The sequence below is a fragment of the Faecalibacterium sp. 9 genome (genome assembly GCF_048320955.1).
Classification (GTDB): Bacteria; Bacillota; Clostridia; order Oscillospirales; family Ruminococcaceae; genus Faecalibacterium; species Faecalibacterium wellingii.
In genome coordinates, this window is record NZ_JBLWGB010000003.1 from 112,785 (window position 1) to 169,551 (window position 56,767).

A 56,767-nucleotide genomic window follows, 5' to 3' on the forward strand; every position below is an offset into this window, starting at 1 on the left:
CGTAACGGCCAATGACTGCGTGCCGACATTTCCCGCCATACCCAGCACCATAGACTGAAAACAGATCACAACCGGAAGCACTGCTACCACCGATTCAAATGCGCCAACGACCGAGGAAACCAGCATTCCAAGAAATAACAGAGCGGTCAGCCACGGAAGACGCTTTTTCACACTTTCAAAAACGCTTTCCCTCAAATCTTCCTCGCCGGTCAGACCACCCAGCTTTGCGTAATCATCGCTCATCTCATCGTCAACCAGTTCCACCACATCGGACGATGTTATGATACCCATCAATTTGCCTGCCTCATTCAGCACCGGCAGACTGCGCTCCGCATAGTCCACAATGCGCTCGATACAGTCGCTGATTTTTTCCCGATCTGTAACGTAGGGGTAAGACCCAACGATGAGTTCCGCAAGAGGATCTTCTGCACGTGCAATAATCAAATCTTTTAAGTCGATTGCACCATAGAAATGTTCATTTTCATCCACCACGTACAACACAGAGATGTTGTCATTCTCCCCGGCCTGCTTGACCAGCTCACTCATAGCCTGCCGGATGGTCATATCATTTTTGATGCGGATATAATTCGTCGTCATTTTGCTGCCGATCTCATCTTCGCTATAAGAAAGCAGCATCTTTACGTCTTCAATCGAATCTCTGTCCAGTTTGTTGACGATTTCACCCTTGTCTATCTCGTCAAGGTCTTCCAGCGCATCTGCCGCATCGTCCGAGTCCATGTTGGAAATAACTTTTGCAGCCTCATCTCTGGATAATTCTTTCAGATACGGCTCTGCATCGTCCAGATAGGCGAAGATCTCAGCCATTTCGTCTACTCCCAAAATGGGATAAAGCGACTTGCGTTCTGCAGGCATGAGCGCTTCCAAAGCATCCGCCAGATCTTTTTCATGGTAATCCGACAGTTTTTCGGCCAGTTCAGCCTGAGGTATATTGCCATGAATGATGTTCAAAATTTCCTGCACATAGTTTTTCTGCATGATCTGTCCTCTTGATTCTGTTATGTCAATCAAAAAATATCGTTTCACTTCAAAAATTCGAATTCTATCATAGCACGTCCGTCCTGTGACAGCCACCATTCCGGTGTAAACCCTTTGTAAAATCAGATATAAAAAATTCCCGTCAAAGCAGCAGACTTTGACGGGACGAAAGAAGAAAAGAAAGATACTCAATTGATGCACAGAGCCATTCAAGCTATAACCTGATCTCTTGCACAGAGCATACGTTGATGCCGCTCTGCCCTGTACCATGGCAGATAAAGAAGCAACAGGACTGCAGCAAGAACCGGCAGAAAGCCCAGTAGATAAAAACGTTCTCCAAAGCAGTGGGCGAAAAAGGCAGTAATCGCATTGCCCTGCGGATCATTGAGAAAGAAAAAGTTTGTTTTCAGCAGCCGATTCAGGAAAAAGATCGGCGTTGCGATTGCACACAGAAACGCCAGTACCCAGCGGATATGATGCACCTGCGGGCGAAATCCGCCAGCAAGCAGAAGGACCGGATAGAGGATCAGCAGAACGTGAATGCTATAGGAATGCAGATGCAGCAGGTTCCAGACCGGGAGCCGCTGCCATGAGGGGCTCAACATTGCGACCACTGCTCCCGGAATACAGAGCGCATAAAGGATTTCCTTGCTCCAACGGCTCTGGTGTATGGCATCGTACCAGCAGACAAAGATGTTGATGCTGCACAGGTGGAGAGGCAGATAGGTCACGTTCCATTGACCGGTGTACAGCAGGACGGCCTGCTTCATAAACTCATCGGCCAGCATCAGGACAAACACAGCGCGAAGGATCTGATGCCGGGTCACTTCCCTGCAGCAGTAGTAGATCACCGCACAGAGAAAAATGACCGCCGCTGCTCCCAGCAATTCTGCCCAATGCGTTGCACTGAACAAAGAGAAGGCGCGGTAATCCGCCCCGCGTTCTGCCTGTATCGTCTGCACGGATTTCCAGAAATCTTCCATAGGATTCTCCCTTTCTGCGATTTCATTCTACAATAAAATTGTATCATCGAAATCCAGTCGAAGAAACCGTGCTGCGGTCAAATCTGTGTGAAATCCGAGTGCATCTCACTTCAGACTGGAGTGCACGTTGGCCTGATAGGCTTCCTCGTAGAACTGTGCCTGACAATCCACGGCATCGGCACCGGGCATCCGGCGGACATAGCTGCCGTCCGGCTGCTGCACGCGGGCGTTGCAGTTGTCGGCCAGCATCGTGTCAAAGATGTGCTGCAAACGTGCCTTCAGAGCCGGAGCCGTGACCGGAGCCGCGATTTCCACGCGGCGGAGCGTAGAGCGGGTCATCCAGTCTGCCGAGCCGATGTAGTACCGGGCACGCTCTCCCTGTCCGAAAATGTAGATGCGGGAATGCTCCAGATAGCGGCCCACGATGCTGATGATATGGATATTCTCGGTCTCATCCGGGACACCGGCACGCAGGCAGCAGATGCCGCGCACCACCATATCGATGTAGACGCCCGCCTGACTTGCCTCGATGAGCTTGTTGATGAGCACTTTGTCGGTCAGGCTGTTGATCTTGATGCCGATGTAGCCGCCCTCGCCGCGGGCGGCAGCTTTGATCTCACCGTCTATCCGATTCAGCAGACGGTTCTGTAAGCAATGAGGCGCCACCAGCAGGTTCTTGACCGAATCCACCGTTTCGCCCTGATCCAGTGCGCGGAACACTTCGGTGGCTTCCAGACCGATTTCCTTGGATGCGGTCAGGAAAGAAAGGTCGGTGTACAGGCGGCTGGTCTTTTCGTTGTAGTTGCCGGTGCCGATCTGGGTGATGAAGGAAATACCCTCCTTCGTTTTGCGGGTGATCAGGCAGAGCTTGGAGTGGACTTTCAGCCCTTCAATGCCATACACCACATGACAGCCGGCACGTTCCAGCAGGCGGGACCACTCGATGTTGTTTTCCTCATCAAAGCGGGCTTTCAGCTCCACCAGAACATCCACCTGCTTGCCGTTTTCGGCGGCTTCCACCAGTGCATCCACCACCTTGCTGTGGTTGGCCAGACGATAAAGAGTCATCTTGATGGAGACCACGTCCGGGTCGCAGGCGGCCTCGTGCAGCAGCTGCAGGAAGGGACGGATGCTCTCATACGGATAGTGAATCAACTTGTCCTCTTCCAGGATCTGCGGAATGATGGGCTTGCGCTCGTCCAGTGCAGGGCTGGGCTGCGGGTGGCGGGGCGCAAAGAACAGGTCGGTGTGGCTGCGCAGCTGATCCTCGATCTGGAACAGGAAAGAGTGATCCAGCGGAGAATCGTATTCAAACACCCGCTTGGGGTCCAGTTTCAGGTTTTTGCACAGGGACTGGATAATTTCTTCGTCGATCTCACGGCTCAGTTCCAGACGGACAGGTGCCAGCTTTTTGCGCTTCTTGACCACTTCGGCCATGTGATCCCGGTAGTTCAGGTCTTCGTCATAGATCAGGTCGGCGTCAATATCCGCATTGCGGGTGATGCGGGCCAGCGTTTTGCTGGTGACCTTATAGCCCTTGTAGAGCAGTGGCAGGAAGTGCAGGATCAGTTCTTCCGACAGGATAAAGCAGCCAGTACGGCCCGGCACCGGCACCAGCCGGGGGAAGATCTCATTGCCGCAGGGCACAATGCCGATCTTCTTCTTTTCTGCCTTGGTGCTCAGCACCGCAACCGCATAGATGCCCTTGTTTTTCAGGAACGGAAATGCCTGCTTTTTGCTGATGATGAAACTGGACAGCAGCGGCAGGTAGTCCTGCCGGAACAGCTTTTCCAGTTCGGTACGGCTTTCTTCCTCCATATGGGCAAAGTCCAGCAGACGGATCCCCTGCTCTGCAAGCTGTTCCAGCAGACCATTATAAGCAGCGTCCCGGCGGGCTGTCAGCTTGTGGATAAAAGCCAGCGCTGCATCGATCTGTTCGCCGCTGGTCATATTCGTCTTATTTTCCCGTGCGTTTTTGTCCAGCAGCATCTGGTCTTGCAAGCTGCCGATGCGCACCATGAAAAATTCATCCAGATTGCTCTGGAAAATCGACAAAAAACTCAGCCGTTCACACAACGGCAGACGGGAATCCTCTGCCTCCTCCAGAACGCGTTCGTTGAACCGCAGCCACGAAAGCTCACGGTTTGCATAGCAATGATAGGTGTTTTCCATATTCCTCTTCCTTTTCTCTGACCGGAATGCTTCGGATTGCATGATACAAACGTTTTTATTGTACCGTGCAAATGTAAAATCAGAAATCAGGAATGTGTCTGGAATATGTAAAATCGCTTCTGCACACAGATTTTACCGCAATTTGATTGCAACCGCCTCGAAATCATCTTACAATAGTAGATACTTTCTTTTAATATATGAATCGGGGGCAGAGAACCATGACGTATAAAGACATCAAACACAATGAGGAAGTCAACGAACTGCTGAAAAAAGGCAACCAGAATCTAGGCCTGCTGGGCTACACCGAGCACTCACAAGCCCATTGTGTCCGGGTGGCAGAGACCGCCGCCCACATCCTGAAAAAATTCGGCTATCCGGAGCACGACATCGAGCTTGCCCGGATCGCAGGCTATATGCACGACATCGGAAACGCCATCAACCGCAGCCGTCACGCCGAATACGGCGGGCTACTGGCCAACGAGATTCTGAAGCAATATGACCTGAGCGTCCCGGACCGCATCACCATCGTGTCCGCCATTTCCAACCACGATGAATCCACCGGCGGGGCCGTGGATCCCATCTCGGCAGCACTCATCATCGGCGACAAGACTGATGTGCGCCGCAGCCGTGTGCGGGAAAAGCCCAAAGCATCCTTCGACATCCATGACCGGGTCAACTATGCGGTCACAGACCAGACCCTGAAGATCAACACCGAGAAAAAAGTCATCTCGCTGAATCTGCAAATCGACACCGATATTTGCAGCATGTACGAATATTTTGAGATTTTCCTGCAGCGGATGCTGATGTGCCGCGGGGCTGCCGATATGCTGGGAGCAACCTTCAAGTTGACGGCCAATGGGGCCAAAGTTCTTTAATGTGTGGCCATCTCCGCAAAGAACAGGAACTAGCCTTTATAATAAAAAACAAAAAGTCCCGCCTGAAAGTAAAGCCTTCACTTTCAGGCGGGATGTCTTTCAATATGACTGCTATGGCGGCATGCGTGACCATACCCTGTCAGATACAGCGTACTCCAGAGGTTATCTTCCGAGGCGTGCAGATAATCATAGGTCAGGTTTTCATCCACACGCTCAACGATGCAACCACCCGCCATCAGCGTTTCCAGTTTTTTTGTGATCGTACTGCCGGCATAGTCGATAAAGGAACGGATGATGACATTTCTTCCTTGGTCAAAATGCGCTTGGTCACCCGCTCGGTGCGCTGCTTTTCTGCGGCAAGTTGCTCATCATAACGGCAGCAATAAGAGCGGGGCCTTGCAAAAGGCTCCACTCTTATCATAACGGACAGATTGTATGGGTGAAGCGCTGCGAAGAACTTGAATGCGGGGATATCGGTATATTCGTATATGATGACTGTGGATATCTGAAAAAATACGATGAACATACCCCAGACAAATCCCAAGCAGAGTTCCTTACCGACAGCTATGGCGTGGTGCATAACCAACCGGTTTTGGTCTCTCTTAACACCAAATATTCGCCAATCCTTATATCTCCAGAGCAAAGATTTGAGATCGTTGGAAAAGTTTTGAACTAAAAAGATGGGAGGGGTTTTCGTGGATACGATCAAGCGTGTTCAGGATTTGATGCAAGAGCGTGATATGAATCTATGTGTGTTGACAAAAAAATGCGGGATATCGTACTCCACAATCCAAAGTACTGCCCGTCGAGGAGGGCAGTTAAGCGTAGAGACGATTGAAAGAATTTGTCAGGGTTTGGGAATTACATTAAAAGACTTCTTCGATTCCTCATATTTGTAGTAAAAAGCCGCTCACCATGCTGGAAACCTGCACGGTGAGCGGCTTTATAGCAATTTTCAAAATTAAAGCACATATCCGCAGGAGCGGAACCAGCCGGAACAATCAGAGACAGTAACAGAGTGAAAAGCGTTCTGAATCGCATGGGCTGCACCTTCCTTTCGTTCGGCGGCAAATCCTTTGAATTGCCTTGCCGATATCCCCAGCAGCAACGCAGCGTCTTTCATGGACACCCTGCCGGACAGCCAAGACTGATACACTGCATCAAAATGAGGCGGTGTACCCGCCGGGACTGATTGTTCAGCCCGATAATTAAGCTAAAATACGCCAGCCAGACCCCCAGCATCCTGCCATAAAGCACATCAGACAAGCCAGAAACATCTGCGTCACCTCATTTTCAGCGCAATCTCAATGTCTGCATGGGGGTTATCGTTATAGTACAAGCCGTTGATGTACTTACGCACAACGCTTTCGCTCCAGCCACACGCCGCCGCAAGATCGCGGCTGGTCATGTTGTTTACTTTCGTGCGTTTTCTCACTTCGCCCATCCATTCAGGCGTAACGGTCGTCCGTTTCATTCCTTCACCTCGCTTGCGTACAATTGTTCATGTTTTTTCCCCCACACAAAAAAACATTGCCAAGCCATACAAGATGGTGTAAAATGATACTATGGGTATGTTTTACTCTTGGCAATATTTTTGGATTTAGGGCGGAAAGCAGATCGGAAGGTGCGCGCGACCCTCTGCTTTTTTCACCCGGTGCCCACGCATTGACACCTGATCAACAGGACGGTGTGTGGGGGGGGGGACTGCTGCTGTTGCAGAAGAACTTGTTTTTTCAAACTCTATGCCGACAAGCTGGAAAAACGGCGCTTTACCCAGAATGTCCAGCCGAAAAAAAAATTGCGGACTACTTTGGCATTACCGTTGAAGAGCTTATGGGCACAAAAAAGAGCCCGCCGGGATGGGCGAGCTCGACAAACAGATGCAGGAAATTGTGGCGTTGCTTAACAGCGCAACGCCGGAGCAGCGCAACGCGGTGGAAACGCTGCTGCGCTCCCGGGCAAAGCCGGAGCGAATCAGCCGACAAACGGCAGATCTGTTTTGGCAGGGGCTTCGGTCAGGATGGCCAGAACCTCGGGGACCAGATCAGGGTACTGCCGCAGGATAGCAAGGATTTCTTCATTTGTCATTATGCCAAAACACTCCTTTTTGTTGTATCTATAATTTTATGTTACAACAGCTATGAGCCGACGTCAAGAGAAAAGAGGAAAATCAAATGAAAATTTCGGAAAAATGCAAAGTTATTGCGGCAGGCACAATTGTGGCAGCACTGATGGCAGGCACTGCGTTACCCGCGCTGGCGATCAGCCCCGCCGGGGACGTTCCCTTTGCGGTGCTCGCGCAGCAGAATAGTGCTGTGACCCCGGAGCAGGTAGAAGCGCTGATCAGCCAGATCGGTACTGTCACGCGCAGCAGACGCGCGGCAATCGTGGCCGCTTTGGATGCCTATAACCAGTTGGATGATGCAGGAAAAGCTGCTGTCACCAATTTTGGTGTGCTGGCAGAAGCACAGCAGATTCTTGGTATTCAGGATGCACTTGCAAAGTGCAATGTCAACTACGATGCAGTAGAAGACTGCTGGGCGATTACAACCCCGCATGATGACAGCATCGATAAGCGCAAGACGTGTGGCATTGGCCCCAACCTTTATATCTGGGACAAGGGGAACACTATTGTTTTCTGGGAAGATTTTACTTACATGGGCTCTTCCGAGCTGGATATCGATGACATCATTCTGCGCGGTGGAGATTATAAGTACACTTACATTTGCGATTATGATAACTCCGATTATGGATACGACAAAGAGCTTGGTAAATGGTTTGCATGGGCCACCTTTGAAATGGAAGACAGTGAAGTCGAATGGTTGCGAAACCTTTTGAGTGCCGATACCGTTATCATGCGTTTCGAGGGAACGGATTATAGCAAGTTTGATTACACATGGACGGTGCAGGACCGGCAGGCAATCACCGATATTATTGACCTCTATAATCTTCTGAAAGCAGTTACACCGGAAGTGCGTGAAAAAGCACTGTGTAACTAATACGCTCGGCCTAGGGAATAGAAGCTTGGAAGATTTTTATGCGATTAAAGAAAAAGCATATTGCATTGAGCGTGGCTATTTGCGTAGGTGCTACCGGTTGTAAATCGGAAGAAGTCAAGAACACGGAAAAGCTTATTAAAGAAATCGACAGCACCATCACATTATAGCAATTTTCAATAATACAGCACAGTACTTTAACTTTTGAGCAAAAAGAGGTATAACAGAGGCAAAGAAGGTGAGAACTATGCTGCACAATGAAGCTCGAAAATTGATTCTGGAAGCATACGACAAGGGCGTTAGCGTAAAAGAACTGGCAAAGTGCTTTTCTGTAAACACCTGTTCGCGATATATCGTTTGCTGAAGCGTCGGAACGAAACAGGCAGCTACGAAACTCAAACGAATCTCCGTGGAAAAAAGCCCAAATTGTCAGATAAATCTCCTTCATTTTCATTTTCTGCTTAACGGCAACAATAAGAGCGGGACCTTGCAAAAGGCTCCGCTCTTGTTGTCTAAGAAAGTATTGCATTTTGAGACCGAAAGAATATACTTATATTAGCTAAATTCCAATACTAGATGGAGGGACTATTATGGCTAGACCAAAAGGAAGCAAGAATGCAGTGCGTACCAAGAAAGCAAATATTGACTATGCGGCTATTGTTGCTGAAAAGACCGCAGCCAAGGAACAAATTGAAACCGAGATTGCCGCACTGTCTGACAACATTAGCACACTGAAGGAACAGTTGAAAAGTAAAAAATCTGCTTTGAAGGTTGCAGCAAAGGAACTTTCTAAAGCAGAGGCAAAAAAGGTTGCAGCCGAAAAAAAGGCCGCAGAAGAATCCAAAAAGGCCGAAGCGGAATCCGTATTGAAAAAGCTACTTGCCAGCGGTATGTCCGCTGATGAAATTATCGCCAAGCTCCAGTAAACTTTTATGGGAGCCAGCAAGCGGATCTGTCCGAACTGCGGACGTAAAATGAAGCAGCAGTTCATTGGTCTGTTCCACTGCAAATGCAGCACAAGCTGGCGGCGTGATATAGTAAGCGCCAGCTACTGCACTACCCGCCTGCGCTTTGAGGTCAAGGACTACCGTCAGGTCAATGAGCAGGCTGTAAAAGCGGCAGGCGCAACAGGCATCATCCGTCCGGGGAAGAACGCCTGTCAGGTCATTGTCGACACGAACGTCAAATCCGTTTATGATGAACTGGACAAGCTGCTGAAGTAAAGGAAAGGGGCTGTTGCACAAGGATAAAACCGGTGTAACAGCCTCTTTTTCATTCATGCTACAATTTTTTCAGCGTTTCAAACGTATCTAAATTAAAGTGGCATATCATATTCCTTTTCACACATACTTGCCATTTTCAGACAGGAGGTTGCTTTTATGAAAATATCTGCTGACTATCGTATGCTCGCTCGCGATGCTCTGCGCGGAAAATGGAAAACTGCTGTTCTGACAGGTATTGCCGCCAGTGCGCTCGGTGCTACCATTGTGAGCAGTTCCAACAGTGTCGTTTCCAATTCCAATCAGGCAAAGGACATTCATTTTAACCTGTTCGCCCAGCCAGACGGCGGTCGGCTGCTTGCTGTTTTGCTTGTCGGCATTGGTCTGTGGGCAATCCTCCAATTGATCGTGGGCGGTGCAGTTCAACTGGGATATGCTCATTTTAATCTGAACCTTGTAGATGGAAAGGATGCTGCCATCTCGGACTTGTTCTCTCAGAAAGACCGTCTGTGGGATGGCTTCTGCATGAAATTCCTGCAGGGTCTGTACATCGCCCTCTGGTCGCTGCTGTTGGTGATTCCGGGAATCGTGAAAACATACAGCTATGCGATGACACCTTACATCATGTCCGAACATCCTTCGCTGACCGCAAATGAAGCGATCACAGAATCCCGGCGGATCATGAATGGCAACAAATGGCGGCTGTTCTGTCTGGATTTTAGCTTCATTGGCTGGGAGCTGCTCTGCTCGTTGCCACTGTATGCCGGGGGTTTTCTGGTTCTCAAATATTTCACCGGTTCAGAGGCTATGGCGATTTCTCTTTTTCTTCTGCTGACAATTCCATTGAGCATTGGCTTCTTTTTTGTACGCCCCTATGAGGAAGCCGCATGGGCCACTTTCTACCGCGATATTACCGCAGCACCTACCGAACCGGATGAAGCATACTGACTTTTATACTATTTCGCAGATGTGACCGGACTTTCGAGGTGATCTGCGTACCTATTGCAATTCTGACTATTTGGAATATACTTGTAAGTATCAAATTATTTCACTGTATGAGGACATCCGCACCAAACTTATCCAGTCCGGTGTAATGAAATGCAGAGAATAAAAGACAAAATTGGTATGTTCCACGAAATTTAGGGAGAAAACTGAGCAAGTAGGAAGGCGGAATATATATGAAACAAGATACTTTAGAGGGCAAAGCAAAAACAAAAAATGGGGTAAAACGGCTGTGTTTTTCCATAATCTGCATTCTTCTGGAAGTGTTTTTTATTATTACTATCGTAACACGCTTGAATGAATATGCAGAAGTCATAAATTTATTTACAAGGATTTTGAGTGGGATTTTGGTTTTGGGATTGTACGCATCAAATAAGACATCCTCTATGAAAATGCCTTGGGTCATCTTAATTCTAATTTTCCCAATTATGGGTGTAGGCCTGTATTTGTTGATTGGTTTGAATGGTGGCACACATAAAATGCGTGAGCGGTATGCAGAAATTGATAGCAAATTGTTACCAATGCTTCCGGACAGTCAGGAGTGTTTGAGCAGAATAAAAGAAAAAATTCCGAAAGCAGGAAATATAGCAAGTTACATACAAAGAAATTCGCAGTATCCAATCTATCAGAATACGGATATTGTGTATTTTGATGAAGCAGTGAAAGGATTAGAGGCACAGCTTAAGGATTTGGAGAAAGCACAAAAGTTTATCTTTATGGAATATCATGCGATAGAAGACGCTGAAGCATGGCATAAGATTCAAGATGTTCTGGAAGAGCGAGTAAAAGCCGGTGTGGAAGTTAGAGTATTCTACGATGACATGGGTTCTATAGGCTTTATTAACACAGATTTTGTGAAAAAAATGGAGACAATAGGAATTCATTGCCGTGTATTCAATCCGTTTATGCCAGGTTTAAATCTGTTTTTGAACAATCGTGATCATAGAAAAATAACAGTTATTGATGGAAAAGTCGGATTTACAGGTGGATATAATCTAGCAAACGAATATTTTAATTACACACACCCGTATGGACAGTGGAAAGATACAGGTATTCGTTTAGAAGGAGATGCTGTTCAGTCGCTTACAGTGACATTTTTAGAAATGTGGAATGCTGTTAGTGAAAAAGCTACGAATGATACTGATTTTAGCAAATACATTATTCATTACGATTATAAAGCACAGCAAACAGGTTTTGTTCAGCCTTATGCAGACAGTCCTATGGATAATGAGCAGGTCGGAGAAGAAGTTTATATCAGTATGATAAATAAAGCCGAAAAATATTGTTGGTTTATGACTCCATATCTAATCATAACAGACGAAATGACGCATGCGTTATGTCTGGCTGCTAAGCGAGGGGTAGACGTAAGAATTATCACACCTGGTATCCCTGATAAAAAATTCATTTATAATGTAACTCGTTCTTTTTATCATGGATTAGTTAAACATGGTGTTCGTGTTTATGAGTGGACTCCTGGTTTCTGTCATGCAAAAATGAGTGTGGCAGATGACTGTATGGCAACTTGTGGAACAATTAATTTGGATTATCGAAGTTTATATCACCATTTTGAAAACGGCTGTTTTATGGCAGATTGTCAGGCAGTTGTGGAAATAAAAAATGATCTGATAAGAACGATGGGAGAATGTCGTGATGTGACAGACCAATATCAAACCGGACGAAGTGCATATTTGCGACTGGGACAATTATTTATGAGATTATTTGCTGGATTGCTATAAGAATCTGATGAAACGACCTTTCAAAAAACAGTTGATTTAGAAGTTAACTGTTTTTGAAAGGCCGTTTTTGCTATATCTAACAGTCTGTTGTACAAAGAAGATTTTGCATGGATGAAAAAACAAACCTTGTTGAGGTTAAATTGAGTTTTCCATTGTATTGTATTGCTAATGAATAAGAATAAGAAATAAAAAGGAATCAGGTGATGTACAATGAAAAAGCATAAAATATGTAAAATCCTTCTTGTTATACTGGCAATTTTTTTATGTGTGGCTTTTTATGAATTGCTCGGAATCTGCGTTGCATATAAAAAGCAGCCGGAAGTGTCCAATACAACCAAAAAAGAAACAAAAAATGGGTCATGGAACGAATGCAGTGAAAATACAGAACGGGCAGTAATCATAGAAAAGAATCCAGAAGCGCTTTTACAAAGAGTGCGTTTGATCAAGAATGCAAAAAAGGAAATTATTCTTTCTACTTTTGCATTTCAATCCGATGAAAGTGGAAAATTGATCTTAGGAGCACTGCATGATGCGGCAGACAGAGGTGTACATATTCGTCTGTTAGTAGATGGAATGGAGAGCTGGATTGATATGGAAGGAAATCCGTATTTCTATGGATTATCTTCCCATGAGAATGTTGAAATTAAACTGTATAATAAGGCCAATCCGTTGAAACCGTGGAAAATAATGGGTAGAATGCATGATAAATATTTGATTGCAGATGGAAAGAGATATATTCTTGGGGGAAGAAATACATACAATTATTTCCTGGGTGATTTTCCGGGACATAAGAACTATGACAGAGACGTGTTAGTGGTTTGCGATGAACCTGAGAAAGAAAATTCAGTTAACCAGTTGTTAGAGTATTTTGAAACGATATGGGAACAAGAAGACAGTGATTATTTTCATGACAATAAAAAACTGGCAAATAGAAAATCTGTAAAGAACGCAGTTTTAGAGCTGCAGAACGGCTATCAGAAATATTTTGAAGAGAATAAGGAAAGAATCTGCGATACCGATTACACGGACGAAACTTTTGAGACAGAAAAGATTGCATTAGTGTCAAATCCTATTCACACAGGTTCCAAAGAACCAGTAGTGTGGTATCAGTTGGGAGAATTGATGAAAAATGCAAAAAATCGTGTGAAGATCCACACGCCATATATTATCTGTAATGATATGATGTATAATACATGGGAGGAGATTGCAGAGAACGTTTCAGATTTTTCTATCATGACAAATTCAGTTGCGAATAATGGGAATCCATTTGGGGCTGCCGATTATGCGAAAAACAGAAATAGAATCTTAAGTACAGGAATTAATATCTGGGAATATGAAGGCGGTTATTCATACCACGGAAAAAGTATTCTGATTGACGATGATCTGTCTGTAATCGGTTCCTTTAATATGGACATGAGAAGTGCATATCTGGATACGGAACTGATGCTTGTAATTCGCAGTAAAGATATTAATAAACAGTTGGAAGAGGGCATGATGGAATATGAAAGAGTGTCCCGCCAGGTATTGGAAGATGGAACCTATCGTGATCCATATCATGTAGAGCCAATCGAATTAACAAAGAAACGTCAGAGAAAAATATTTTTGGTACAGCATCTGCTTGGATGGGCAAGGTATCTGTTTTAATAAGGAGGAAGGAAAACGTGTTTCAAATATTGATTGTAGAAGATGATAAAGAATTAAGCCAGCTATTCCAAAAAGTGCTTGAGAAGAATGGATATCAAGTCAAAAGTGCATCGGATGGAGCACAGGCATTAGAAGTATTGGTTAAGGAATATATTGATCTGATCATTTCTGATATTATGATGCCGGTTATGGATGGTTATGAACTGGTGTCGGAACTCCGTTCAGCAGGATATCAGATACCTGTACTTATGATCACTGCGAAAGGTTCCTTTGATGATATGCGCCAGGGATTTCTTTCGGGAAGTGACGATTATATGGTAAAACCGGTAAATGTGAATGAAATGGTTTTAAGAGTCGGAGCACTGCTTCGCCGTGCACAGATACTGAATGAACACAAAATTGTGATTGGCTCAACAGAGTTTGATTACGATGCAATGACGGTTACAACTGATAAGGAAAGTCTTGCTTTGCCTAAAAAAGAATTCCTGCTTTTATATAAGCTTGCAGCTTCGCCAGGCAGAATATTTACAAAACAACAGTTGATGGATGAAGTATGGGGATACGAGACGGAGGCAGACCCACATACGATAGAGGTACATATAGGAAGAATCAGGGAGCGTTTGAAAGATAACCCTGATTTTGAAATCGTAACAATGCGTGGAATTGGATACAAGGTGGTGAAAAAATAGTGGAACAAAAGAAAGAAAAAGGATTGCGGATCCGATCCTGTCTGACTGGTGCAATCTGGCTGGCACTTGTATTTTCAACAGTCATATCTGCGTTATTATTTGCTTTTTTGAATCATTTTTTTAATCTGCCGGGCAGCATACCTGTGCTTGGCTGGCTTTTGATTTTCAATACATTGATTGCAGGGCTGATCACTTCCTTTATTAATGCAAAGTTACTGGAACCAATTACAAGACTTAGTAAAGCAATGAAGGAAGTTTCTCGGGGAGATTTTGAACAGCATTTGGAAACGAACAGCCGTATAGCAGAAGTTGGAGAATCTTATCAAAGTTTTAACGTTATGACAAAAGAACTTCGTGCAACAGAGGTGCTGCAGATGGATTTTGTATCTGATGTTTCTCATGAGTTTAAGACCCCGATTAATGCCATTGAAGGATATACAATGCTGCTTCAGGGAGAAGAACTGTCTCCGGATCAAGAGGAATATGTAGAAAAAATCTTATTTAACACCCAAAGACTTTCCGGATTGGTTGGTAATATTTTGCTGTTATCCAAGTTAGAGAATCAGAATATACCAATGAAAAAAACAGAATATCGTCTGGATGAACAGATCCGCCAGGCAGTTCTTTCATTGGAAACAAAATGGACAGAAAAAGAAATTGGTTTTCAGGTAGAATTGGAGGAAGTTAAATATACTGCGAATGAAGGACTTTTTATGCATATCTGGATAAATCTTTTAGATAATGCGATTAAGTTCAGCCCTTCAAAGGGGACAATTACGATGTTTCTGAAACAAGAACAGGATTCTGTTAAGTTCATTCTGGAAGATGAAGGACCAGGAATAGAGGATGATGTAAAATCCAGAATATTTGACAAGTTCTATCAGGTAGATGGATCTCATAAAGCAGAAGGAAATGGCCTAGGTCTTGCACTTGTAAAACGGATTGTAGATAGTGCCGGAGGAACAATCAAAGCAGAAAACCGTGAATATGGTGGATGCAGATTTGTTATAGAGCTGCCAAAGCAGAAAGATGAGATTATCTAGTTTTAAGATAAATTAGAAGATGGGAGTATTTATATGACATTTTATCAGGAGTTGCAGTTAAATCAGGCAGGTTCTAAAAACTTGTTGAAAAAGAGTGAAACACTAAAAGAAAAACTATATCATATGTGGGTATATCTGGTGAAGATAGCTGCTACAATGGCATTTTGTTTTTTCTTTGTTAGTATTTTCAGCATCCTATTTGGAAATGAGAACAGCATTGTAGGTGTAGTAGTCTTATTATGTCTCATGGTGTTTAGGAATGCGGATCTGGGGATCCACACCGGACAATCTACGATGCTTTTGGCTTTGTTCTTTGTAATTATGACTGTATGTCCGCATTTAGCAAATCAGTTTTCACCGGTATTGGGAATGCTGTTAAATATTGCGGCACTGGCTGTGTTGATTCTGTTCGGATGCCATAATCCATCCATGTTTAATCAATCTACATTGGTTCTTGGGTATCTGCTGCTATATGGTTATGATGTTACGGGAAAAAGCTATCAGATGCGATTAGTCGGAATGGCTTTAGGTGCAGCACTTACCTGCTTCGTATTTTATCGAAATCATAAAAACAGAACTTATAAAAGAAATCTGAAAGATCTGATACAAGAATTTGATATCACTTCTTCCAGAACAAAATGGCAGCTATGTCAGATTTTATGCGTACCGATTGTCCTTTGCATTGCAGAACTTTGTAATATGCCACGTGCAATGTGGGCTGGTATTGCGGCCATGTCCGTGATTTTGCCGTCTATGGAAGATATGCACTACAGAGTCCGTAAAAGGATTGTCGGAAATATTGCAGGTGTTATATGTTTTACAGTATTATATTTTCTGCTTCCTTCGTCAATCTATGCATATATAGGAATTCTTGGTGGAATCGGTGTAGGATTTTCAGCACAATATGGCTGGCAGGCAGTATTTAACACATTTGGTGCTTTAGCCATTGCTGCAGAGACATATGGACTACAAGGAGCGGTTAGTCTTAGAGTGAGTCAAAATGTTTTTGGTGTTGTGTTTGCTTTAGCATTTTGTGTTATATTTTATTGGTTTATGCCTAAAAAAAAAGAAAGTGAGGTGACCGTACATGCAGAGTGAAGTGAATCAGGAAGAAAATTTGAATACCACTGATTTTGACGAGCACTTCGCTAAAATTTCGTCCTATATTGTAGACACATTGCACGGCGTTCCACTTGAGATGACCGAGGATGAAAAAGAACAATTTCGCATACAGGTTATTTCAAATCAGTATGCAGAACGGTTGCTAAGTGAAGCCGAAAAGACAGAAACGTATAGAGGTTTATCAAAAATTGATATTCTCCATACAGTTTCTATCCCTCAACTGGCTAGAACAATCCCACTTAAAGGTTTGAATCTCAGTTTAGAAAAATACAGAATGCCGGATGGTGTAATAATAGAGGTTGAGAGTTCGTCACATTATTTGGGATCATTTAGTGAGAAAAATGATTCTTCCACAAATTGGATAGAAAAGATCATGGAGGGTGTCGGTATTCACTAGATGGATTCTCAAGAAGCATATGCACGAAAGTTCTGCACGCGATAAGTATCTTGCCATTATGAAGCCCTACCTTCTGATGTGGCACAGTAGCAGTTGAAAACAGCTCAGGTTACCTATTGCAATTCTGACTATTTGGAATATACTTGTAAGTATCAAATTATTTCACTGTATGGGAGGAAATTATTATGGCAAGACCCAAGGGAAGCAAGAATAAGACCCGTATTGTAAATGCCAACGTTGATTATGCAGCCGTCGTTGCAGAAAAGACCGCCGAAAAGGAAAAAATCGAATCTGAGGTTGCTGCGCTGACTGCAAATCTCGATGATCTGAAGACGCAGCTGAAAGCCAAGAAAGCAGAATTGAAAGCCGCCACCAAGGAACTTACTAAAGCCGAAAACAAAAAAGCTGCCGCCGAAGCAAAGGCAATGGAAGAAGCAAAGAAAGGCGAAGCAGAAGATGTGCTGAAGAAGCTGCTGGCCAGCGGTATGACGGCTGAGGAAATCCTTGCAAAACTCCAGTAATGCAATATGGGGGGGCAAGTAAACATATCTGCCCAAACTGTGGGCGCAAGATGAAACAGCAGTTCACAGGGCTGTTCCATTGCAAGTGTGGGACAAGCTGGCGCGTGACATAGGATTTTTTGAGCGCACTCCAGATATGGTGTTCTCACTGGAACGCAAAAAAGTCGGAAATAAAATCAAACAGCTCCCGGCGATACAGCATAAGTAAGCAAGACCACCAGCCGTTTCCGGCTGGTGGTCTTTTTTGTGCTTAATCCTCTGTAATGCCGAGATATTGGTCAATCTCCATGATGCTTTCCCCACTGATCTCAACCAGATCTTCAAAGGGCACTACGGTTTCGCCCACCTGCAAGGTGCGGAACACTGGGTCGATGCGGTCCGCTTTTCCGGTCAGCGTGATGTAGTTGCCCACTGCGGGAATCTCCGGGTGGGCGGTATGGAGTGCTGAACATGGCGCAGAGCTTCGTTTCGCTTGTGGCTCACTTGGCATCACCTCGTTTCTCCAGCGGTGCCATCAGGTCTTTGTAGCAGGGAACCAGCACACAGGGCTTTGCCCGCTTGTAGGGACACCCTTCGCACTTGCTGGGGCCTTTGGGCGGCTCAATCAAATAGTAGCAGTTCTCTTTACCGAGAACGCAGCCCTTCTTTCGGTTCTTCCAGAAGAAGCAGTGCCGGCAATCTGCCGGGCGGGAAGCGTGGTAGCGGATACCGTCCATCGTGACGGTCAGAACTTTTTTCATCGGTAAACCCTCCTTTGGTGGATTCGGGAAGTTCAGCCCGAAAACAGAAAAAGCGCGTTCCTCTTTCTGTTCCGAGAGAACAGCGAGTGAATGCGCTATGTATGGAGAAAAGTTGTTTTGCACGGTTTCTGGTAGGAATGTGAAAAATAGATTTACATAGTTTATCTTGTATTTACATGGATTTACAGGAAAGCGGTTACCAATTTTAGCAGAAAGCATAGAAAACGGCGATTTTGGCCTCAATTAGCTGGAAAGCCGATTTTATTAGCTGGAACTGAAAATTCTGCTAATGGCATTCGCTGGCTGATTTTGGTGATAGGATCAGAATGAAAAATGCGAAGATCGTCTTTCCCATGGAAAAATGACCTTCGCATTTTCTTGAAATGGCGTCCCCGATGTGATTCGAACACACGGCCTTCCGCTTAGGAGGCGGACGCTCTATCCAGCTGAGCTACGGAGACAGATACCCTATTATAATACAGCATTTTGCGGATAAAATCAAGTTGAACCGTAAAGCAAAATGGTGTATGCTATAGGAGAAATGAAATAGCCGCGGCAGGTCTTGCCGCGTGCGGAGGATCTTATGGAAAAGATAAAGAGAAAAAAGCTGTTTTACCGCCCGGCGGGCAAGCGCAAGGGAGGGTATACGCCTACGCAGATCATCTGCGGGAGCTTTGTCATCGTGATCGCGCTGGGCACCTTCCTGCTCAGCCTGCCCATTGCCAGCAGGCATGGGCGGCTGGATGTGCTGGATGCCATGTTCACGGCCACCAGTGCCACCTGCGTTACCGGCCTGATCGTGCGGGACACCTGGACGCAGTTTACCTTCTTCGGGCAGGCCGTGATCCTGCTGCTCATTCAGGTAGGCGGCCTTGGTCTGGTCACGCTCACCAGCTTTTTTGCGCTGGCCATGCGGCGGCGCATGGGCTTCCGTGACCTGCGGCTGCTGGGCGAGAGCGTCTCGGCAGATGGATACGCGCAGGCAAAGGACGTGCTGAAGATCGTGGTGGGTCTGGCCGGGCTGTTTGAGGGCATCGGTATCCTCCTGCTGCTGTTTGTCTTTGTGCCGCAGTTTGGGCTGGAGGGCATCTGGATCAGTGTGTTTACGGCAATTTCGGCCTTCTGCAACGCGGGCTTTGACCTGTTTGGCCGGTTCGGGCAGTATTCCTCACTGGTGCCCTATGTGAACAACTACTATGTACAGGCCGTTGTAATGTTCATGATCATTTCCGGCGGTCTGGGCTTTATGGTCTGGGTGGAAATCGGCGAGTACCACAAAAAACACCGCTTGTCTCTGCAGGCTAAGGTGGTGCTGAGCTTCTCGGTGATCCTGTGGCTCGGCGGCGCGGCGCTCATCGCGCTGATGGAGTGGAACAATCCTGCCAGCATGGGCGGGCTCTCTGTGCCCGGTAAGCTGATGGCGGCGCTGTTCCAGTCGGTGTCTACCCGTACGGCAGGCATGAATACCATCGACCTTGCCGCCTGCGGGCCCATTACCAAGCTGCTGATGAGTGTGCTGCAATTCATCGGTGCGGCACCCGGCTCCACCGGCGGCGGTGTGAAGGTGACCACCTTTGCTGTCATCATCCTGACCATCCGCAGCGTGGCTCAGGGCCGCGACGACTGTGTGATCGCAGAGCACCACATCGAGTCCAAGACGGTTTATCGTGCTTTGACCATTATCGTGCTCGGCGGGCTGGCGGCGGTTGGCTCGGCTGTGGTGGTGTACTACAACACTTCGGAGGCGGTATCGATCATTGACGCGATCTTTGAATCCTGCTCGGCCTTTGGTACGGTGGGCCTTTCGGTGGGCGTTACCAGCCAGCTGAACCGGGGTGCGAAAGCTTTGTATATGGCGGTCATGTTCATGGGCCGTGTGGGCCCGGTGTCGCTGGCCATGAGCCTGACGGCAAAGCCCGACGATAACAAGCGGAAGATCATGCCGGTGGGACATATCAACGTGGGTTAAATGATTTGAATGCCCTCCGCTGGCGTGTTGGGCATGAATAGAGCAAATCAGGGCAGACTGCGGTCTGCCCTGATTTGCGTTTTCACGTGAAGAGTCGTAAAGGCAAACGTCAGAGTATAATAAAAGTGGGTGCTATCCCAAAACAGCACCCACTTTTTGTATATTGAGAATAAAAAATCACTCTGCGTACAGAGAAATAATGTTCAGCAGGATCTCGGTGCAGCGGTCCATGCGTTCGGCGGTGATGCACTCACACACGCCGTGGAAGTTGAAGCCGCCGGTGCCAAGGTTCGGGCAGGGCAGGCCCTTCCAGCTCAGCATAGCGCCATCGGTGCCGCCGCGCACCGGAATCTCTTCCGGTTCCAGCCCGGCCATGCAGGTGGCCTTGCGTGCGGTTTCTACTAAATGGAAATGCGGCTTGATCTTTTCCAGCATGTTGCGGTAGCTGTCCTTGATCTCCACCTCAACGGTGCCTTCGCCGTACTTGCCGTTCAAAAACTCGGCAATGTCCAGCATGTTGTCCTTTTTGAACTGCAGCTTGTCGGCGCTGTGGTCGCGCAGGATATAGCCCAGTTTTGCGGTGGTCACATCGCCGTACATCTGGCACAGATGATAGAAGCCCTGCCGGCCCTCGGTCGTTTCGGGGCGGGCGGTGATGGGCAGCGCCTGATGGAACTCCATGGCAACATTGGAAGCGTTGATCATGGTGTCCTTGGCAGTGCCCGGGTGGACAGAGAAACCGTGGATGGTCACGGTGGCAGAAGCGGCGTTGAAGTTCTCGTACTCAATGGAACCGGCATCGCCGCCGTCCACAGTGTAGGCAAAGTCCGCGCCGAAGCCGGGGATGTCAAACAGCTCTGCGCCCTCGCCGATCTCCTCGTCCGGCGTAAAGGCTACGCACAGTCTGCCGTGGGGAAAGCCCTTTTGCTGCAGGGTCTCCACGGCGGTGAGGATCTCCGCAATGCCGGCTTTGTCGTCGGCACCCAGCAGAGTGGTGCCGTCCGAGGTGATAAGAGTCTCCCCCTTCATGGAGGTGAGGAAGGGGAACATGGAAGGCTTCATCACCATGCCGGTGGCAGGCAGGGTCACATCGCCGCCGTTGTAGTTCTCCCAGACGATGGGCTGCACGTTCTCGCCGCTGGCATCATCGGCGGTGTCCATGTGGGCGATGAGCCCCAGTGCGTGCTTGTCCTCGCAGCCCGGGGTGGCAGGCAGAGTGCCGTAGACGTAGCAGTGCTCGTCCACATGGGCATCCTCCATGCCAAGAGCCTTCATCTCCTCCACCAGCTGGCGGGCAAGGTCGAACTCCCGCTCGGCGGAGGGGTGAGTGCCGGAGGTCTCGTCCGAGGTGGTGTGCACCCGGACATAATTCAAAAGCCGTTCATAAGCGCGCATAAGGCACACTCCTTTTATGTTTCAGTGATGTATACTACGACTTGCTCCTTCTATCATACCCTCTTTTCCGATTTTTTACAACTCTTTTTGCAGCATCTGCATGGAAATATGCGTCCTCATGCAAAAGATGAATATAATTCACCACTAAAAATGCGTCAGTCCGCGCAGAACGTGTTAAAATAAAGACAAAATCAGCCGGGAGGGAAGTTCTATGGCAACAAAAGTCTTTTTTTACACGCTGCGTCCGTACGATGAGCTGAGCATTGCACAGCGGCTGGCACCGCAGCTGGATATTGAGTTCGGCTATACGCAGGAGTATCCCACACTGGAAAATGCAGAGCTGGCAAAGGGCTATGACGCTGTATCAGTAACGCCCTGCGATATGAGCGCGCCCATGGTAAAGCGCTTCCATGAACTGGGCGTAAAGTCCATCTGCTGCCGCTCCATCGGCTATGACCATGTAGACCGCGAGACGGCCCGGGAACTGGGCATGAAGGTGGCCAATGTGGACTACCCGCCAAACGGCGTTGCAAACTTTGCCATTATGCTCATGCTGATGAGCCTGCGCAAGGCAGGGCACATCCTCAAGCGCGGGGAGGCGCAGGACTACTCGCTGCAGGGAAAGATCGGCCGTGACATCTCCACCTGCACGGTGGGCGTGATCGGTACCGGCCGCATTGGCCGCACGGTATTGCAGCATCTGTCCGGCTTTGGCTGCCGTCTGCTGGCCTACGATCTGTACCCCAATGCAGAGGTGAAGAAGATCGCGGAGTATGTGCCGCTGGAGACTCTGCTGGCCGAAAGCGATGTCATCACCCTGCACACCAATGCCACCGAGGAGAACCACCATCTCATCGACGCCAAAGCCATTGAGACCATGAAGCCGGGCGTGACCATCATCAACACCGCACGCGGCAAGCTGATCGACAGTGATGCACTGATCGCCGGGCTGGAAAGCGGCAAGATCGGCGCAGCGGGCCTGGATGTGCTGGAAAACGAGAACGGCCTGTACTATTATAATCGCATGGGCGATGTGATCCCGAACCCGGAGCTGGCGGTTCTGCGCAGCATGCCCAATGTGATCCTGACCGACCACACGGCTTTCTACACCCACGAGGATGTGGAGAGCATGGTGCGCGGTGTGCTGGAAAGCGCCGTGGCCTTTGAACAGAACCAGCCTACCCGGCATGATGTGACCGAAAAGTAAAAAATACCGGTGCAGCTTTTCAACTGTACCGGTATTTTTGTGTCTGTGGAAAAATCAGCTCAGGTCTTCGCCGTTGGTGGCAATGACCTTTTTGTACCAGTAGAACGAATCTTTTCTGTAGCGGTTATAGGTGCCGTTGCCTTCGTCGTCGGCATCGACGTAGATGAAACCGTAGCGCTTGGACATCTGCGCATCGCCCATGCTCACAAGATCGATGCAGCCCCACGGCGTGTAGCCCATCACCGGCACACCGTCCCCGATGGCATCCCGAACGGCTTCGATGTGTTGACGGAGATAGTCAATGCGATAGGCATCGTGTACAGTGCCGTCCGTTTCCAGCTTGTCATGTGCACCGAGACCGTTCTCAACGATGAACAAAGGTTTCTGATAACGGTCGTACAGTTCATTCAACGTGATGCGCAGGCCAGTGGGGTCGGTAGCCCAACCCCAGTCGCTGTGCTTGAGGTACGGGTTCTTCAGTTTGCGCACAAAGATGCCGCGCGGTTCCCGTTTGTCCGGGTCGTCCGAGATCACGCCAGTAAAGTAGTAGCTGAAGGACAGGAAGTCCACTGTGCCTTCCTGCAGGATACGCTCATAGTCTGGGTACCAGTCCAGTACGACATCATTGTCCCGATAATAGTTCAGCATGGTCTGCGGGTAGCGACCCCGCGCCATGACGTCCTCAAAAAAGAGGTTCAGCTGGTTGGCCTGCATGGTGGCCAACTCATCGGCAGGCTGGCAGGTATAGGCGTAATTGTGCAGCCGTGCGATCATATTGCCAATTTTGCACTGCGGGGCGGTATCATGGGCATATTTGGTTACAATGGCACTGGCTACCAGCATATGATGAAAAGCCTGATGCACACAGGTCAGCGGCTTTTTGCTGCTCTTTTCCACTAACATGCCACCGCCAAGATAGCTGCTGTTGGCAGCCATATTGATCTCGTTAAAGGTGAGCCAGTAGGTCACCTCATCCTTATACTCATCAATCAGAAATTTTGCAAAGTGTGTCCACAGCGCCACCATCTCTGGGTTTTCCCAGCCGTTGATACTTTCGGTAAGAGTAACGGGGATATCATAGTGTGTCATCGTGACCAGCGGCTCGATGCCATATTTGTGCAGCTCACGGAAAACATTATGATAAAACTCTACGCCCTCAGTCAGGGGCTTTTCCTCTCTTCCGGTGGGGAAAAGGCGGGACCACTTGATGCTCATGCGGAAGGTCTTGAAGCCCATCTCACCGAACAATGCGATGTCCTCTTTATAATGATGATAGAAATCGACACCTTTGCGGAACGGGAAATAATACTCAGGGTCGTGTGCGGCATCATGGGCTTTGTAATCCTCGAACATTTCCGGGGTGATGTTCAGCACGAGGTGGTACATACCCTCCTTACGGGGCAGATAACGAATATAATCCATGTGAGACAGCCCGCAGCCGCCCTCGTCGGCACCGCCTTCATATTGGCCAGCGGAGGTTGCACCGCCCCACAGAAATCCTTCGGGGAATTTAATAGAATTACTCATGATTAAATCGTTCCTTTCAATACGAAAATCAATGCAGTTTTACAGCCTTTTTCTCGGCCTGAATCGCACGCTCGTCCTTTTCGATACCCTCATCGAATCCCAGCATATAAGTCAGAACAGCGGTAAGCACAAACGAGATAACAAAGCCAATCAACATCGTGGGAATGGAACCGCTGTAAACAGGCAGGCTAACGATGGAAGGCATTGCAAACGAGATGGCCTTTGCACCCATGGCAGCAACGAACGCGCCGGATACACCACCACCGATGCACAGAGCAACCAGCGGGCGTTTGAAACGCATGGCCACACCATACAGGCTTGGTTCCGTAATGCCGATGAAGGCAGAAATGAATGCAGAAAAGCAAGTAGACTTGTTGCTGTCCTTGCGGGCACGCAGGAATGCGCCAAAGCACATACCGGCGCTGGCCATGGTAGCCACTGCATGCACAGGGCCGAGCATATCATAGCCCAGTGTGTTAACATTATTGATCATGATGGTGGAAAGGGTCATGTGCATACCTGTAAAGATGACCAGAGGACGGGTGCCGCCATCGATCAAGCCGCCCAGCCATGGAGCAGTATCAAACAGCCATTTGAATGCATAGCCAAGGTAAACGCCCAAGTTGTAGCCAATGGGTCCAATAACACAGATGGAAAGCAGGCCGGTAACAACAAGCGTTACGATCGGCACCACAACCACGCGCAAATACTCGACCGTGTGTTTCTGCATCCATTTGTAGATATAACTCATGATCCACACGGAGCACAGGATGGGCAGCACTGTACTGCTATATTTTACGCAGGTGACCGGGAAGCCCAGCACACTGATGCTGTTTCCTGCATTGTTGAGGATGGAAGGGTACATATATAGACCTGCCAGCACCAGAGCTAACACTTCGTTGGTCTTGAATTTTTTAGCAGCTGTGTAAGCGATGATGAACGGCAGAAAGTAGAATACCGAATCACCAATGGCATTGAGTACTAGATACAGGCCCGTCTCATTGCTCATAAGTCCGTAGGTCGTAAAGAGCGTCAGAAGGCCCTTGATGATGCCGGCACCGGCAAAAGCGGGGACCGCAGGAACAAATACGCTGCTGATGACGTCAAAAAGCACTTTGGGGGACCACTTCTTCTTTTCTGCATCAAGATTTTCGGTCAGTGCCGTCTGGGTATCCAGCCCAGCCTGACTGCAGACCTCAGCGTATACATCTGCCACAGTCTGGCCGATGATTACCTGAAGCTGTCCACCCTGATTCACGCAGCCCACTGTGCCGGGGATAGAACCGATCTCCTCAGTACTCTTGGATTTTTTAAGGTCTTTGAGGTTGAAACGAAGCCGAGTGACACAGTGCACGCAGCTGGTAATGTTCTCCTTGCCACCGACTGCTTCAACAATCGCAGCGGCCAGCGCGCGGTAGTCCGTATTTTTGTTCGCCATAAAGGGAACCTCCTCTTTTCTTTCCGGCTCCCCGAATGTGACCGTAAGGCGGCCGCGGCGCAGGGTGGCGGATGCAACATCCGGCAGTTTTGCCACAGCGTTTTCATCGGACAGACCGGCGTCCTTCAGGGTGACGTAAAGCACGCCGTCCTGAAACTCGCACAGACTGGTGTTTTCTTTTCCGCCAATCAGCGGAAAAAGCTTTTCCAGAAACTTCTCACGATCCATAGGGGAAACCTCCGTTGGTGGATAACTCTATCTGCATCCGGCCCGGACGCGCGCATCTCCGGAGCCGGAAACATTCAAAAAATCAGTTGCTTTCGCAGTTCTGCACACGGTAGATGTGCAGCATCAGGTACAGCACTTCGTCACGGCTGCAATGCCAGCCGTGGCGCTGTTCAATGCCCTGCGCAACGGCGCAGGCGCAGTGGTAGACGGCGGGATATTCGAGGGACAGCTCGTCCAGCATTTTTCCGCTGCCCTGCTCCATGGCAACCCCGGCGGAAAGCCGCCGCACCAGAAACTGGATGTGCATGGCAAACCGGGCGTAGTTGTAGCTTTCGCGGTTCAGCACAATGCCAAGCTCCTGCTCCACGGAGGTCGTCACTTCGTCCAGAACTTCCACAGCGGTCAGGGTGCTGGAAAGGTCACTGCCTTCCAGCTCGGCATTGACGATATGCAGCGCAATGCTTACGGCCTCGGCGCGGGGCAGGGAAGAACTGGTACGCAGACGCACGGTCTCCAGTGCCCGCAGGCCCAGCTCGTACTCGCGGGGATACAGATGCTGTACGTCGTAATGGAGCGGAGCTGCCATCCGGATGCCCTGCTTTTCCCGCTGCTGTGCAAAGGCGATATGGTCGGCCAGCGTGAAGGGCAGGTTGGGGTTCAGCTCGGTGTGCAGGGTGATCTCGGACTGTTCGGTAATATCTGCCGCTGCCAGAAGAGCGTCTTCCGGCAGGTTGGACAGGATTTCGTAATACTGCGGGTCTACGTCATAAAAGGTGCGGTAGACCACAGAAAGGTCGGTCAGCTCATAGGGCATCGGGTGGAAGCCTACCCCGCGGCCCAGAACGACCATCTCACGACCACGATTATCCTGCGCCACGGCAGCGTTATTATTGATCTTACGCAGCAGCTTCATGGACAGCTTCCTCCCGACAGAATGTTGAAAAACACGCAATAAAAAGAAAAAACCTCCGGAAGCATCTACCTGTGCAGAACCGATAACACACCCATAATGTCTTTCGGTTAACTGCCAGTAGCGCCTCCCGAGGAGTAACGACTGGTTTAATTGTCTATAAATATCTTACCAGAACAGACAGAGATAATCCATTCGCGATTTCGACAAAAGATATTCTGAAAAACCAGACGGATTACCTAAACGTTGGATACAATAAACCCCTGCCGACAGGAGGAATGCCATCGGCAGGGGGAAAGCATAATATTTGAAGAAAATCAACCCAGGCTGATGCCCATGCGACGGGCGACGGTGAGCAGCTCGCAGCCCTCCGGCACGTTACGGGTCTTGCCTGCAATATCGACCAGACGGTTCTGGGTGACGTGACCGTTCACCATGGCGACTGTCACGCCGTAGCGCTCGATCTCCACCAGCTTTGCCGCATAGCTGCCGAACTGGGTGGCCAGAACACGGTCGTAGGCGCTGGGGCTGCCGCCGCGCTGCATGTGGCCCGGGATGCACACACGGGTCTCCATGCCGGTCTTTTTCTGCACGGCCTGTGCAATGCGGTTGGTGGCGGTGGTGCCAAAGCCTGCCTCGGCGCGCTTTGCCATCCACTCCTTGCGCTTCATGCCGGCTTCCTCGCAGTTGATGGCACCCTCGGCTACAGCGATGATGGAGAAGTTGGAACCCTTTTTGGCGCGGCGCTCCACGGCAGAGCACACACGGTCGATATCATAGGGCTGTTCCGGCAGCAGGATGATGTCTGCACCGCCAGCAATGCCGGAGTACAGCGTCAGCCAGCCGGCCTTGTTGCCCATGATCTCGATGCACATTACGCGGCTGTGGCTACCGGCAGTGGTGTGGATGCGGTCGATGACATCGGTGGCAATGTCCACGGCAGTGTGGAAGCCGAAGGTCACGTCGGTGCCGTAGATATCGTTATCGATGGTCTTGGGCAGGCCGATGATGTTCAGGCCCTCCTGCGAGAGCAGGTTTGCGGTTTTGTGGGTGCCATTGCCGCCCAGACACAGCAGGCAGTCCAGCTTGGCTTCCTTGTAGGTCTTTTTCATGGCGGCGACTTTATCAATGTTGTCGTTCTCCACCACGCGCATCATTTTAAAGGGGGTGCGTTTGGTGCCCAGAATGGTGCCGCCCAGCGTCAGGATGCCGCGGAAGTCGTCCTCACACATCTCTTTGTAATCGCCGTTGATGAGACCACTGTAGCCGTTCAGGATGCCTACGATCTCCACATCCTCGCCCATGCGGGCATACAGCGCTTTGGCTACGCCGCGGATGGTGGCATTCAGACCCGGACAATCACCGCCGGAGGTCAGGATTCCAACACGTTTTTTCATTCAAAAGCCCTCTTTCATTTGCTGTTCAGCACCGTGCATTCCGGCTCCGAAAGTCAGTCTGCCCGGGAACCCGCTTATTTATAGTATAAGATTATTCCGGATGGAGCACCGTGTCAAGAGAAGTGCAAAAAATTTACACGACCCCACGGACTGTTTTTGCGGGCAGAGCAGATGGGGGAAAAGTTTTGCGGAAAAAATAAAAAAATGGTTGACAAGCAAGGCCCTTTCGAGTATAATATTCCCTGTCAGCAGCGCATGGCGCGGCAGACAAACAGAATAATGGGGATTTGCATAGTGGTAGTGCGGTAGACTCTGACTCTACTTGTGGGAGTTCGATTCTCTCATCCCCAACCAGAAAACCGCAGTCTCAACTGGCTGCGGTATTTTCGGGGCATAGCGCAGTTGGTAGCGCGCCTCGTTCGGGACGAGGAGGCCGTGGGTTCAAATCCCGCTGCTCCGACCATGACGGATATTCTTACAGCACCTGAGATGCTGCGGAATGTCCGTCTTTTTTTTTGTTTGCTGATTTGCTGGATAGCGATACCACAGGGGCGCAGTTCACAACTGTGCCTTTTTTGCATTCACCGGCACATCATTCCTGCGCAGGAATTGGCTGCGGTCGTGTCCACCGCAAGATCTGCCGTTTCCTCAATGCGGTACTGGGCAAAGTAGCCCTCCTCCAGCGGGATCCACCGGGCGGCAAAATTGGCGTACCGCTCACCCTCCCGTGCCTGCAGGCGGCGGGTCTGCTCTTCTCTTGAGCAGGTGACGAAGACCCGCAGGGTCTCATACCCGGCCAACAGCGGGTGATGGCTGTAGCTGCCCTCCAGAATGACCAGCGGCTGTGGGGCAAGCTCCTGCACAGGCTGATACGCGCCCGCCCGGCAGGAGTAGGCGCGGTAGAGCACCGGCTGGCCCTCATAGGCCGGACGCAGGGCTTCGTCCCGCAGACGGACAAGGTCCATATTGGCGCAGGGCGTTTTTTCCCAGCCGCGTACACGCTGGGCGGGCGGCAGATAGAAGTCGTCCGTGTGCAGGACGATGCTGGCCGGGAACTGCCGGGTCAGCCCGTCGGCAAGGGTGGTCTTGCCGCTGCCGCAGCGGCCATCCAGCGCCAGCACCAGCGGCTTTGTGGGCTTCTGGGCCAGTGCGGCGGCGAGGATCGAGATCAGGCTTTCCGGTGTGATGTTCTGCGCCATGGGAAACATGCTCCTTTTATAAGATAGAACCCTCTCAGTCATTGCTGCGCAATGCCAGCTCTCCCGAAGAGGAGAGCTTTTGAATGCGCTGACTCTATAAAGAGCTCCCCCCTGAGTGGAACGACTTCCCCCGCGCCGGGGGAAGATGGCGAAGCCAGAAAGGGGAACGGCTGGCGCGTTAGCGCCTGAGAGGGTTTTCCTTATTATACCATACCGTGCCTCAAAACGGTAGGATGCGCAAAAAACAGGCCGAAGCAAATGATGGTTTGTTACAAATAACTTTTTTGGAAAAAAGTGTTGACAATGCCCCCGGGCTGTGGTAAGATACAGTCACGTTAGAAATAACTAACCACAAAAAACCAATCGGCAGGCCGAAGCCTTGATTGCTCCGCGCAAAGCCGCTTCTTTTTTGAAATCTGGGTTAGAAACATCTAACTTATAAACACGGTGCATCCGGGAAACAATAGCCCGGAGAAACAAGGCGGGAGGGCACAGACATGGAGCGCAATTTTGAAACGGTCATGATCGAACAGTGTGCCCCGGTGCTGGCCAGCCTGAAACCGGCGGGCCTGTTCCGCTACGAGACCCGCGACTGCGCCGACCTTGCACGCCGCGTGAAAAACTGGAATGTCCAGCTTGAGCCCAAGGGCCTGCGGGTGCGGGTGCTGAAGGGCTGCGTGCGCAACCACCGGTATCTTGTGTACGTCTACCGCGAAAGCAGGCTGTCTGCTGTACTGGCAGACGAAAAGGTGCAGAGCTTCCTGCAGCAGGAGGGATACCGTCTGCCGGAAGCGGGGGAACCGCTGGATGTGGGCGGCATGCTCACCCAGCTCTCCCGCCGGCTGTGCTGCTCGGCGGATTTTCCCCATGAGATCGGGGTGTTCCTTGGCTATCCGCTGGGGGATGTGGTGGGCTTTATTGAGAACCGCGGCAAGAACTTTACCTGCTGCGGCTGCTGGAAGTCCTACGGCGACCCGGATGCAGCGCAGAAGCACTTTGATCAGCTGAGCAAATGCACGGCAGTCTATCTGCGGCTGTTCCACAGCGGAACGCCCATTCTCCGCCTTGCCGTGGCGGCTTGATGTTGTCATTCTCTTTTCAAATACTCTCTTTTTATCCTGGCGCCTGCTGGTGTCCACGCACCGGCGGGAAAGAAATCCTCCTTTTGACACGCGGCCGCGCGGTGCAGAATGACCACTGTACCGCGCGGCTGTGTCATTTGCTGCAAAAGAGCACAGCGGGAGTAGGAAAAAAGCCTTGTGATAGTTTACAAGATGTCGCCAAAAAAGAACGAGAAAATGTAAACAATGGCTAACTTTGGCTCAATAATTTGAGTTAGTTGTTGTTGATTGTGGTGAAAAAACGGAAAAAATCGGGCAGAAAAATTGTTTGTTCATATAAACTAACTTTTAAATATGATAAAACTATTGACATCAAAGGTTAGTAAGCGTAAACTATCCACGCTGGTAGTTGCAGCTGACTAACCGCAGCGATATCCCAAATTCAAACAGGAAGGGAAGCGGAAGTATGATGCCTTTGACAATGGCAAAAGCAGGAGAGACCGTCACCATCAAAAAGATCACCGGCAAGGACGAGATCCGGCTGCATCTGGCAGAGCTGGGTTTTGTGGTGGACAGTGAGGTAACGGTCGTCAACGAGATCGCAGGCAACCTGATCCTGCAGGTCAAGGAGAGCCGCATCGCGCTGGACAAGACGATGGCAAACCGTATCATGATTGGCTGAACAGTGCCCCGGCGCTGTTTGGGAGCTGCTCCGAAACTGGAATAGTCTCTCTATAAAGACAAGCAGAGGAGGATGGTTAAGAATGAAAACTCTGAAAGACGTAAAGGTCGGCGAGACCGCTACTGTGGCAAAGCTGCACGGTGAAGGCCCGGTCAAGCGCCGCATCATGGACATGGGCATCACCAAGGGTGTCGAGATCTATGTCCGTAAGGTGGCACCTCTGGGCGACCCCATGGAGCTGACCGTGCGCAACTACGAGCTGAGCGTGCGCAAGGCCGATGCTGAAATGATCGAAGTAGTCTGATCCCAAAGGGAGGAAGGATTAAGCAATGAGCATTAAAATTGCACTTGCCGGCAACCCGAACTGCGGTAAAACGACCCTGTTCAACAATCTGACCGGCTCCAACCAGTATGTCGGCAACTGGCCCGGCGTTACGGTGGAAAAGAAGGAAGGCAAGCTGAAGGGCGATAAGGATGTTATCATTCAGGACCTGCCCGGCATCTACTCGCTGTCTCCGTACACGCTGGAAGAGGTCGTCTCCCGTACCTATCTGGTCAAGGAGAAGCCCGATGCCATCCTGAACATCATCGACGGCACCAACATCGAGCGCAACCTGTACCTGACCACCCAGCTGATCGAGCTGGGCATCCCGGTGGTCATGGCGGTGAACATGATCGATCTGGTGCGCAAGAACGGCGATAAGATCGACCTGAAGAAACTGAGCGCAGAGCTGGGCTGTCAGGCTGTGGAGATCAGCGCACTGAAGGGCGAGGGCACCGAGGCTGCTGCAAAGGCTGCTGTGGCTGCCGCCAAGGCTACCAAGGCCGGCGAGCTGCCTCACGTGTTCACCGGCAGCGTGGAGCACGCCATTGCCCACATCGAAGAGTCCATTCAGGGCAAGGTGGATGACCGCTTCCTGCGCTGGTACGCTGTCAAGCTGTTCGAGCGCGACGACAAGGTGCAGGATGAGCTGAAGCTGGACAAGGCCCTGATGGAGCACATCGATCAGCACATCAAGGATTGCGAGACCGAGCTGGACGACGATGCAGAGAGCATCATCACCAACCAGCGCTATGCATACATCAACACCGTGGTGGGCAAGGCTGTCAAGAAGAAGGCCCGCGTGGAGCACCTAACCGTTTCCGATAAGATCGACCAGATCGTGACCAACCGTATTCTGGCTCTGCCCATCTTCGCACTGGTCATGTACCTGATGTACTCCCTGTCCATGGGTACCTCCATTGCAGACGGCGGCTGGGCCATCGGTACCTTTGCCACCGACTGGACCAACGACGTGCTGTTCGGTGAGATCGTTCCCAATGCTCTGGGCGGCTTGCTGGAGAGCATCGGCGTGGCAGGCTGGCTGTACGGCCTGATCATGGACGGCATCGTTGCCGGTGTCGGCGCAGTTCTGGGCTTCGTTCCCCAGATGCTGGTGCTGTTCTTCCTGCTGTCCATTCTGGAGGATGTGGGCTATATGTCCCGTGTCGCCTTCATCATGGACCGTATCTTCCGCAAGTTCGGCCTGTCCGGTAAGAGCTTCATCCCTGTTCTGGTGGGCACCGGCTGCGGCGTCCCGGGCGTCATGGCATCCCGTACCATCGAGAACGAGCGCGACCGCCGCATGACCATCATGACCACCTGCTTCATCCCCTGCGGCGCAAAGATGCCCATCATCGGCCTCATCGCAGGTGCGATGTTCGGCGGTTCTTCTCTGGTGGCTGTCTCTGCTTACTTCATTGGCATGGCTGCCATCATCTGCTCCGGCGTGATCCTGAAGAAGACCAAGCTCTTCGCAGGTGATCCCGCTCCCTTCGTGATGGAGCTGCCCGCATACCATGTGCCTGCATGGGGCAACGTGTTCCGTGCAACCTGGGAGCGCGGCTGGTCCTTCATCAAGCGCGCAGGCTCCGTCATTCTGGCCGCTACCGTTGTGCTGTGGTTCATGCAGGGCTTCGGCTTCGAGAACGGTGCCTTCGGTATGGTCGAGGATCAGGACAACTCCGTGCTGGCTGCTATCGCTACCAAGGTCGCATGGATCTTTGCACCTCTGGGCTTCGGCAACTGGCGTGCAACCGTCGCTTCCGTCTCCGGCCTGATCGCAAAGGAGAACGTGGTTGGTACCTTCGGTGTTCTGTATCACTTCGGCGGCGAGCTGTCTGAGAACGGCGATGAGATCTGGGCTGCTGTTGCGCAGGACTACACCGCTCTGTCGGCTTACGCCTTCATGATCTTCAACCTGCTGTGCGCTCCCTGCTTCGCTGCAATGGGCGCCATCAAGCGCGAGATGAACAACGGCAGATGGACGGCCATCGCCATTGGTTACATGTGCGCTCTGGCTTACTGCGCAGCTCTGGTGGTTTACCAGCTGGGCGGCCTGATCACCGGCGAGGTTGGCTTCAACTTCTTTACCATCGTGGCGGCTGTGGTTCTGGCTTGCTTTATTTACCTGCTGGTTCGTCCCAACAAGTACACCGGCGACAACGAGGTCAAGATCGACGTTTCCAAGATCACTGCAAACAAGTAAGCTTCGTCTGCTGAAAGGAGAGATGCTTTATGATGGAATTTCTGGCAGCAAACTTTAATCTGCCTACGATCGTTGTGGCAGTCATCGTGTTTGGCGGTGTGGGCTGGATCACATGGCACTCTCACAAGCATGGCGGCTGCGGTGGCTGCGGCGAGGGCGGCTGCAATGGTAATTGCGGCGGCTGCAGCGGCTGTCACTGATCGGTAAAAACCGCAAGGGGCGCGGGCTGGAACTTTCGGCTCGCGCCCTTTTTTCAAAAGAAAAAAGTTAGCCTTGAGTAACATCAAAACGAAAGAGAGTGATCGGGATGGAACTTACGTCGGCGCATCTGCGCTATCTGCTGGCGATCTACGAGGTCTCGCAGACCCATCTGGATATCAGCTCCCGCAGCATTGCGGAAAAGCTGGGGGTCACCAAGCCCTCAGTGGTGCGCATCATGAATCTGCTTATGGAGCATGGCATGATCGTAAAGGAGCATTACGGCAAGATCTATATGACCGACCGGGGCATCTGGGTGGCAAAGCAGGTAGACCGGCAGCTGAAAACGATCCTGAGCCATTTCCCGCCGGTCAGCGAGCCGCTGTCAGAGGAGGAACGCTTTGCGGCGGCGCTGGCCATGACCAGTGCACTGCCGGAGCGCATCTTTACCGGCGAATATGAGCGTCTGTTCGGAACAGCGGCGGATGACACAGAAATGGAGAAAGCCCAGTGATCAACAAAAAATTGCTGTCCTTTGACCGCGGTGCACTGCGGTATGTGGAGCTGAATGTGCTGTTCCAGTGGCTGGGAATGCTGTGCAATGTGGTGTTTGTAAAGGCTGTTGCGGGGCTTATCGGTGCTGCCTTTGCGGGCAGCCTGACCAGCGCCCTGCTGTGGCAGCAGCTGGTGCTGTGCCTTGCTACGGTGCCGCTGCGCTTTGCCTGCACCATGCTGGCCTCCGGCATGAGCGACCGGGCGTCCAAAAACGTCAAGCGCACCCTGCGCAGCAGCATCTACGCAAAGCTTGCCCGCCTTGGTCCCAACTACACCGAGACGGCGGCCACCAGCGAGGTGGTGATGCTGGCCAGCGAAGGCGTGGAGCAGATCGATACCTACTTTGCAAAGTACCTGCCCCAGCTGTTCTACAGCCTGCTGGCTCCTGTTACCCTGTTCGCGCTGCTGGTGGGTGTGCACGCACGGTCTGCCATCATCCTGCTGTGCTGCGTGCCGCTGATCCCCATGTCCATCGTGGCGGTGCAGAAGTTTGCCAAAAAGCTGCTGGCGAACTACTGGGGCGAGTACACCACCCTTGGCGACAGCTTTCTGGAGAACATTCAGGGCCTGACCACCCTGAAGATCTATCAGGCAGACGGCTGGAAGCACGAGCAGATGAACGCGCAGGCTGAGCGCTTCCGCAGAATCACCATGAAGGTGCTCACCATGCAGCTGAACTCGGTGACACTGATGGACCTGATGGCCTACGGCGGTGCGGGCCTTGGCATCATCAGCGCGGTGGCTGCATTTGCGGCAGGCCGGCTGACCCTGACCGCCACATTGACCATCGTGCTGCTGGCGGCAGACTTCTTCCTGCCGCTGCGGCTGCTGGGCAGCTACTTCCACATTGCCATGAACGGCGCCGCTTCGGCAGAAAAGATCTTCCGGCTGCTGGCAGCGGAGGAGCCCGCCGACGGCGACCGCCTGCCCGGCGAAAACACCACCCTGCAGCTGGAGCATGTCACCTTTGGCTACGAGAAGGACCGCACCATTCTGGACGATGTATCCCTCACCATCCCGCAGGGCAGCTTTGTCTCGCTGGTGGGCGAGAGCGGCTGCGGCAAAAGTACGATCGCAGCGCTGCTGTCCGGCAGCCGCACCGGCTATACCGGCAGCGTGACGCTGGGCGGCGTGCCGGTGCAGGAGCTGCAGCAGGAACAGCGCCTGCGCACCCTGACGCTGGTGCCCCACAACGCCGCCATCTTCAAGGGCACGGTGGAGAGCAACCTGCGCATGGCAAAGCCGGATGCCACCGAAACAGAGCTGTGGAACGCACTGGAACAGGTGAATCTGGCCGATTTCTGCCGCAGCCAGAACGGCCTGCAGACCGCTCTGCATGAGGGCGGCAGCAATCTTTCCGGCGGTCAGCGTCAGCGCCTTGCCATGGCCCGCGCCCTGCTGCATGATACGCCCATCTACCTCTTCGACGAGGCTACCTCCAACGTGGATGCCGAGAGCGAGAACGACATCATGCGGGCCATCCACAGCCTTGCCGGGAAAAAGACGATTATCCTGATCTCCCACCGTCTGGCAAACGTGGTGCACAGCGACTGCATCTATGCAATGAGCAATGGCCGTGTGATCGAGCAGGGCACCCACGCCGAGCTGCTGGCAAAGCAGGGGGCTTACAGCCGCCTGTATCTGGCACAGCGGCAGCTGGAAACACTGGAAGAGGAGGATGCCTGAGCATGAACAAGAGCAATCATCGCAGCCCCTTTGCCATTGTGAGACGGCTTATCGTACTGGTAAAGCCCATGCTGCCCGTTATGCTGGCAGCGATCGTGATGGGGGTGGCAGGCCATTTCTGCGCCACCTTTATTACGATCTTCGGTGGTTTTGGCATCCTGCGTGCGCTGGGGCTTGCAAGCCCGGTGGGGACCGTGGGCACGGCCTTTGCCTGCATTCTGGTGTTTGCGCTGCTGCGCGGCGTTCTGCGCTACGCAGAGCAGGCGTCCAACCACTATATCGCCTTTAAGCTGCTGGCCCTGATCCGCGATAAGGTGTTCGGGGCGCTGCGCCGCCTGACCCCTGCAAAGCTGGAAGGCCGTGACCGCGGCGACCTGATCTCGCTCATCACGGCCGACATCGAGGCGCTGGAGGTGTTCTACGCCCACACCATTTCGCCCATCTGCATCGCGTGCATCTGCGTCATCGGCATGACGGGCTTTGTGGGCAGCTGGCACATCCTGCCTGCACTGGTGCTGCTGGCGGGCTATCTGCTGGTGGGTGTGGCCCTGCCGGTGTGGAGCGCAAAGCGCGGCGACCGTGCCGCCCGGGAGTACCGTCAGGCACTGGCCGATACCAACAGCTATGTGCTGGAAAGCCTGCGGGGCCTGAAGGATACCCTGCAGTATCAGGACACCGCAGCCCGTGCCGAGGGCATCACGGCCCACAGTGAGACGCTGGGCGAAAAGCAGAAGTCCCTCAAGTACCGCGAGGGCCTGACCGTGGCCCTGACCAATACCCTGATCCTGCTCACGGTGCTGGCCGTGCTGGGCACCAGCCTGAGCCTTTACCAGAGCGGCAGACTGGGTGCCGAGGGGGTGCTGGTGTGCACCCTTTCGGCCCTGAGCTCCTTTGGCCCGGTGGTGGCACTGGCAAACCTTGGTGTGGGCCTGACGCAGGTGTTCGCCAGCGCCGACCGTGTTCTGGACCTGCTGGAGGAAGAGCCTGTCACTGCGGATGTGACCGACGGCACAGACACCGCCTTTGCGGGTGCTGCGGCAGAGCATGTGAGCTTTGCCTATGCCGAGGAAGAGATCCTGCATGGCCTGAGCCTGACCATTCCGGAAAAGAAGATCGTGGGCATCACGGGCCGTTCGGGCAGCGGAAAGTCTACCTTCCTGCGGCTGCTGATGCGGTTCTGGGATGTGTCCGGCGGCAGCATCCGCTTTGGAAAACAGGACATCCGCCGGGTGAACACCGCCGCCCTGCGTGCGCAGGAGAGCCTTGTGACCCAGGAGACCGAACTGTTCGATGACACCATCGAGAACAACATCCGCATTGCAAAGCGGGATGCCACCCGGGAAGAGGTGGAAGCGGCCTGCAAAAAAGCTGCACTGGATGGTTTTATCCGCAGCCTGCCCAAGGGCTATGACACCCCGGTGGGTGAGCTGGGCGGTGCCCTTTCCGGCGGCGAGCGTCAGCGCATCGGTGTGGCGCGTGCGTTCCTGCACGATGCGCCGTTTCTGCTGCTGGACGAGCCTACCTCCAATCTGGACAGCCTGAACGAGGGGGTCATCCTCAAGGCTGTGCGGGCAGAGTGCAAAGACAAAACGGTGCTGCTGGTCTCTCACCGAAAGTCTACCATGGCGGCGGCAGACATCAGCTTTTCGGTGGAAAGCGGCCGCCTGAGCTGAAAACGAGTTCTACAAAGAAACAGCCGGTCTCCTGCGCGGAGGCCGGCTGTTTTTGGTCATAGAGAATTACTGGATCGCATTCAGGATCTGCTGTGCAATGTACTTGTGGCCTTTGACGGTGGGGTGGCCGTCCGCAGCGGTCTGGGTGCGGGGAATGCCTACATAGATCAAGCCTTCCTGTGCGGCAAGGTCTTTGGCAAAGCGGTTCAATTTGCTGAAATAGCGGTTCCATGCGGGCAGCAGAGGCACGGGATTGGTGTAGCCCAGCAGCACGATTTTGGCATCCGGGTTCAGTGCGCGGATACTGGCCACGATCTGCGGCAGGCTGTTGGTCACATTGGTATAGGCCTGATCGCAGATCTCATCCATGCCGCGGAACAGCAGGCGGTTGGTGGCGCGGCTCTCGTCAAAGGTAAGGGTCATACGGTTCAGCGCTTCGAGGAAGAGCCCCAGCTTCTGGAAGTTGAAATCACGCAGGGCGCCGCTGACCATCAGCCCGGCCAGCTGCTCACTCTTCCAGTTGGTGGCCTCGCCCAGACCTACGATGCAGGGCACCAGCGCGTCGTTGGAGCCGATCTGGATGGAAATGATATCGGCCTTGCGCAGATATTCCTGATATTCCGGGTAGACGTAGTACGAGCCGGAAGCCTGATTCATCTTGGGCATGGCGCTGCTTTGCACCATATCCACCATGTCAGGGCTCATCAGGCTGGGCAGGCCCAGATTGATGGCGTGCTGGCGGTCCAGCCCAAGGCCCTTGCCCACAAGGGCGGTATAGCACTGGGAAGAGTAGCCCTCGAAGTTTGGCCGGAGATCGTAGCCGATCTGGGCGATGTTGTATTTCATATCGGCAAGGCCGACACCGGAGGTGATGCTGTCGCCCAGCGCCACATAGGTGAGCTGCGGCTCCGGTTCGCCGGCTGTCTGGGCATCGGCGGGCGCTGCGGCCTGTTCCTGCTGCACCTCTGCTGCTTCGGCGGCAGGCAGCTCCGCCTGTTCGTCGGCAGCAAATGCAGGCATGGCCAGCAGCACAAGCGCTGCTGCTGCGGCCAGAAAGCTGGCAAATTTTTTGTTTTTCATTGAGATTCCTTCTTTCCGGAATGACTGCACCTGTGCGGCACAGCTGTTGTCTCTATGATAAAATGGAAAGTAAAAATTGTCAACTGACAAAATTCAAAAAATTGCGGTCATCGCTGCGCCCGTATTCTGCAGTTTCTTCCATACAAAAAAGCTCCCCCTTGCGGGAGAGCTCAGTGTCTGAAAAATTACAGAGTGTCAATAATCGCGGGGAGTGATCTCTTCCTCCAGCTTGCGGTAGTCCACCTTGCCAACGGGGGTCATCGGCATTTCGCTGATGAACTTGTAGCTCACCGGCTGCACGTACTCCGGCAGCTCTTCCTTGCACAGCTGGCGCAGCTCGCGCACGATCTGGCGCTTCTTTTTGTCGGCCTCCGGGTCCAGCACCACGTAGACGAAGGGCAGGCGGCCCTGCACATGGTCCTTATCGGTGCAGCCCACCACCGAGCACTGATGCACAGCCGGATGACGGCTGATGACGTTCTCGATCATGGACGGGAACACCTTGAAGCCATCGTGACGGATGATCATGCGCTTGATGCGGGAGTCCAGATACACAAAGCCGTCCTCGTCCATGTAGCCGACATCGCCGGTGTGTGCCCAGATCTGGCCGTCTGCATGGCGGCGCAGGATCATATCGGTCTCATCGGGCTTGTTGTAGTAGCCCTTCATGACGGTGGGGGTGCAGATGCAGATCTCGCCGCGCTCCCCGATGGGCAGCTCAGTCTCGGTGCCGGGCTCGAAGATGGACACCACCGTATTCAGCATGGGGATGCCCACGCTGCCGGGCTTGGTCACATTGCCGGCGGCAACGGTAGCGGCAGAGGCGACTTCGGTCATGCCGTAGCCCTTGGCCAGCGGATACTCCACGTTGTGTGCCTTCAGGAACTCGTTCACGGTCAGCTCAGCGCCCAGCGGCAGCGAGTCGCCGCCGGCGGCATAGTTGCGGATGAAGGAGAGATCCTTCTTCTTCTTGAGCAGCGGAGAAGCTGCCATCTGCTGGTAGTGAGCCGGAACGCCGAACATGTGCTCGGGCTTGTGCTTCCAGATCAGTGCGCCCAGCTTGTCGGGGTCCAGATTGGGGATGATGACGACGTGCAGGCCCATGACCAGCGGCATATGCACGCCGCAGGCGTAGCCGTAGGCAATGAACGGAGGCATAACGTTCATCAGCTTCTGGCCGCGGCAGAACAGGTTGCTCTGGGCAATGAATTCGTGGGCCAGAGAGTTGAAGCTGTCGTCGGTCAGCATAACGCCCTTGGGCGAACCGGTGGTGCCGCCGGTGTGCACCACCACGCAGGCGTGCTGCGGGTCGTAGGGTTCGGCGTTCATGCTCTGATCCTTGCCCTGTGCAATAAAGTCCTTCCAGTGGATCACGTTGGACTTGTAGCGGTTCTTGTCGGGGTTGGTCAGCTTGTAGCCGATGGCCAGATGCAGCGGCAGGGAGTCTGCGGGGCTGATGACCAGCACACGCTCCACATTGGTGCGCTTTTCTGCCTTGTGGCAGCGCTCATAGGTCACATTCAGGCAGATCAGCAGGCGGGAATCTACCTCCTCGATGTACTCGTGGATGCCCTCAACGCTGTAGCGCGGATCCACCAGATTCAGCGTTGCGCCGATCATATCGACAGCGTAGAAGGCATAGATCACCTCGGGGGTCATCACGCTGACGACGGTGATGATGTCGCCCTTCTTCACGCCGAGAGCACGGAAGGCGGCAGCGGTTTTCTTGACATTCACAAAGAGGTCTGCAAAGGTGAATTTGCGGCCATAATACTCCAGAGCGGTCTCGCTCAGATGGTTCTTGTTCTGATGGCAGAGATACTCAAAGGCGCTGCACTTGGGCAGAGGCATGTCGATGTATTTCTGGTCATAGTACTTCAGCCAGGGCTTCGCAGTGGACGCATAGAGCGGTTCACGCTGTTCAGTAGTCATAGAATAAAGTCCTCTTTTCTTTCTTCTTTTCATTGCTAAAAGCCGACAGCTTTGTAAGAAAGATGAAAGCCGCCGGTCAGATCACGCAAATAACTCAAAAATTAGAATCAACGATGCAGTCTCTATTGTAGTGGAGCCGCCTGAGAATGTCAAGAAATAAACTATGAACGTTGCGTAAAAGTGCCGTAAAACAACGATTTCTCCCGAAATGTCGGGGGGGGTCAGCGCGGCAGCCACTGCTCCGCTTCGGCGGCGCTGCACAGCACAAAATGTTCAGGCCGCAGCTCGCGCCACTGAGGGGTCTCTCTGGAGTAGTCGTGCATGGCGGGGTCGTAGACCAGCAGCTTTTTCTGCCGCTCCCGGCGGGGGTCCGGCATGGGAATAGCGGACAGCAGGCTGCGGGTGTAGGGGTGGATGGCGTGGGCCGTCAGCTCTTCGGCCCCGGCCAGCTCCACGATGCGGCCCTTGTGGATCACGGCGATGCGGTCGGAGATATAGCGCATCACGGACAGGTCGTGGGCGATGAACAGATAGGTGATGCCGCGTTCTTTTTGTAAATGGCGCAAAAGGTTCAGCACCTGCGCGCGGATGGACATATCCAGTGCGCTGATGGGCTCATCGGCAACGATGAACTCCGGCTCCACGATCAGCGCCCGGGCGATACCGATGCGCTGGCGCTGTCCGCCGGAAAATTCGTGAGGGAAGCGGGAAGCAAATTCCGGCAGCAGGCCCACGTCCCGCAAAGCCTGCCTCACCCGCTCCTCCCGCTGGGCGGCGGTGAGGTCGGGCCGGACGTTCTGCAGGCCCTCGCCCACGATATAGCTCACCTTGGCGCGTTCATTCAGCGAGGACTGCGGGTCCTGAAAGATCATCTGGATCTCCTTGATGATCTGTTTGTCCAGCTGGCGGGAAATTTTGCCGTTGATCTTCTGGCCTTTATAAAGGATGTCACCGCCGGAGGTGGGCAGGATGCGCAGGATGGCCCGGCCGATGGTGGTCTTGCCGCTGCCGCTTTCGCCCACAAGGCCGAAGGTCTCGCCCTTATAAATTTTAAAGCTGGCGTCCTGCACGGCATGATAGGTGCTGCGGCCGGAGCCGTAGGTCACGTTCAGGTGGTTCACTTCCACAAGAACTTCGCGTTCATTTTCCATCTTACAGCCCCTCCTCTCGCAGCATTTTCACCGCAGCCGGCGGCTCGACTCTGGGTGCCCGGGGGTCCAGCAGCCATGTCTTGGCCTTGTGGGTGGGGGATACGGTAAAGTAGGGCGGGCGCCTGACAAAATCGATCTTGAGCGCCTGCGGGTTGCGGGGCGCAAAGGCGTCGCCGCGGATCTCTGCAAACAGGTTCGGCGGTGTGCCTACGATGTTGAACAGGTCCTCGCCCTTCACGCCCATCTGGGGCATACTGGACAGCAGTGCCCATGTATAGGGGTGGCGGGGGTCGTAGTAGATCTCGTCGGCGGTGCCGATCTCCACAATGTCGCCTGCGTACATCACGGCGACCCGGTCGGCAATGTTGGCCACCACGCCCAGATCGTGGGTGATGAGCAGGATGGTCAGATCGTACTTGACCTGCATTTTTTTGAGCAGCTGCAAAATCTGGGCCTGAATGGTCACGTCCAGTGCAGTGGTGGGCTCATCGCAGATGAGAATTTTGGGGCTGCAGGCCGCTGCAATGGCGATCACAACCCGTTGGCGCATCCCGCCAGAGAACTCGTGCGGGTACTGCCGGAACCGCTTTTCCGGCTCCGAGATGCCCACATCCCGCAGGTATCCCAGCGTCTTTTCCCTTGCGGCAGCGCCCTTCAGGCCCTGATGCAGGGTGACGGCTTCCATGATCTGTGCCCCGATGGTCTTCAGCGGGTTCAGGCTGGTCATGGGGTCCTGCATGACCATGGCGATCTCCCGGCCGCGTACCCGCAGCCAGTCCTTTTCGGTTCTGAGGTCAGAAAGGCGCAGCGGCTTGCCGTCCGCCATGCCATAGTAATCGATGGTGCCCCCGGTGATGGAGCCGTTGGCGTCCAGAAGGCCCATGAAGCTCTTGGTGAACACGCTCTTGCCGGAGCCGCTCTCGCCCACGATGGCGAGCACTTCGCCTTGGTACAGATCAAGATCGATGCCCCGGATGGCGTGCAGCACTTTTCCACGCAGATCGAACTGGATGTTGACATCTTTTGCGGAGAGAATGAGCGGGTGATGTTCCATGATATCCCCTCCTTACTGCAGATGATTCTTCGGGTCGGCGGCGTCCGAGAAGGCGTTGCCGATCAGGTAGAACGCAATGGTGACAAAGCTCAGGATGAGGGTGGGGTACAGCAGCTGGTAGCGCAGCCCGGCCTGCATCATCACCTTGCGGCCATCGTTGACCAGATTGCCCAGCGAAGGCGTCTCCACCGAAAGCCCGAGGCCGATGTAGGTGATGAACACCTCGTTGCCGATGGCTTCCGGGATGGTGAGGGCCATGCGCAGCATGATGACCGAGACGAGATAGGGCAGCAGGTTGCGCAGTACGATGCGCACAGTGGGCGTGCCGAGGCAGCGGGATGCTACATTATAATCCCGGTCGCGGATGATGAGGATCTGGTTGCGGATGAAGCGTGCCATTTCGATCCAGCCCTTGATGGCCATGCCAAGGACCATGGTCCAGATGCTGGGCGTTGCCACGTAAGAAATCAGGATCAGCACAATGGCGGTGGGGATGTTATCAAAGATGTTGTACAGCTCGGTGAACACGGGGTCCAGCCCGCGCACATAGCCCCACAGCACACCGGCGGTGATGCCCACCACCGCTTCAATGAGGGCCACGAAAAAGGCGATGGTCAGGCTGGTGCGTGCACCGGCCCAGATGCGTGCCCACAGGTCCTGCCCGATGGAGTTGGAACCCCAGATAAAGCCGTCCTGTCCGGGGGCGATGTTGCGGTACTGGATGCCGGTGGCGGGGTCCACGGCGCAGAGGTTCGGGTCTGCCTGACCGGGCAGGTGGGGCTGGATGAAGGCAAAGGCCACCACAGCGGCCAGTGCCACCAGCAGAACCACCGCGAACCTGTTCTTGAAAAAGGCGCGGAAGGTGCTGCCCCAGTAGCTGTAGTTGGAGCTGGCAGTGGCTTCGGCCTGCGCCTCGCTGAACCCGGCGGGGGTGAACAGCTCGTCTTCGGGCAGAGCCTCCCATCCGGCAGTGTGCTGTGCCTGCGCGGCGTTGAGCTTGTCTTCCAGCAGCCGGGAGCGTTCACGTTTGAGAAAAGACAGCATCAGCGGCCACCTTCCTTCCTGCCAAAGTGGATGCGGGGGTCAAGGAGAACCATGAGCACATCACCTAAAATCAGGCCGATGATGCCCACGCAGGCATACAGCAGTACGATGCCCTGCACCATGGTGTTGTCGTGGCGCTGCACGCAGGTGACCAGCAGACCGCCCATGCCCGGGATGCTGTACAGGCTCTCGATGTAAATGGAGCCGACGACAGTGTTCAGAAATGCGGAGGGAATGTACTGCACCAGCGGCACCATGGCGTTGCGGAAGATGTGATGCAGGGCAATGCCGCTCTCGCTCACGCCCTTGGCCCGGGCCAGCTTTACGTAGTCCTTGTTGCTCTCGTCCACCATATAGCGGCGCAGCCACATGGCGTAGAACGCAAGGTTTGCAAGGCTCATGCTGCACACCGGCAGCACCCAATAGCGCCAGTTGGCGGCATCGAACAGCAGGCCCACGCCCATGGCGGTGGTGCCGTACATCTGAATGTACAAAAAGTACACGGCGGCAGGCACGGCCTGAATGAGCACGATGACGGCTGTGCCCAGCTTATCCGGCCAGCGGCCCTTGCACCGGCCCATGAGCAGGCCCAGCGGGATGCCGAAGATCAGGCTGAGCAGCATGGCCAGCACGCCCATTTCGATGGAAATGGGCAGCTTCTGGGCAAGGATCTTGGTCACGGGGGCGTTGAGCTTGTAAATGTGGCTCACGCCCAGATCACCGTGCAGCGCGTCCCGCCAGAAATGGCCGATCTGCACCGGCAGCGGGTCCAGCAGACCCATGGACTGCAGTCCGGCCTGGATCTGTGCCTCGGTCATTTTTTCGTAGTTGGCAAAATAGCCCTCTACCGGCATGAGCCGCAGCAGGCAGAACACCAGCGTCACGATGATGAACAGGGTCAGGATCGAGCGCCCGATGCGTTTTGCGAGATATGGCACCATTGCTGTGCACCTCACTTTTCGATTGAAATACAGATACCTATAGAATACCGCAATTTTTTACGTTTGGAAAGGGATTTGTGGTTTTTTGCGGGAAAATGGGGTGAGGAACGATTCAAAATGGCCTCCGCTTGCGCTCTGGCCATATTCAGCGGAAAAAATATTTTTAATTCGCGTTTGTCGCGGCCTGCGAGAACTTGTCGGGGCGAGGCCCCTCCATCTGCTAACGCAGACCGCTCCTCCGCTTAAAAGCCCCACTGGGGCTTTTATTGCTGCGCAACCGCGACCTACTCCAAACGCTGCTTTCACCAGTGGGGTCGTAGACCGGATACAGTAGATGCACACTTTACCGACCTTGCCCTCTCCGCCAGCGGCCTAGCCCTCTCAGTCATCGCTGCGCGATGCCAGATTCCCCTTTTTGTCACCTGCGGTGACATCTTCCCCCGGCCGGGGGACGTCTTTCCTCAAAGCGGGAGCCCTTGGCAGTCCACGCAAAGTTCATCTCTTTGCCAAGGCCTCGCTCTTTGGGAGAGGTGGATGCGAACGCAGTGAGCAGACGGAGAGGGTGAGGCCGCTCCCCGCAGCGCGGATGTTTCCGCAGGAAACCAGCGCTGCAAATGCCGCTTTCCTCCACGACTCTACCCGTGAAAATGCAATGCCGGACAGCCCGCAGGCTGCCCGGCATTGCTCTAATTAAAATAATTCTTCCGCTATTTATGCGTAAAGCGAACGCGGAGCGCATTTTAAACCGTTTTACCGCGCGTCGCGGTTCTGGTTGTACTCCTCCATCGAAACGTAATGGTCGAGGATGTGCACGCCCTTCAGGCGGTTGGTGGACAGGCCCGTGGGAGCGTACTGGCCTTCCCACAGGTTCAGACGGGTGGCGATGTACGGCGGCACCGGCATCCCCAGCGGGATGACCAGCGCGTTCTGGATGAGGAAGGCTTCGGCATCCGCAAAGGCATCATACCGGGCATCCAGATCCTCGGTGATGGTCTTTGCCTTCTCCACCAGAGACATGTACTGCATCACAAGTTCGGCGGTCTCGCCGGTCACGATGCCGTCCTCCACGCCGGTGCGCAGGAAGCTGTAGCAGGTGCCGCGGTCGCCGGCTTCCTGATAGAAGGGGTACACCTCGGTTTCGGGGTCGGAGTAATCGGCACCCCAGTAGTAGGACATCAGCTGGTAGGCACCCACCCGGCGCACCGCGTTCAGGAAGTTGTCGGAGGGGCCCTGGGTGATGATGATGTTCACAAAGTCGAAGCCGTCGTTCAGCACGCCCTCCACCTGCTGCTTGAACACCTGACACTGCTTGTCCCAGTCCACCACGGCGGGGTTGTAGGGGTACTGCACCTTGATGGGGAAGGTGACACCGGCAGCCGTCAGTTCTTCCACTGCGGCATCGCGGTACTGCTTGGCGGTGGCTTCGTCAAAGAAATCGGACAGGCCTGCCAGCCCGCCGCACTCCGTATAATCCACGCCCTTGCTGTTGGCGCAGAAGGAAGGCGGGGTGATGGTGTGCAGCTTATAGTTTTCGTAGCCCTCGGGCGCAGTGACGGCCAGCGTGACGGAGGGATTGATGGCATACAGGAACGCCTTGCGGAAGTTGGTGGAGTTGATGGCCTTGGCCCAGTTGTCCGGCTCATATTCAGCGTCCACGCCGGTCACGGTCCAGTTGGAAAATTCGTGGCGGTAGGGCAGGAAGTTGAAGATGTAGAAATAGCTCTTGCCGGTCTCCGGGCGCTCCATGGACACCATATCTCTGGTGGTGTCATCGGCCAGCCAGCTGTCCAGAATGTCCGAGCTGATGGTGGCCTGATCGATCTCGCCGCGCTTGACCATCTCCGGGCCGCTGATGAGCTCTTCCTGATTGTAGATGTAGCGCACCGTATCGATATAAACGCTGTCGGCATCGTAGTTCTCGGGGTTTTTCTTCATCACCCAGCTTTCCAGCGGGGTGTACTCGGCCAGATAGAACGCGCCGCAGCTGCAGGCGGTCTCGGCACTGGTGCAGAACTGGTCGGCAAACTCCTCCAGCAGCGGGCCGTAGGCGGGCTCGTAGGGGGCGTAGCTGAGCAGGCTGAGAAAGCCCGGAAAATCAAAGTTCAGGGTGTAGTTCAGGGTGTGCTCATCCACAGCCTTGACCCCCACGGCGCTGAAATCCACAGCCGGATACTCAGTGGCAGTGCCGTCCGCAGCGGTGGCCGTCACAGTGCCGTTTGCGTCGATGGCGTAGGTGGTGCCGTCCTCGGCCACGGTGCCGTTGTTGGCGTTGTTGCGGTAAACGCAGTAGTTATAGTAGTTGTCCGCACCGGCCACATAGGGGGTGACAAGGCTTGCAGTGGAGGAAGCGTAGTCCGGGTTCAGCACATAGGCCAGCGCATCCACAAAGTCCTGCGCGGTCACAGGACCCAGCACCTCGCCATTGCAGTCCACCCAGTTCTCGTCCCGTAGGTGGAAAGTCCAGGTCAGGCTGTCGGCGTCCCATTCCCACGCAGTGGCAAGGCCCTCCCGGATCTTGCCGCGGTTGTCGTATTCCACCAGTGTGTCGATGCACTGGGTGCCGTGGTAGAGGTCCGGGTCGGCAGAGCAGACCAGATAGTTCAGGGTGGCGGGCTGGCGGGAGTACAGCACGGTATAGGTGGAGCTGCTGCCGGAAGCGCCGGTGCCGCCGCCATTGGAAGCGGAGGAGCCGCCGCAGCTGCTCAGCAGACCGGCAGCTGCAGCAGAAAGGGCGGCTGCACCGCTGCCCTTCAGGAACTGACGGCGGGAAATGGAATGACGCATAGTGTGATCCCTCTTTCTTCTAGCTCTAGCATTTGTGTGCTCTGAAAAAGGGAGTAACGGAACACACATCCGTTACCCCCTTTGTAACAGTCCATTGCCGCACAAAGGGCGGCTTTATGGTCAGTATAGCATTGAATCGACGCGCCGTCAATCGTTTTTCGGCGCTGCGGCTTCGGGTGTCTCGTCCGGCAGCATTGGTGCGGGCTTGGCAGGCGTCACGGCACTGATGACCGAACCGGCTGCAGCAGGCACAGCGGCTTCTGCAGGGACCGCTGCGGCCTCGGCGGAAACAGCGGCACCGGCCTCCTCCGCTGCCTTGGCGGCCTCCTCGGCAGCCTTTTTGGCCTCCCGCTCCTCCCGCAGCTGCTTTGCCCGGGCGGCGGCTTCCTCCTGCCGCTTTTTGGTGCGTGCCTTAATGCGGCATACGGTGCACACGCCCTCCGCACTGTCCGGCGCAATGGGCTTGCCGCACTCCCTGCACAGGGTCTTGCGGCATTTGTAGATGCTCACCGGGCCAAGGGTGGTCAGCTGGCGCAGCTTCATGCCGTCGATGCCGTGGTTCGAGCAGGATGCCACGCACACCTCGCACTCGCTGCACTTCCACGGCGTGATGACGATGCGGGTCTGGCCGTCGGGCAGGTCCTCCAGCTTCAGCGCACCGGCGCGGCAGGCCTTTTCACACTTGCCGCAGCCAAAGCATTTGTCGGTGAAGTTGGGCAGATAGTAGCCGTACTTCAGCGGCGTGTCCATAGCCGCTTTCAGCTGCTTTGTGCGCTGGTGCAGCAAAAGGCGGAAATCCACACCGCCGTCGTCCTCGCTGCGCAGGCCGGGCAGCAGCTGCAGCAGCTTTTTGGTGCCGCTCTTGGAGCCGTGACTCACCTGCTCGAACATTTCGCGGCGGCTCAGCTCCTTTACGTGATATGGCGCTTCGTCCTGCTCGTAGGCCAGCGTGAACCGTGCCTCGAACATGGGCTGACCAAAGAAATCCACAAGCCTTGTCAGCTCCTTGCGCAGCTGGGCGGCGCACAGGTCGTTCTCACACTCACCGCAGGGGGTCAGGTCCAGCACGATCTTTTTGTTCAGGGCAAGGTAGGCCAGCGTCTCCCATGTGAGGGCAGAGATGCAGGCGCGCACCATGGAATTTTTGCGGGTGGACTTTTCGCAGCCGATCCAGATGGTGTCATTGTCGGTATCGGCGGCAGAGGTGTCCCGCTGCACCTGCTCCGGCGAAGGGATGATGCAGCCGCTGCGGCAGGCAGAAACGCACAGGCCGCACTCGGTGCAGGGGTCCCAGTCCTTGACGAGGTTCGGACGGGTAAAGATCTGTTCGCCATAGGGGCAGATATCCTTGCACTCGGTGCAGGGCTTGCGATGAGGATGCAGGTTCCAGCACTGGCGGCGGTTGATCTCGGGATGGGTAGTTTTCATCAGCATATCCATCGCGGTGCGTGTAAAAAAGCCCATAATTTACTCCCCTTCCACAACAGAAGTGATGTTTGCATGTTCGATCAGAAAGCGCTGTACCTTCTGGGTGGTCACGGCAGAGGCCACAGCGTCCCGGCTGAGCACTTTGCGGATCTCAGGCTCCGGGGTGTCGTGCAGCTTGGCAAGGCGGGCGTATTCGGCGTCCACCTCGGCGTTGGACACGGTGATCTGCTCTGCTTCGGCAATGGCCCGCACCGCAAGGATGCTGCGCATCTTGCGCTCCGCATCCCGGCGGAAGGCGGCACGCACCCCGTCCGGTGTGGTCTGGCCTGCCTTGCAGTACAGCTCCATGGTCATCTTGCTGCGGCGCAGCCGGTCGCGCAGGGCGTTCATGTCCCGCTCTGCGTTCTGATCCAGAATAGCGTCGTTCAGCTCCGCCGTCAGGTTCGCCCCGGCCATGTCCAGCAGGGCGGCACCGGCAATGCGGTCGGCGTTGGCCTCGTGGGAGCGGCGCTTCTTTTCGCGGATGCTCTCTTTCAGCGCGTCCACCGAGTCAAAGCCCAGCGTTCCGGCAAAGGCGTCATCCAGCGGCACGGTCTGCTTTTGCTCCACGGTGTGCAGGGCAATGACAAACTGTGCCGTTTTGCCGGAAAGCTCCGGCACCCGGAACTCGGCGGGGTAGGTAAAATCGAACCGGAAATCCTCACCTGCCTTGTGGCCGTAGACCGCGTTTTCGGCGGCGGGCATCAGCTGGCCGGTGCCCAGCACCACCGTGACGTTTTCCATCCGGCTGTCCGGGATGGGGACTCCGTCCAGAAACCCCTCGAAATCCAGCGTTACACGCATCCCGCGTGCGGCGGGCAGCTCCACCGGCACAAAGGGGGCATGGGTGCGGGTGAGGTTTGAGGCCTCCAGCTCCACGGCTTTTTCAGACACCGGGCGCACCCGGCGGGTAAAGTCCAGCCCTTTGTACTGGCCCAGCGTGACCTTGGGCAGGGCGTTTGCATTCTGTTCCATGGGAAATACTCCTTTTATATCCAAAGCGTTTGCAATTTAAAGTCCATGCCCGGCAAGCCAGCTTTCTGCCACCTGCGAGAACATCTCGGGGTAGAGGACATCCTCCTGTGCGAAGGCATCCAGATAATATTCCACCTCAGCCCGGTCGGCAGGCTCAGTGCGCTCCCACACGGTGAACACGGTGCCGTTGCCCATGTCAAAGCTGGCGGCCTGGGTAAAGTGCTCATCCCGCGCGGCGCAGAAGAGGGCGTTCCACCGGCCGGAGAGCTCGCCGCCGCTGACAAAGGTCTGGGGGAAGGGCTCTGCAGTGAGCACATACTTCGCCTCAAAGAACCGCACCGGGAACTCGTGGGTGCCCGGGATGGAGATGCCGGCGGCCAGCTTGCCCTGCAGCTGGATGTCCGGCAGGGCGGCATACTGGAACATGTCCGAGTTGTACAGCATATCGTGGGGGATCATGTAGGCGAACTCGCCCTTTTCCGCATCGCAGTGGGCATCGATCCAGTCGTCCACGCGCTGGATCTGGGCGGCGTCGGTGCGGTCGTAGGTGAGCTTGTCCAGCCGGACGAACTCCGACACCGCCTTGAGGGGAAAGTGGTCCACCACAAAACCCGGCAGGGCCACGGTGGTCAGCGGGGAGCAGCGCACCGACATGGCAAACATCAGTGTGAAGGCCCAGTAGAAAAGCTTGAGCTTCCGGTGCTTCCGGATGCCCTCGGCCAGTGCGGCAGAACCGGTGAGGAACAGCAGCAGCCACCCCGGCACGAACAGCAGCATCTGGTGGGAGCCGGTGTTCTGCACCCGGGTGAACAGCAGAAGGCTCGTGAGCAGCTCTGCCCCCGCAAGGCAGGGCAGGGCAGGCAGACGGCGTTTTGCGGCAAACCACAGCCCCAGCCCGATGAGGATGAAGTTCAGCAGGCCGATGCGCAGGGTCTGCGCGGCCAGCTCCAGCGTGATGCCGCCGAAGTTGTAGTAGGAGTAGCGCCCGGCGTAATCAAAGCCGAGGATTTTGCGCACCATGGGCAGCAGAAGCAGCACCATGGCCCCGGCGGCGCACAGGCCGAACACGGCCAGCCGGACGAGGCGGTGCACAGCCCGGGACTGCTGGCCGCTTTTTGCCAGCTGCACACTGGATACCACCAGCAGCAGGACGTAGGCGAAGCAGTAGCCCACCACAAAGTATAAGTACCACCGCCGTGTGAGGATGGCCCCCGCCGTGGCGGCAAAGATCAGCAGATAGCGGGGCAGATCGATGCGGTCAAAGCGGTAGTCCAGCGTGAGCAGCAGGAGCATGAAGGCGAAGATGAGCCCGAACCAGTCCGGCTGGCCCAGCATGGCAGACATGCGCAGGAACGGGAAGGTGACGCACCAGGAAAAGCCGATGAGGAAATACCAGCGGGTGTTTTTCACCCGCAGCAGCTGCCCGGCTTTGCACACCAGTCCCGCCAGCAGCACCAGCAGGCTGGGCAGGACGCTGAACAGCTGACAGAATGCGTAGTCGTCACCGGTCTTGCCGCTCAGACAGAACGGGAACTCGGTGAACAGGGGGATGAAGTTGGTGTAGTCCTCAGTGATGGAATCGAGGAGGAACCGGAAGCCTGCGCCTGTGCTCTGGGCAAAGGCGGCTTCGGCGTTATACTGCTTTAAAATGTAGTTCACATAGTCCCAGTAGTAGAGGAAGGTGCGGCTGCCCAGCGCCCAGAAAAAGTAGAGCGCCGCCACAGCCCAGACGCCCACCAGCACCGCCTTGTGGAACAGGTCCAGCTCCACACCGGCCCGGCGCAGCACCAGCAGCGCCAGTGCAAACAGCGCTGCATTGCACCACAGGCTCAGCAGCGGGAAAAACAGGCCGCTGCCCGGTGCGGCAAGGCCGAATACGATAAGCGCCAGCGCCCCGGCAGCAAGGCCCAGCCAGACTTTGCCAAGGGCAGACAGACGGGAAACGATTCCATTCATCCCCAAAAACCTCTCAGTTGCAGAATATCACAGCTACAGTATAGCAAGCAAAATCTGCACTGTCCAGCCGCAGGGCGCGGAAAACAGCAAAATGTCCCGCAGCTTTCAAAGCATACAGGACATTTTGAGGTGAATATTACTTGCTGGAATTTGAAGCGGTCTTTGTGCTGCGGGCGATGCGGCGCTTTTGCGCCATGGCTTTGTTAGCGCTGATGCGGGCGGCGTCCGGGTTCGGAGCTTCCGGGGTCAGCCGCAGCAGGCAACTCCCCATGGCGGGCAGATCGATGGTGAGGGTGTAATCCCGGCCATAGACACCGCCGTCGGTGGTGTGCAGGCTGGTCTTGCGGCGTCCCTTGAGCGCACCGCCCCACTCGGGGGACTCGGTGTTCAGCACCTCCTCGGCACCGCAGGGGAACCGGAGGTAGAGGGGGAACTTTTTGTGGGCGTGATCCTGCGTGTTCATGATGCACAGCAGGCTCTGGCCCTGTCCCTTGCGCAGCCATGCGTACACGCCCTCGCTGCGGCTCTCGCAGGCCACCCACTCAAAGCAGTCGGGGTTGTACTCGCCATCGTAGAGGGCGGGTTCGGTGGAGTAGACCCGGCTCAGGTGGGCAAAGTATTTCTGGAAGGCATCGTGGAAGGGATATTTCAGCAGATCCCAGTCCAGCTCCCGCTTTTCGTCCCACTCCCGGAAGTGTCCCATCTCGTTGCCCATGAAGTTCAGCTTCTTGCCCGGGTGCATATACATATAAAAATACAGGGTGCGCAGCTGGGCGCATTTTTCCGCGTAGGTGCCCCACAGCTTATCGATGATGGTCTTTTTGCCGTGCACCACCTCGTCGTGGCTCAGCGCCAGCAGATACAGCTCGTTGTAGAAGTAGTGCATGCTGAAAACGATCTTACCGTAGGCATTCGGACGCTCACCGAAGGGGGTGGCAAAATAGTCCAGTGTGTCGTGCATCCAGCCCATGTCCCACTTGTAGTCGAAGCCCACGCCGTCGTAGCGGGTGGGAGCTGTCACCTTGAGGAAGTTGGTGGAGTCCTCTGCCATGTAGATGCCGGTGGGCCAGCGCTCGTTCAGGCCGTGGTTCAGGCTGCGCAGAAAGTTCACAGCCCCCTCGTTCACGCCGCGGTTCGGGTCTCCCTGCCAGTACAGCGCGCGGGAAATGGCGTCCATGCGGATGCCGTCGCAGTGGTACACGTCCATCCACAGGGCGGCGGCACTGTTCAAAAAGCTGCACACCTCCCGGCGGTAGTAATTGAAGTTGCAGGTGCCCCACTCGCTGTGGCCCACATCGCTGTCGTACTCGTAGAGGTGGGTGCCGTCAAACTTTGCCAGAGCGTCGGCGTTGGCGGCAAAGTGCACCGGCACAAAGTCCATGATGACGCCGATGCCCATGCGGTGGCAGGCGTTGACGAAGCCGGCAAACTGGGCGGGGGTGCCGTAGCGGCTGGTGACCGAGAAATAGCCGGTGGTCTGGTAGCCCCAGCTGCCGTCAAAGGGATGCTCTGCCAGCGGCAGCAGCTCCACATGGGTAAAGTGATGGTCCAGCAGCCAGGGGATCAGCTCCTTGGCCAGCTCCTCATAGTTGTACCAGCCGTCTGAGCCGTCCTCCTGCTTGCTGCCGGGCTTGTGCCGCCAGCTGCCAACATGCATCTCGTAGATGTTCAGCGGGCGGTTGCGGCATTTGTCGCGGCGCTCCATCCATGCACTGTCGTCAAAGCGGAAGTCCAGCTTTGTCAGACGGCTGGCCGTACCCGGCCGCAGCTCGGTGGAAAATGCGTAGGGGTCGCTGTGCATCACCACACTGCCGTCGGCACCATGCACCCGGTATTTATAAAGGTCGCCCTCTGCAAGGCCGGGGATGAATGCGCTCCACACGCCGGTATCGGCTTTTTCCATGGGCACGCCTGCCTCCCAGCCGTCGAAGCCGCCGCAGACCTCCACTGCCGTGGCACCGGGGGCCCACACCGCAAAACGCCACCCTTCGGTGCCGTTGTCGGAGCAGGGATGGGCACCAAGGATGCGGTAGGCATCAAAGCAGTCTCCATTGAAGAATTCACGGGGAATGGCGGGGTAATTCATGCAAAGATCTCCTTACATTCTATGATGGGCAGTGCCCGGCGGCACTGCATGTGATACAGATGTTTGGGCAATATATCCAATAAAAACAAGGCGAAATGGGGCACAGTGGCCGATATTCTTGTCGATTCTTGACAAAAATCGGCAAATATTAACATATTTTACAGATTCTGTGCTATACTATTCCTGCCGCTGCAGTGGGCGGCGGCTGATTTTTTTGTATGGGAGCGGTATGAACAATGGCTTGGTATGACAACGCGGTATTCTATCACATCTATCCTCTGGGGCTGTGCGGCTGCGCACATGAGAACGACGGGCAGGCGGTGCCCGGCGCATTCGAGAAGCTGAACGCATGGGCGAAGCACGCAGCGGACCTTGGCTGCACGGCCATTTATATCGGCCCGCTGTTCGAAAGCGGCTCCCATGGCTACGACACCATCGATTACCGGCTGGTAGACCGTCGCATCGGCACCAATGAGGAGTTCCGGGACTTTGTGGCAGACTGCCATGCCCGGGGCCAGAAGGTGATCGTGGACGGCGTGTTCAACCATGTGGGCAGGGATTTCTTTGCGTTCCAGGACCTGAAGGCAAACCGCGAGAACGCCCGCTATAAGGACTGGTTCTGCGATGTGAATTTCTGGGGCAACAACGAGTACAACGACGGCTTTTCTTACGGCAACTGGGGTGGCTACAATCTGCTGGTCAAGCTGAACCAGCGCAACCCGGAAGTGCAGAACTACCACTACGAGACCATCCGCTTCTGGGTGGATGAATTTGACATTGACGGCATCCGTCTGGACGCCGCCGATGTGCTGGACTTTGACTTCATGCGGGGGCTGCGCCGCCTTGCCAATGAGGTAAAGCCCGAGTTCTGGCTCATGGGCGAGGTGATCCACGGGGATTACAGCCGTTGGGCAAACCCGGAGATGCTGCACTCGGTGACCAACTACGAGCTGCACAAGGGCCTGTGGAGCGGCCACAACGACCACAACTATTTCGAGATCGCCCACACCATGCGCCGTCTGCAGGGCCTGTGCCACGATACCCGGCTGTATCTGTTCTCGGACAACCACGATGTGGAGCGGCTGCCCAACAAGCTGCGCAACCGGGAGCACATCCGCCACATTGCAATTCTAGTATATACGCTTTGGGGCATTCCGTCCATCTATTATGGCTCAGAATTTGGCATTGAAGGCAAAAAAGAGTGGGGAAGCGACTGGCCGCTGCGCCCCTGCCTGGAACTTTCCGACTTCAAGGACGCTGAGACCACCAACCCTGTCACCAGCGTGTATGCCGCATTGGGCAGACTGAAGGCGGAGCTGCCGGAGCTGACCGACGGCGAGGTGAAAGAGCTGCAGCTCACCACCCAGTGCTATGCCTTTGCCCGGGTGCTGGATGGAAAGGCCTGCGTTGTGGTGCTGAACAACGGCGACAGTCCCGCACAGCTGGAATTCCAGCTGCCGGTGGAGGCATCCTCTGCAAAGGACCTGTTGGCCGACACGGTGGGCGCACAGCCCGTTTTGACCAGCATGGAGTGGGGCCGCATGAAAGTGCAGCTGCCCTCCAATTATGCTACCATCCTGCAGCTGGAAAAGTAAACGCATTCTTGCATGATCCGCCGTCTTTTGCTACAATAAGAGCATAATACCGTAAAGCGGAAAGGAAGCTTTGAAAACCATGAATGCAGCGCAGCGCAGAGAATCCATTCTGAAACGGCTCAGCGGGGCCGAAGCACCGGTCAGTGCCAGCGCACTGGCGGCTTTGCTGGGGGTCTCGCGCCAGATCGTGGTGGGGGATGTGGCTCTGCTGCGGGCAGGCGGTGCGCAGATCGATGCAACGCCCCGGGGCTATCAGCTGCACCCGGCGGAAAAAGGCTATACCGCCATTCTGGCCTGCGTGCACAGCACCGAGGACGAGATGCGCACCGAGCTGTACACTGTGGTGGATCAGGGCGGCATCGTGGTGGATGTGGCCGTGGAGAACAGCCTGTATGGCGAGCTGCGCGGCAACCTGAACCTTGCCAGCCGCTACGATGTGGACAACTTCATCCAGCAGGCCAAGGACACGCCGGAAGCGCTTTTGAGCCGCATGACCGGCGGCGTGCATCTGCACACCCTGCACTGCCCGGATGCCGGGAGCTTTGAGCGCATCAAAAAAGAGCTGGAAGAAAAAGGCATCCTGTACCGCAAGGAGTGATGCGGATGGGGATAGACCCAGTATAAAAAAGGCTGAGGGCCTTGTCTATCCGCAAAACAGGAAAATGGTTGGATAATCAACGAAAAAGCAAAAGAGGTGGGTTTTCTGGATATTCGCATTGAAAAAACGGAGCGTGCCATCAAGCAGGCATTCATGGAGCTGCGGGCGCAGAAACCGCTGGAAAAGATCAAGGTCAAGGAACTGTGCGATCTGGCCTGCATCAATAAGTCCACCTTTTATGCGCATTATCAGGATATCTATGCGCTGGCCAACGCCATGGAGGACGAAATGGTGGAGGTGGTGGTGGAAAGCCTG

General features: G+C 54.0%; 51 protein-coding genes and 3 tRNA genes (2 of these 54 only partly in view). 28 read left to right on the top strand and 26 right to left on the bottom strand.

Annotated features, from left to right (window positions below):
- The 3 genes from mgtE to ppk1 form a co-directional block, all read right to left on the bottom strand.
- Positions 1-996, bottom strand: the 5' portion of a protein-coding gene (gene mgtE, locus ACKXF9_RS12755) for a magnesium transporter (RefSeq protein WP_418266452.1). The gene continues 381 nt to the left of window position 1, outside the view; only the first 996 of its 1,377 coding nucleotides appear in the window; it begins with the start codon at positions 994-996; the stop codon falls past the left edge of the window.
- A 209-nt stretch (positions 997-1,205) separates the two neighbouring features.
- Positions 1,206-1,979, bottom strand: a complete 774-nt coding sequence (locus ACKXF9_RS12760) for a TIGR02206 family membrane protein (RefSeq protein WP_418266453.1) — start codon at positions 1,977-1,979, stop codon at positions 1,206-1,208.
- 105 nt (positions 1,980-2,084) lie between these two features.
- Positions 2,085-4,193 carry a polyphosphate kinase 1 gene (gene ppk1, locus ACKXF9_RS12765; protein ID WP_112115031.1) on the bottom strand — a complete coding sequence of 703 codons (2,109 nt, stop codon included), beginning with the start codon at positions 4,191-4,193 and terminating at the stop codon, positions 2,085-2,087.
- Positions 4,194-4,369: 176 nt separating this feature from the next.
- Here ppk1 and ACKXF9_RS12770 point away from each other — a divergent pair, with 176 nt between their 5' ends.
- The gene (locus tag ACKXF9_RS12770) at positions 4,370-5,026 is read left to right on the top strand and encodes an HD domain-containing protein (protein ID WP_015536750.1); all 657 of its coding nucleotides are present in this window, start codon (positions 4,370-4,372) and stop codon (positions 5,024-5,026) included.
- A 235-nt stretch (positions 5,027-5,261) separates the two neighbouring features.
- On the opposite strand, the gene ACKXF9_RS12775 is transcribed toward ACKXF9_RS12770, so the two are convergent.
- Positions 5,262-5,735 carry a hypothetical protein gene (locus ACKXF9_RS12775; RefSeq protein WP_418266694.1) on the bottom strand — a complete coding sequence of 158 codons (474 nt, stop codon included), beginning with the start codon at positions 5,733-5,735 and terminating at the stop codon, positions 5,262-5,264.
- A 16-nt stretch (positions 5,736-5,751) separates the two neighbouring features.
- Between ACKXF9_RS12775 and ACKXF9_RS12780 the strand changes: the two genes are divergently transcribed.
- Entirely contained in the window at positions 5,752-5,925 is a 174-nt protein-coding gene (locus ACKXF9_RS12780; RefSeq protein WP_255535606.1) for a helix-turn-helix domain-containing protein, read from the top strand.
- Positions 5,926-5,987: 62 nt separating this feature from the next.
- Here the strand turns inward: ACKXF9_RS12780 and ACKXF9_RS12785 are convergent, their stop codons facing one another.
- Together ACKXF9_RS12785 and ACKXF9_RS12790 are read right to left on the bottom strand one after the other, a co-directional pair.
- Positions 5,988-6,149 (bottom strand): hypothetical protein, encoded by a 162-nt coding sequence (locus ACKXF9_RS12785; protein WP_418266454.1) that lies wholly within the window; start codon positions 6,147-6,149, stop codon positions 5,988-5,990.
- Positions 6,150-6,308: 159 nt separating this feature from the next.
- Complete coding sequence (locus ACKXF9_RS12790; RefSeq protein ID WP_418266455.1) at positions 6,309-6,470, bottom strand: hypothetical protein; 162 nt, start codon at positions 6,468-6,470, stop codon at positions 6,309-6,311.
- 730 nt (positions 6,471-7,200) lie between these two features.
- On the opposite strand from ACKXF9_RS12790, the gene ACKXF9_RS12795 reads away from it, so the two are divergent.
- The 11 genes from ACKXF9_RS12795 (at position 7,201) to ACKXF9_RS12845 (ending at position 17,396) form a co-directional block, all read left to right on the top strand.
- Entirely contained in the window at positions 7,201-8,025 is an 825-nt protein-coding gene (locus ACKXF9_RS12795) for a hypothetical protein (RefSeq protein WP_418266456.1), read from the top strand.
- 587 nt (positions 8,026-8,612) lie between these two features.
- Complete coding sequence (locus tag ACKXF9_RS12800; RefSeq protein ID WP_418266457.1) at positions 8,613-8,948, top strand: hypothetical protein; 336 nt, start codon at positions 8,613-8,615, stop codon at positions 8,946-8,948.
- A gap of 48 nt (positions 8,949-8,996) precedes the next feature.
- The gene (locus tag ACKXF9_RS12805; protein ID WP_223474142.1) at positions 8,997-9,245 is read left to right on the top strand and encodes a PTS transporter subunit EIIB; all 249 of its coding nucleotides are present in this window, start codon (positions 8,997-8,999) and stop codon (positions 9,243-9,245) included.
- Between the two features lie 156 nt (positions 9,246-9,401).
- Complete coding sequence (locus tag ACKXF9_RS12810) at positions 9,402-10,190, top strand: DUF975 family protein (protein WP_097785806.1); 789 nt, start codon at positions 9,402-9,404, stop codon at positions 10,188-10,190.
- Between the two features lie 230 nt (positions 10,191-10,420).
- Positions 10,421-11,980, top strand: coding sequence for a cardiolipin synthase (gene cls / locus ACKXF9_RS12815; protein ID WP_418266458.1), 1,560 nt, complete (start codon positions 10,421-10,423; stop codon positions 11,978-11,980).
- A gap of 210 nt (positions 11,981-12,190) precedes the next feature.
- On the top strand, positions 12,191-13,624 hold the full coding sequence (locus tag ACKXF9_RS12820; RefSeq protein WP_227619721.1) for a phospholipase D family protein: 1,434 nt from the start codon (positions 12,191-12,193) through the stop codon (positions 13,622-13,624).
- Positions 13,603-14,313 carry a response regulator transcription factor gene (locus ACKXF9_RS12825; RefSeq protein ID WP_005921177.1) on the top strand — a complete coding sequence of 237 codons (711 nt, stop codon included), beginning with the start codon at positions 13,603-13,605 and terminating at the stop codon, positions 14,311-14,313. Before ACKXF9_RS12820 ends, ACKXF9_RS12825 begins: the two co-directional genes overlap by 22 nt.
- Complete coding sequence (locus tag ACKXF9_RS12830; protein WP_005929825.1) at positions 14,313-15,356, top strand: HAMP domain-containing sensor histidine kinase; 1,044 nt, start codon at positions 14,313-14,315, stop codon at positions 15,354-15,356. Before ACKXF9_RS12825 ends, ACKXF9_RS12830 begins: the two co-directional genes overlap by 1 nt.
- A gap of 33 nt (positions 15,357-15,389) precedes the next feature.
- Positions 15,390-16,454, top strand: a complete 1,065-nt coding sequence (locus tag ACKXF9_RS12835; RefSeq protein ID WP_117929845.1) for an FUSC family protein — start codon at positions 15,390-15,392, stop codon at positions 16,452-16,454.
- Position 16,455: 1 nt separating this feature from the next.
- Entirely contained in the window at positions 16,456-16,875 is a 420-nt protein-coding gene (locus ACKXF9_RS12840; RefSeq protein ID WP_242821977.1) for a hypothetical protein, read from the top strand.
- Between the two features lie 185 nt (positions 16,876-17,060).
- Complete coding sequence (locus ACKXF9_RS12845; RefSeq protein WP_055189757.1) at positions 17,061-17,396, top strand: hypothetical protein; 336 nt, start codon at positions 17,061-17,063, stop codon at positions 17,394-17,396.
- A gap of 250 nt (positions 17,397-17,646) precedes the next feature.
- Here the strand turns inward: ACKXF9_RS12845 and ACKXF9_RS12850 are convergent, their stop codons facing one another.
- The 3 genes from ACKXF9_RS12850 to ACKXF9_RS12860 all read right to left on the bottom strand — a co-directional run bounded on the left by ACKXF9_RS12850 (position 17,647) and on the right by ACKXF9_RS12860 (position 18,597).
- Positions 17,647-17,808, bottom strand: a complete 162-nt coding sequence (locus ACKXF9_RS12850; protein WP_418266459.1) for a hypothetical protein — start codon at positions 17,806-17,808, stop codon at positions 17,647-17,649.
- A 67-nt stretch (positions 17,809-17,875) separates the two neighbouring features.
- Complete coding sequence (locus ACKXF9_RS12855; protein WP_005945283.1) at positions 17,876-18,136, bottom strand: hypothetical protein; 261 nt, start codon at positions 18,134-18,136, stop codon at positions 17,876-17,878.
- Between the two features lie 384 nt (positions 18,137-18,520).
- A tRNA-Arg gene (locus tag ACKXF9_RS12860) sits at positions 18,521-18,597 on the bottom strand.
- A gap of 122 nt (positions 18,598-18,719) precedes the next feature.
- Here ACKXF9_RS12860 and ACKXF9_RS12865 point away from each other — a divergent pair.
- On the top strand, positions 18,720-20,105 hold the full coding sequence (locus tag ACKXF9_RS12865; RefSeq protein WP_348585115.1) for a TrkH family potassium uptake protein: 1,386 nt from the start codon (positions 18,720-18,722) through the stop codon (positions 20,103-20,105).
- Between the two features lie 177 nt (positions 20,106-20,282).
- Here ACKXF9_RS12865 and pepT read toward each other — a convergent pair whose 3' ends face one another.
- Complete coding sequence (gene pepT / locus ACKXF9_RS12870; protein ID WP_418266460.1) at positions 20,283-21,500, bottom strand: peptidase T; 1,218 nt, start codon at positions 21,498-21,500, stop codon at positions 20,283-20,285.
- 211 nt (positions 21,501-21,711) lie between these two features.
- On the opposite strand from pepT, the gene ACKXF9_RS12875 reads away from it, so the two are divergent.
- Positions 21,712-22,707, top strand: a complete 996-nt coding sequence (locus ACKXF9_RS12875; protein WP_418266461.1) for a D-isomer specific 2-hydroxyacid dehydrogenase family protein — start codon at positions 21,712-21,714, stop codon at positions 22,705-22,707.
- Positions 22,708-22,761: 54 nt separating this feature from the next.
- On the opposite strand, the gene ACKXF9_RS12880 is transcribed toward ACKXF9_RS12875, so the two are convergent.
- The 4 genes from ACKXF9_RS12880 to ACKXF9_RS12895 form a co-directional block, all read right to left on the bottom strand.
- Complete coding sequence (locus tag ACKXF9_RS12880; protein WP_418266462.1) at positions 22,762-24,234, bottom strand: glycoside hydrolase family 1 protein; 1,473 nt, start codon at positions 24,232-24,234, stop codon at positions 22,762-22,764.
- Between the two features lie 28 nt (positions 24,235-24,262).
- Positions 24,263-25,900 (bottom strand): PTS transporter subunit EIIC, encoded by a 1,638-nt coding sequence (locus ACKXF9_RS12885; RefSeq protein ID WP_418266463.1) that lies wholly within the window; start codon positions 25,898-25,900, stop codon positions 24,263-24,265.
- Positions 25,901-25,982: 82 nt separating this feature from the next.
- Positions 25,983-26,813, bottom strand: coding sequence for a PRD domain-containing protein (locus ACKXF9_RS12890; RefSeq protein ID WP_418266464.1), 831 nt, complete (start codon positions 26,811-26,813; stop codon positions 25,983-25,985).
- Positions 26,814-27,127: 314 nt separating this feature from the next.
- Positions 27,128-28,207, bottom strand: coding sequence for a 6-phosphofructokinase (locus ACKXF9_RS12895; protein ID WP_418266465.1), 1,080 nt, complete (start codon positions 28,205-28,207; stop codon positions 27,128-27,130).
- 280 nt (positions 28,208-28,487) lie between these two features.
- Between ACKXF9_RS12895 and ACKXF9_RS12900 the strand changes: the two genes are divergently transcribed.
- Positions 28,488-28,561: transfer RNA gene (locus ACKXF9_RS12900), tRNA-Gln, on the top strand.
- Between the two features lie 33 nt (positions 28,562-28,594).
- Positions 28,595-28,670 (top strand) — tRNA-Pro (locus ACKXF9_RS12905).
- A gap of 118 nt (positions 28,671-28,788) precedes the next feature.
- On the opposite strand, the gene ACKXF9_RS12910 is transcribed toward ACKXF9_RS12905, so the two are convergent.
- A complete protein-coding gene (locus ACKXF9_RS12910; RefSeq protein WP_418266466.1) occupies positions 28,789-29,406 on the bottom strand; it encodes a uridine kinase family protein in 618 nt (205 codons plus the stop codon).
- 497 nt (positions 29,407-29,903) lie between these two features.
- On the opposite strand from ACKXF9_RS12910, the gene ACKXF9_RS12915 reads away from it, so the two are divergent.
- The 8 genes from ACKXF9_RS12915 (at position 29,904) to ACKXF9_RS12950 (ending at position 37,789) form a co-directional block, all read left to right on the top strand.
- Positions 29,904-30,488 (top strand): DUF3793 family protein, encoded by a 585-nt coding sequence (locus ACKXF9_RS12915; RefSeq protein WP_418266467.1) that lies wholly within the window; start codon positions 29,904-29,906, stop codon positions 30,486-30,488.
- Between the two features lie 445 nt (positions 30,489-30,933).
- Complete coding sequence (locus tag ACKXF9_RS12920; RefSeq protein WP_249237206.1) at positions 30,934-31,149, top strand: FeoA family protein; 216 nt, start codon at positions 30,934-30,936, stop codon at positions 31,147-31,149.
- 82 nt (positions 31,150-31,231) lie between these two features.
- Complete coding sequence (locus ACKXF9_RS12925) at positions 31,232-31,453, top strand: FeoA family protein (protein WP_005944554.1); 222 nt, start codon at positions 31,232-31,234, stop codon at positions 31,451-31,453.
- 25 nt (positions 31,454-31,478) lie between these two features.
- On the top strand, positions 31,479-33,677 hold the full coding sequence (feoB, locus tag ACKXF9_RS12930; protein ID WP_418266468.1) for a ferrous iron transport protein B: 2,199 nt from the start codon (positions 31,479-31,481) through the stop codon (positions 33,675-33,677).
- A 29-nt stretch (positions 33,678-33,706) separates the two neighbouring features.
- Positions 33,707-33,877: a FeoB-associated Cys-rich membrane protein gene (locus ACKXF9_RS12935; RefSeq protein ID WP_339396114.1), complete on the top strand. Its 171-nt coding sequence runs from the start codon at positions 33,707-33,709 to the stop codon at positions 33,875-33,877.
- A gap of 107 nt (positions 33,878-33,984) precedes the next feature.
- Positions 33,985-34,389, top strand: coding sequence for a metal-dependent transcriptional regulator (locus tag ACKXF9_RS12940; RefSeq protein ID WP_418266469.1), 405 nt, complete (start codon positions 33,985-33,987; stop codon positions 34,387-34,389).
- Positions 34,386-36,116 (top strand): ABC transporter ATP-binding protein/permease, encoded by a 1,731-nt coding sequence (locus tag ACKXF9_RS12945; RefSeq protein WP_418266470.1) that lies wholly within the window; start codon positions 34,386-34,388, stop codon positions 36,114-36,116. The genes ACKXF9_RS12940 and ACKXF9_RS12945 overlap by 4 nt, the downstream gene beginning before the upstream one ends.
- Before the next feature lie 2 nt (positions 36,117-36,118).
- The gene (locus ACKXF9_RS12950; RefSeq protein WP_418266471.1) at positions 36,119-37,789 is read left to right on the top strand and encodes an amino acid ABC transporter ATP-binding/permease protein; all 1,671 of its coding nucleotides are present in this window, start codon (positions 36,119-36,121) and stop codon (positions 37,787-37,789) included.
- Positions 37,790-37,855: 66 nt separating this feature from the next.
- Here ACKXF9_RS12950 and ACKXF9_RS12955 read toward each other — a convergent pair whose 3' ends face one another.
- From ACKXF9_RS12955 to glgB, 11 genes are all read right to left on the bottom strand, one after another.
- A complete protein-coding gene (locus ACKXF9_RS12955) occupies positions 37,856-38,869 on the bottom strand; it encodes an SGNH/GDSL hydrolase family protein (protein WP_418266472.1) in 1,014 nt (337 codons plus the stop codon).
- 195 nt (positions 38,870-39,064) lie between these two features.
- Entirely contained in the window at positions 39,065-40,801 is a 1,737-nt protein-coding gene (locus tag ACKXF9_RS12960; RefSeq protein ID WP_418266473.1) for a class I adenylate-forming enzyme family protein, read from the bottom strand.
- Positions 40,802-41,022: 221 nt separating this feature from the next.
- Complete coding sequence (locus ACKXF9_RS12965; protein ID WP_418266474.1) at positions 41,023-41,952, bottom strand: ATP-binding cassette domain-containing protein; 930 nt, start codon at positions 41,950-41,952, stop codon at positions 41,023-41,025.
- A gap of 1 nt (position 41,953) precedes the next feature.
- Positions 41,954-43,006: an ABC transporter ATP-binding protein gene (locus ACKXF9_RS12970; RefSeq protein WP_418266475.1), complete on the bottom strand. Its 1,053-nt coding sequence runs from the start codon at positions 43,004-43,006 to the stop codon at positions 41,954-41,956.
- 12 nt (positions 43,007-43,018) lie between these two features.
- Complete coding sequence (locus ACKXF9_RS12975) at positions 43,019-44,050, bottom strand: ABC transporter permease (protein ID WP_249237196.1); 1,032 nt, start codon at positions 44,048-44,050, stop codon at positions 43,019-43,021.
- Positions 44,050-44,991: an ABC transporter permease gene (locus ACKXF9_RS12980; protein WP_418266476.1), complete on the bottom strand. Its 942-nt coding sequence runs from the start codon at positions 44,989-44,991 to the stop codon at positions 44,050-44,052. The genes ACKXF9_RS12975 and ACKXF9_RS12980 overlap by 1 nt, the downstream gene beginning before the upstream one ends.
- Before the next feature lie 750 nt (positions 44,992-45,741).
- Entirely contained in the window at positions 45,742-47,775 is a 2,034-nt protein-coding gene (locus tag ACKXF9_RS12985) for an ABC transporter substrate-binding protein (RefSeq protein ID WP_418266477.1), read from the bottom strand.
- Between the two features lie 147 nt (positions 47,776-47,922).
- Positions 47,923-49,239, bottom strand: coding sequence for a 4Fe-4S dicluster domain-containing protein (locus tag ACKXF9_RS12990; protein ID WP_418266478.1), 1,317 nt, complete (start codon positions 49,237-49,239; stop codon positions 47,923-47,925).
- Between the two features lie 3 nt (positions 49,240-49,242).
- A complete protein-coding gene (tig, locus tag ACKXF9_RS12995) occupies positions 49,243-50,217 on the bottom strand; it encodes a trigger factor (protein ID WP_418266479.1) in 975 nt (324 codons plus the stop codon).
- A gap of 36 nt (positions 50,218-50,253) precedes the next feature.
- Positions 50,254-52,173 carry a hypothetical protein gene (locus tag ACKXF9_RS13000; RefSeq protein WP_418266480.1) on the bottom strand — a complete coding sequence of 640 codons (1,920 nt, stop codon included), beginning with the start codon at positions 52,171-52,173 and terminating at the stop codon, positions 50,254-50,256.
- A 136-nt stretch (positions 52,174-52,309) separates the two neighbouring features.
- Positions 52,310-54,259: a 1,4-alpha-glucan branching protein GlgB gene (gene glgB, locus ACKXF9_RS13005; RefSeq protein WP_418266481.1), complete on the bottom strand. Its 1,950-nt coding sequence runs from the start codon at positions 54,257-54,259 to the stop codon at positions 52,310-52,312.
- A gap of 236 nt (positions 54,260-54,495) precedes the next feature.
- Here glgB and ACKXF9_RS13010 point away from each other — a divergent pair, with 236 nt between their 5' ends.
- The 3 genes from ACKXF9_RS13010 to ACKXF9_RS13020 all read left to right on the top strand — a co-directional run.
- Entirely contained in the window at positions 54,496-55,854 is a 1,359-nt protein-coding gene (locus ACKXF9_RS13010; protein ID WP_418266482.1) for an alpha-amylase family glycosyl hydrolase, read from the top strand.
- Positions 55,855-55,933: 79 nt separating this feature from the next.
- A complete protein-coding gene (locus ACKXF9_RS13015) occupies positions 55,934-56,452 on the top strand; it encodes a transcription repressor NadR (protein WP_005944532.1) in 519 nt (172 codons plus the stop codon).
- A gap of 96 nt (positions 56,453-56,548) precedes the next feature.
- Positions 56,549-56,767 carry the start of a TetR family transcriptional regulator gene (locus ACKXF9_RS13020; protein ID WP_097776457.1) on the top strand. 333 nt of this gene lie beyond the right edge of the window, so only the first 219 of its 552 coding nucleotides appear in the window; it begins with the start codon at positions 56,549-56,551; its stop codon lies off the right edge, out of view.

What these genes read in the sequence shown, in the direction of transcription:
- pepT (WP_418266460.1), bottom strand. Translation starts at nt 21,500, where the DNA reads ATGCGCGCTTATGAACGGCTTTTGAATTATGTCCGGGTGCACACCACC.
- tig (WP_418266479.1), bottom strand. Translation starts at nt 50,217, where the DNA reads ATGGAACAGAATGCAAACGCCCTGCCCAAGGTCACGCTGGGCCAGTAC.
- ACKXF9_RS12845 (WP_055189757.1), top strand. Translation starts at nt 17,061, where the DNA reads ATGGCAAGACCCAAGGGAAGCAAGAATAAGACCCGTATTGTAAATGCC.
- ACKXF9_RS12795 (WP_418266456.1), top strand. Translation starts at nt 7,201, where the DNA reads ATGAAAATTTCGGAAAAATGCAAAGTTATTGCGGCAGGCACAATTGTG.
- ACKXF9_RS12890 (WP_418266464.1), bottom strand. Translation starts at nt 26,813, where the DNA reads ATGAAGCTGCTGCGTAAGATCAATAATAACGCTGCCGTGGCGCAGGAT.
- ACKXF9_RS12970 (WP_418266475.1), bottom strand. Translation starts at nt 43,006, where the DNA reads ATGGAACATCACCCGCTCATTCTCTCCGCAAAAGATGTCAACATCCAG.
- ACKXF9_RS12920 (WP_249237206.1), top strand. Translation starts at nt 30,934, where the DNA reads ATGATGCCTTTGACAATGGCAAAAGCAGGAGAGACCGTCACCATCAAA.
- ACKXF9_RS12985 (WP_418266477.1), bottom strand. Translation starts at nt 47,775, where the DNA reads ATGCGTCATTCCATTTCCCGCCGTCAGTTCCTGAAGGGCAGCGGTGCA.
- ACKXF9_RS12790 (WP_418266455.1), bottom strand. Translation starts at nt 6,470, where the DNA reads ATGGGCGAAGTGAGAAAACGCACGAAAGTAAACAACATGACCAGCCGC.
- ACKXF9_RS12855 (WP_005945283.1), bottom strand. Translation starts at nt 18,136, where the DNA reads ATGAAAAAAGTTCTGACCGTCACGATGGACGGTATCCGCTACCACGCT.
- ACKXF9_RS12865 (WP_348585115.1), top strand. Translation starts at nt 18,720, where the DNA reads ATGGAAAAGATAAAGAGAAAAAAGCTGTTTTACCGCCCGGCGGGCAAG.
- glgB (WP_418266481.1), bottom strand. Translation starts at nt 54,259, where the DNA reads ATGAATTACCCCGCCATTCCCCGTGAATTCTTCAATGGAGACTGCTTT.
- ACKXF9_RS12950 (WP_418266471.1), top strand. Translation starts at nt 36,119, where the DNA reads ATGAACAAGAGCAATCATCGCAGCCCCTTTGCCATTGTGAGACGGCTT.
- ACKXF9_RS12800 (WP_418266457.1), top strand. Translation starts at nt 8,613, where the DNA reads ATGGCTAGACCAAAAGGAAGCAAGAATGCAGTGCGTACCAAGAAAGCA.
- ACKXF9_RS12885 (WP_418266463.1), bottom strand. Translation starts at nt 25,900, where the DNA reads ATGGATCGTGAGAAGTTTCTGGAAAAGCTTTTTCCGCTGATTGGCGGA.
- ACKXF9_RS12810 (WP_097785806.1), top strand. Translation starts at nt 9,402, where the DNA reads ATGAAAATATCTGCTGACTATCGTATGCTCGCTCGCGATGCTCTGCGC.
- ACKXF9_RS12895 (WP_418266465.1), bottom strand. Translation starts at nt 28,207, where the DNA reads ATGAAAAAACGTGTTGGAATCCTGACCTCCGGCGGTGATTGTCCGGGT.
- ACKXF9_RS12915 (WP_418266467.1), top strand. Translation starts at nt 29,904, where the DNA reads ATGGAGCGCAATTTTGAAACGGTCATGATCGAACAGTGTGCCCCGGTG.
- ACKXF9_RS12925 (WP_005944554.1), top strand. Translation starts at nt 31,232, where the DNA reads ATGAAAACTCTGAAAGACGTAAAGGTCGGCGAGACCGCTACTGTGGCA.
- ACKXF9_RS12780 (WP_255535606.1), top strand. Translation starts at nt 5,752, where the DNA reads ATGCAAGAGCGTGATATGAATCTATGTGTGTTGACAAAAAAATGCGGG.
- ACKXF9_RS12825 (WP_005921177.1), top strand. Translation starts at nt 13,603, where the DNA reads ATGGGCAAGGTATCTGTTTTAATAAGGAGGAAGGAAAACGTGTTTCAA.
- ppk1 (WP_112115031.1), bottom strand. Translation starts at nt 4,193, where the DNA reads ATGCAATCCGAAGCATTCCGGTCAGAGAAAAGGAAGAGGAATATGGAA.
- ACKXF9_RS12940 (WP_418266469.1), top strand. Translation starts at nt 33,985, where the DNA reads ATGGAACTTACGTCGGCGCATCTGCGCTATCTGCTGGCGATCTACGAG.
- ACKXF9_RS12935 (WP_339396114.1), top strand. Translation starts at nt 33,707, where the DNA reads ATGATGGAATTTCTGGCAGCAAACTTTAATCTGCCTACGATCGTTGTG.
- ACKXF9_RS12990 (WP_418266478.1), bottom strand. Translation starts at nt 49,239, where the DNA reads ATGGGCTTTTTTACACGCACCGCGATGGATATGCTGATGAAAACTACC.
- ACKXF9_RS12805 (WP_223474142.1), top strand. Translation starts at nt 8,997, where the DNA reads ATGAAGCAGCAGTTCATTGGTCTGTTCCACTGCAAATGCAGCACAAGC.
- ACKXF9_RS12785 (WP_418266454.1), bottom strand. Translation starts at nt 6,149, where the DNA reads ATGAAAGACGCTGCGTTGCTGCTGGGGATATCGGCAAGGCAATTCAAA.
- feoB (WP_418266468.1), top strand. Translation starts at nt 31,479, where the DNA reads ATGAGCATTAAAATTGCACTTGCCGGCAACCCGAACTGCGGTAAAACG.
- ACKXF9_RS13010 (WP_418266482.1), top strand. Translation starts at nt 54,496, where the DNA reads ATGGCTTGGTATGACAACGCGGTATTCTATCACATCTATCCTCTGGGG.
- ACKXF9_RS12875 (WP_418266461.1), top strand. Translation starts at nt 21,712, where the DNA reads ATGGCAACAAAAGTCTTTTTTTACACGCTGCGTCCGTACGATGAGCTG.
- ACKXF9_RS12880 (WP_418266462.1), bottom strand. Translation starts at nt 24,234, where the DNA reads ATGAGTAATTCTATTAAATTCCCCGAAGGATTTCTGTGGGGCGGTGCA.
- ACKXF9_RS12975 (WP_249237196.1), bottom strand. Translation starts at nt 44,050, where the DNA reads ATGCTGTCTTTTCTCAAACGTGAACGCTCCCGGCTGCTGGAAGACAAG.
- ACKXF9_RS12770 (WP_015536750.1), top strand. Translation starts at nt 4,370, where the DNA reads ATGACGTATAAAGACATCAAACACAATGAGGAAGTCAACGAACTGCTG.
- ACKXF9_RS13000 (WP_418266480.1), bottom strand. Translation starts at nt 52,173, where the DNA reads ATGAATGGAATCGTTTCCCGTCTGTCTGCCCTTGGCAAAGTCTGGCTG.
- ACKXF9_RS13015 (WP_005944532.1), top strand. Translation starts at nt 55,934, where the DNA reads ATGAATGCAGCGCAGCGCAGAGAATCCATTCTGAAACGGCTCAGCGGG.
- ACKXF9_RS12980 (WP_418266476.1), bottom strand. Translation starts at nt 44,991, where the DNA reads ATGGTGCCATATCTCGCAAAACGCATCGGGCGCTCGATCCTGACCCTG.
- ACKXF9_RS12955 (WP_418266472.1), bottom strand. Translation starts at nt 38,869, where the DNA reads ATGAAAAACAAAAAATTTGCCAGCTTTCTGGCCGCAGCAGCAGCGCTT.
- ACKXF9_RS12835 (WP_117929845.1), top strand. Translation starts at nt 15,390, where the DNA reads ATGACATTTTATCAGGAGTTGCAGTTAAATCAGGCAGGTTCTAAAAAC.
- ACKXF9_RS12910 (WP_418266466.1), bottom strand. Translation starts at nt 29,406, where the DNA reads ATGGCGCAGAACATCACACCGGAAAGCCTGATCTCGATCCTCGCCGCC.
- ACKXF9_RS12760 (WP_418266453.1), bottom strand. Translation starts at nt 1,979, where the DNA reads ATGGAAGATTTCTGGAAATCCGTGCAGACGATACAGGCAGAACGCGGG.
- ACKXF9_RS12820 (WP_227619721.1), top strand. Translation starts at nt 12,191, where the DNA reads ATGAAAAAGCATAAAATATGTAAAATCCTTCTTGTTATACTGGCAATT.
- cls (WP_418266458.1), top strand. Translation starts at nt 10,421, where the DNA reads ATGAAACAAGATACTTTAGAGGGCAAAGCAAAAACAAAAAATGGGGTA.
- ACKXF9_RS12965 (WP_418266474.1), bottom strand. Translation starts at nt 41,952, where the DNA reads ATGGAAAATGAACGCGAAGTTCTTGTGGAAGTGAACCACCTGAACGTG.
- ACKXF9_RS12960 (WP_418266473.1), bottom strand. Translation starts at nt 40,801, where the DNA reads ATGACTACTGAACAGCGTGAACCGCTCTATGCGTCCACTGCGAAGCCC.